This window comes from Hymenobacter coccineus (genome assembly GCF_001816125.1).
GTDB lineage: Bacteria > Bacteroidota > Bacteroidia > Cytophagales > Hymenobacteraceae > Hymenobacter > Hymenobacter coccineus.
In genome coordinates, this window is sequence record NZ_MDZA01000066.1 from 1 (window position 1) to 56226 (window position 56226).

51 protein-coding genes and 1 pseudogene are annotated in these 56226 nt (G+C 62.8%); 38 read left to right on the forward strand and 14 right to left on the reverse strand.

Going from position 1 to position 56226, the window contains the following annotated elements:
• The 3 genes from BEN49_RS05140 to BEN49_RS05150 form a co-directional block, all read left to right on the forward strand.
• A partial coding sequence (locus BEN49_RS05140) for a geranylgeranylglycerol-phosphate geranylgeranyltransferase (RefSeq protein ID WP_070741698.1) occupies positions 1 to 845 on the forward strand: 845 nt, incomplete at its 5' end.
• Between the two features lie 185 nt (positions 846 to 1030).
• Entirely contained in the window at positions 1031 to 2134 is a 1104-nt protein-coding gene (locus BEN49_RS05145) for a BamA/TamA family outer membrane protein (RefSeq protein WP_158022755.1), read from the forward strand.
• A gap of 278 nt (positions 2135 to 2412) precedes the next feature.
• Positions 2413 to 3636, forward strand: coding sequence for a glycosyltransferase family 2 protein (locus tag BEN49_RS05150; protein WP_083325793.1), 1224 nt, complete (start codon positions 2413 to 2415; stop codon positions 3634 to 3636).
• A 4-nt stretch (positions 3637 to 3640) separates the two neighbouring features.
• Here BEN49_RS05150 and BEN49_RS05155 read toward each other — a convergent pair whose 3' ends face one another.
• The 3 genes from BEN49_RS05155 to BEN49_RS05165 all read right to left on the reverse strand — a co-directional run bounded on the left by BEN49_RS05155 (position 3641) and on the right by BEN49_RS05165 (position 6286).
• Positions 3641 to 4237, reverse strand: coding sequence for a class I SAM-dependent DNA methyltransferase (locus BEN49_RS05155; RefSeq protein ID WP_070741708.1), 597 nt, complete (start codon positions 4235 to 4237; stop codon positions 3641 to 3643).
• Positions 4234 to 4971, reverse strand: a complete 738-nt coding sequence (locus BEN49_RS05160; protein WP_070741712.1) for a PIG-L deacetylase family protein — start codon at positions 4969 to 4971, stop codon at positions 4234 to 4236. Before BEN49_RS05160 ends, BEN49_RS05155 begins: the two co-directional genes overlap by 4 nt.
• A 133-nt stretch (positions 4972 to 5104) precedes the next feature.
• Positions 5105 to 6286, reverse strand: a complete 1182-nt coding sequence (locus BEN49_RS05165; RefSeq protein WP_083325794.1) for an acyl-CoA dehydrogenase family protein — start codon at positions 6284 to 6286, stop codon at positions 5105 to 5107.
• Between the two features lie 173 nt (positions 6287 to 6459).
• Between BEN49_RS05165 and purH the strand changes: the two genes are divergently transcribed.
• From purH to BEN49_RS05190, 6 genes are all read left to right on the forward strand, one after another.
• Positions 6460 to 8007, forward strand: a complete 1548-nt coding sequence (purH, locus tag BEN49_RS05170) for a bifunctional phosphoribosylaminoimidazolecarboxamide formyltransferase/IMP cyclohydrolase (RefSeq protein ID WP_070741715.1) — start codon at positions 6460 to 6462, stop codon at positions 8005 to 8007.
• Positions 8008 to 8185: 178 nt separating this feature from the next.
• The gene (locus tag BEN49_RS27615) at positions 8186 to 8350 is read left to right on the forward strand and encodes a hypothetical protein (RefSeq protein WP_158022756.1); all 165 of its coding nucleotides are present in this window, start codon (positions 8186 to 8188) and stop codon (positions 8348 to 8350) included.
• Between the two features lie 178 nt (positions 8351 to 8528).
• On the forward strand, positions 8529 to 9554 hold the full coding sequence (locus BEN49_RS05175; protein ID WP_068228591.1) for a rod shape-determining protein: 1026 nt from the start codon (positions 8529 to 8531) through the stop codon (positions 9552 to 9554).
• A 99-nt stretch (positions 9555 to 9653) separates the two neighbouring features.
• Positions 9654 to 10592 carry a rod shape-determining protein MreC gene (mreC, locus tag BEN49_RS05180; protein ID WP_070741718.1) on the forward strand — a complete coding sequence of 313 codons (939 nt, stop codon included), beginning with the start codon at positions 9654 to 9656 and terminating at the stop codon, positions 10590 to 10592.
• 5 nt (positions 10593 to 10597) lie between these two features.
• Positions 10598 to 11116, forward strand: coding sequence for a hypothetical protein (locus BEN49_RS05185; RefSeq protein ID WP_239691817.1), 519 nt, complete (start codon positions 10598 to 10600; stop codon positions 11114 to 11116).
• A gap of 79 nt (positions 11117 to 11195) precedes the next feature.
• The gene (locus tag BEN49_RS05190) at positions 11196 to 13031 is read left to right on the forward strand and encodes a penicillin-binding transpeptidase domain-containing protein (protein ID WP_070741724.1); all 1836 of its coding nucleotides are present in this window, start codon (positions 11196 to 11198) and stop codon (positions 13029 to 13031) included.
• A 169-nt stretch (positions 13032 to 13200) separates the two neighbouring features.
• Here the strand turns inward: BEN49_RS05190 and BEN49_RS05195 are convergent, their stop codons facing one another.
• Together BEN49_RS05195 and BEN49_RS05200 are read right to left on the reverse strand one after the other, a co-directional pair.
• Complete coding sequence (locus BEN49_RS05195; RefSeq protein ID WP_070741727.1) at positions 13201 to 14604, reverse strand: NADH-quinone oxidoreductase subunit N; 1404 nt, start codon at positions 14602 to 14604, stop codon at positions 13201 to 13203.
• A gap of 150 nt (positions 14605 to 14754) precedes the next feature.
• On the reverse strand, positions 14755 to 16221 hold the full coding sequence (locus BEN49_RS05200; protein ID WP_070741730.1) for a complex I subunit 4 family protein: 1467 nt from the start codon (positions 16219 to 16221) through the stop codon (positions 14755 to 14757).
• Positions 16222 to 16399: 178 nt separating this feature from the next.
• Here BEN49_RS05200 and mnmH point away from each other — a divergent pair, with 178 nt between their 5' ends.
• The 4 genes from mnmH to BEN49_RS05220 all read left to right on the forward strand — a co-directional run bounded on the left by mnmH (position 16400) and on the right by BEN49_RS05220 (position 20053).
• Positions 16400 to 17440 carry a tRNA 2-selenouridine(34) synthase MnmH gene (gene mnmH / locus BEN49_RS05205; RefSeq protein ID WP_070741813.1) on the forward strand — a complete coding sequence of 347 codons (1041 nt, stop codon included), beginning with the start codon at positions 16400 to 16402 and terminating at the stop codon, positions 17438 to 17440.
• Positions 17441 to 17443: 3 nt separating this feature from the next.
• Positions 17444 to 17836, forward strand: coding sequence for a VOC family protein (locus BEN49_RS05210; protein ID WP_070741733.1), 393 nt, complete (start codon positions 17444 to 17446; stop codon positions 17834 to 17836).
• A gap of 209 nt (positions 17837 to 18045) precedes the next feature.
• Entirely contained in the window at positions 18046 to 19116 is a 1071-nt protein-coding gene (gene selD / locus BEN49_RS05215) for a selenide, water dikinase SelD (RefSeq protein ID WP_070741815.1), read from the forward strand.
• An 88-nt stretch (positions 19117 to 19204) separates the two neighbouring features.
• Positions 19205 to 20053, forward strand: a complete 849-nt coding sequence (locus BEN49_RS05220) for a glutamate--tRNA ligase family protein (RefSeq protein WP_070741737.1) — start codon at positions 19205 to 19207, stop codon at positions 20051 to 20053.
• A gap of 172 nt (positions 20054 to 20225) precedes the next feature.
• Here the strand turns inward: BEN49_RS05220 and nfi are convergent, their stop codons facing one another.
• Complete coding sequence (nfi, locus tag BEN49_RS05225) at positions 20226 to 20915, reverse strand: deoxyribonuclease V (protein WP_070741740.1); 690 nt, start codon at positions 20913 to 20915, stop codon at positions 20226 to 20228.
• A gap of 167 nt (positions 20916 to 21082) precedes the next feature.
• Here nfi and BEN49_RS05230 point away from each other — a divergent pair, with 167 nt between their 5' ends.
• The 3 genes from BEN49_RS05230 (at position 21083) to BEN49_RS05240 (ending at position 23437) form a co-directional block, all read left to right on the forward strand.
• Positions 21083 to 21658 carry a DUF1990 family protein gene (locus BEN49_RS05230; protein ID WP_070741743.1) on the forward strand — a complete coding sequence of 192 codons (576 nt, stop codon included), beginning with the start codon at positions 21083 to 21085 and terminating at the stop codon, positions 21656 to 21658.
• Positions 21651 to 22289 (forward strand): DUF1990 domain-containing protein, encoded by a 639-nt coding sequence (locus BEN49_RS05235; RefSeq protein WP_070741746.1) that lies wholly within the window; start codon positions 21651 to 21653, stop codon positions 22287 to 22289. Before BEN49_RS05230 ends, BEN49_RS05235 begins: the two co-directional genes overlap by 8 nt.
• 98 nt (positions 22290 to 22387) lie before the next feature.
• Positions 22388 to 23437: an NAD(P)-dependent alcohol dehydrogenase gene (locus BEN49_RS05240; RefSeq protein WP_070741748.1), complete on the forward strand. Its 1050-nt coding sequence runs from the start codon at positions 22388 to 22390 to the stop codon at positions 23435 to 23437.
• Positions 23438 to 23539: 102 nt separating this feature from the next.
• Here BEN49_RS05240 and BEN49_RS05245 read toward each other — a convergent pair whose 3' ends face one another.
• The 3 genes from BEN49_RS05245 to BEN49_RS25355 all read right to left on the reverse strand — a co-directional run bounded on the left by BEN49_RS05245 (position 23540) and on the right by BEN49_RS25355 (position 28699).
• On the reverse strand, positions 23540 to 25093 hold the full coding sequence (locus BEN49_RS05245; RefSeq protein WP_070741751.1) for a serine hydrolase: 1554 nt from the start codon (positions 25091 to 25093) through the stop codon (positions 23540 to 23542).
• Positions 25094 to 25254: 161 nt separating this feature from the next.
• Entirely contained in the window at positions 25255 to 27369 is a 2115-nt protein-coding gene (locus BEN49_RS25350; protein WP_083325795.1) for a T9SS type A sorting domain-containing protein, read from the reverse strand.
• Positions 27370 to 27811: 442 nt separating this feature from the next.
• Positions 27812 to 28699, reverse strand: a complete 888-nt coding sequence (locus BEN49_RS25355) for a T9SS type A sorting domain-containing protein (RefSeq protein ID WP_158022757.1) — start codon at positions 28697 to 28699, stop codon at positions 27812 to 27814.
• A gap of 866 nt (positions 28700 to 29565) precedes the next feature.
• Here BEN49_RS25355 and BEN49_RS05255 point away from each other — a divergent pair.
• The 8 genes and pseudogenes from BEN49_RS05255 (at position 29566) to BEN49_RS05285 (ending at position 36280) form a co-directional block, all read left to right on the forward strand.
• A complete protein-coding gene (locus tag BEN49_RS05255) occupies positions 29566 to 30492 on the forward strand; it encodes a hypothetical protein (RefSeq protein WP_070741758.1) in 927 nt (308 codons plus the stop codon).
• On the forward strand, positions 30432 to 30797 hold the full coding sequence (locus BEN49_RS05260; RefSeq protein ID WP_125916537.1) for a helix-turn-helix domain-containing protein: 366 nt from the start codon (positions 30432 to 30434) through the stop codon (positions 30795 to 30797). Before BEN49_RS05255 ends, BEN49_RS05260 begins: the two co-directional genes overlap by 61 nt.
• 93 nt (positions 30798 to 30890) lie before the next feature.
• Positions 30891 to 31256 (forward strand): hypothetical protein, encoded by a 366-nt coding sequence (locus tag BEN49_RS05265; protein WP_070741764.1) that lies wholly within the window; start codon positions 30891 to 30893, stop codon positions 31254 to 31256.
• Between the two features lie 138 nt (positions 31257 to 31394).
• Positions 31395 to 33872: a TonB-dependent receptor gene (locus tag BEN49_RS05270; RefSeq protein ID WP_070741767.1), complete on the forward strand. Its 2478-nt coding sequence runs from the start codon at positions 31395 to 31397 to the stop codon at positions 33870 to 33872.
• A gap of 320 nt (positions 33873 to 34192) precedes the next feature.
• Positions 34193 to 34513, forward strand: a pseudogene (gene uraH, locus BEN49_RS05275) (hydroxyisourate hydrolase); the annotation flags it as partial.
• Positions 34514 to 34614: 101 nt separating this feature from the next.
• A complete protein-coding gene (locus BEN49_RS28790) occupies positions 34615 to 35163 on the forward strand; it encodes an amidohydrolase family protein (protein WP_204376054.1) in 549 nt (182 codons plus the stop codon).
• A gap of 200 nt (positions 35164 to 35363) precedes the next feature.
• On the forward strand, positions 35364 to 35768 hold the full coding sequence (locus tag BEN49_RS28795; protein ID WP_204376055.1) for an amidohydrolase family protein: 405 nt from the start codon (positions 35364 to 35366) through the stop codon (positions 35766 to 35768).
• 8 nt (positions 35769 to 35776) lie between these two features.
• The gene (locus BEN49_RS05285) at positions 35777 to 36280 is read left to right on the forward strand and encodes a nucleoside deaminase (RefSeq protein ID WP_070741818.1); all 504 of its coding nucleotides are present in this window, start codon (positions 35777 to 35779) and stop codon (positions 36278 to 36280) included.
• A 107-nt stretch (positions 36281 to 36387) separates the two neighbouring features.
• On the opposite strand, the gene BEN49_RS05290 is transcribed toward BEN49_RS05285, so the two are convergent.
• On the reverse strand, positions 36388 to 36894 hold the full coding sequence (locus tag BEN49_RS05290) for a peptidase associated/transthyretin-like domain-containing protein (protein ID WP_070741773.1): 507 nt from the start codon (positions 36892 to 36894) through the stop codon (positions 36388 to 36390).
• A gap of 251 nt (positions 36895 to 37145) precedes the next feature.
• On the opposite strand from BEN49_RS05290, the gene BEN49_RS26610 reads away from it, so the two are divergent.
• From BEN49_RS26610 to BEN49_RS29255, 6 genes are all read left to right on the forward strand, one after another.
• A complete protein-coding gene (locus tag BEN49_RS26610) occupies positions 37146 to 37388 on the forward strand; it encodes a hypothetical protein (RefSeq protein ID WP_125916539.1) in 243 nt (80 codons plus the stop codon).
• On the forward strand, positions 37385 to 38005 hold the full coding sequence (locus BEN49_RS05295; protein WP_125916541.1) for a zinc metalloprotease: 621 nt from the start codon (positions 37385 to 37387) through the stop codon (positions 38003 to 38005). Before BEN49_RS26610 ends, BEN49_RS05295 begins: the two co-directional genes overlap by 4 nt.
• Positions 38006 to 38025: 20 nt before the next feature.
• The gene (locus BEN49_RS05300) at positions 38026 to 38760 is read left to right on the forward strand and encodes a hypothetical protein (protein WP_070741778.1); all 735 of its coding nucleotides are present in this window, start codon (positions 38026 to 38028) and stop codon (positions 38758 to 38760) included.
• Positions 38694 to 39596: an ABC transporter ATP-binding protein gene (locus BEN49_RS05305; RefSeq protein WP_070741781.1), complete on the forward strand. Its 903-nt coding sequence runs from the start codon at positions 38694 to 38696 to the stop codon at positions 39594 to 39596. The genes BEN49_RS05300 and BEN49_RS05305 overlap by 67 nt, the downstream gene beginning before the upstream one ends.
• 196 nt (positions 39597 to 39792) lie before the next feature.
• Positions 39793 to 41619, forward strand: a complete 1827-nt coding sequence (locus tag BEN49_RS29250) for an ABC transporter permease (protein ID WP_239691818.1) — start codon at positions 39793 to 39795, stop codon at positions 41617 to 41619.
• 830 nt (positions 41620 to 42449) lie between these two features.
• Positions 42450 to 43448: a M1 family aminopeptidase gene (locus BEN49_RS29255; RefSeq protein WP_239691821.1), complete on the forward strand. Its 999-nt coding sequence runs from the start codon at positions 42450 to 42452 to the stop codon at positions 43446 to 43448.
• A 256-nt stretch (positions 43449 to 43704) separates the two neighbouring features.
• Here the strand turns inward: BEN49_RS29255 and BEN49_RS05315 are convergent, their stop codons facing one another.
• Both BEN49_RS05315 and BEN49_RS05320 read right to left on the reverse strand, forming a co-directional pair.
• Positions 43705 to 44079 carry a hypothetical protein gene (locus BEN49_RS05315; RefSeq protein ID WP_070741784.1) on the reverse strand — a complete coding sequence of 125 codons (375 nt, stop codon included), beginning with the start codon at positions 44077 to 44079 and terminating at the stop codon, positions 43705 to 43707.
• A 136-nt stretch (positions 44080 to 44215) separates the two neighbouring features.
• A complete protein-coding gene (locus BEN49_RS05320; protein WP_204376056.1) occupies positions 44216 to 44785 on the reverse strand; it encodes an RNA polymerase sigma factor in 570 nt (189 codons plus the stop codon).
• A gap of 169 nt (positions 44786 to 44954) precedes the next feature.
• Here BEN49_RS05320 and nuoK point away from each other — a divergent pair, with 169 nt between their 5' ends.
• The 8 genes from nuoK to BEN49_RS05360 all read left to right on the forward strand — a co-directional run bounded on the left by nuoK (position 44955) and on the right by BEN49_RS05360 (position 53921).
• On the forward strand, positions 44955 to 45287 hold the full coding sequence (gene nuoK / locus BEN49_RS05325; RefSeq protein WP_070741821.1) for an NADH-quinone oxidoreductase subunit NuoK: 333 nt from the start codon (positions 44955 to 44957) through the stop codon (positions 45285 to 45287).
• A 99-nt stretch (positions 45288 to 45386) separates the two neighbouring features.
• On the forward strand, positions 45387 to 47375 hold the full coding sequence (gene nuoL, locus BEN49_RS05330) for an NADH-quinone oxidoreductase subunit L (protein ID WP_070741789.1): 1989 nt from the start codon (positions 45387 to 45389) through the stop codon (positions 47373 to 47375).
• Between the two features lie 136 nt (positions 47376 to 47511).
• A complete protein-coding gene (locus BEN49_RS30415) occupies positions 47512 to 49113 on the forward strand; it encodes an OmpA family protein (protein ID WP_070741792.1) in 1602 nt (533 codons plus the stop codon).
• Between the two features lie 169 nt (positions 49114 to 49282).
• Positions 49283 to 50659, forward strand: a complete 1377-nt coding sequence (locus tag BEN49_RS05340; protein WP_070741795.1) for a PQQ-dependent sugar dehydrogenase — start codon at positions 49283 to 49285, stop codon at positions 50657 to 50659.
• 291 nt (positions 50660 to 50950) lie between these two features.
• Positions 50951 to 51904 (forward strand): NmrA family NAD(P)-binding protein, encoded by a 954-nt coding sequence (locus tag BEN49_RS05345; protein WP_083325799.1) that lies wholly within the window; start codon positions 50951 to 50953, stop codon positions 51902 to 51904.
• Between the two features lie 145 nt (positions 51905 to 52049).
• Positions 52050 to 52334 carry a hypothetical protein gene (locus BEN49_RS05350; protein WP_070741798.1) on the forward strand — a complete coding sequence of 95 codons (285 nt, stop codon included), beginning with the start codon at positions 52050 to 52052 and terminating at the stop codon, positions 52332 to 52334.
• A 331-nt stretch (positions 52335 to 52665) separates the two neighbouring features.
• Positions 52666 to 52980, forward strand: a complete 315-nt coding sequence (locus BEN49_RS05355) for a hypothetical protein (RefSeq protein ID WP_070741801.1) — start codon at positions 52666 to 52668, stop codon at positions 52978 to 52980.
• A gap of 218 nt (positions 52981 to 53198) precedes the next feature.
• Positions 53199 to 53921, forward strand: a complete 723-nt coding sequence (locus BEN49_RS05360) for an NADPH-dependent F420 reductase (protein ID WP_070741804.1) — start codon at positions 53199 to 53201, stop codon at positions 53919 to 53921.
• Positions 53922 to 54094: 173 nt separating this feature from the next.
• Here the strand turns inward: BEN49_RS05360 and BEN49_RS05365 are convergent, their stop codons facing one another.
• A complete protein-coding gene (locus BEN49_RS05365; protein WP_083325800.1) occupies positions 54095 to 54805 on the reverse strand; it encodes an SDR family oxidoreductase in 711 nt (236 codons plus the stop codon).
• Between the two features lie 119 nt (positions 54806 to 54924).
• Positions 54925 to 55713, reverse strand: coding sequence for a helix-turn-helix domain-containing protein (locus BEN49_RS05370; protein ID WP_239691819.1), 789 nt, complete (start codon positions 55711 to 55713; stop codon positions 54925 to 54927).
• Positions 55714 to 56226 lie beyond the last annotated feature (513 nt).

Genomic DNA, 56226 nt, shown 5'->3' on the forward strand with positions numbered 1-56226 from the left:
CCGGCCTGGTGCGCTGGCCCAACCTGCTCATCATGCTGCTGAGCCTGGCGCTGGTGCGGGCGGGGCTGCTGCTGCCGGGGCAGCTGGGGGCCCTGCTGGCCCCGCGCTTCGGCCTGCTGGTGCTGAGCGCCCTGCTGGTGGCGGCGGCCGGCTACATCATCAACGATTACTACGACGTGAAGATTGACGCCATCAACCGGCCCGACCGGCTGGTGGTGGGGCGCGTGGTGCGGCGGCGCACCGCCATGCTGGCCCACCTGGTGCTAAGCGGCGCGGGCGTGGCGCTGGCCGCGTTTCTGTCGCCGCTGCTGGGGGGCGTCACGCTGGGGGCAGCGCTGCTGCTGTGGGGCTATTCGGCCCGCTTCAAGCGGGTGGCGCTGGTGGGCAACGTCAGCATCGGGGCCCTCACGGCGGCGCTGGTGCTGCTGCCCGAGCTGCAGCTGCGCACCGGCAACCCGGTGGTGTGGCGCTACGCGTTGGCGGCTTTTCTGCTCACGGTGGTGCGCGAAATAGCGAAGGACGTGGAGGACATGCGCGGCGATGCCCAGCACGATTGCCACACGCTGCCGCTGGTGCTGGGCGTGGTGCGCACCAAGTGGGTGGCCGGATTTTTCCTGGCTTGCCTGGGCATTCTCACGGGTGGGGCGGTGGCCTGGCTGGCGGTGCACGGGCCCTGGCCACTGGCCGCGTGGCTGGGGGCCCTGGTGCTGCTGCCGCTGGGGGCCCTGGCGCGCCTGCTGGTGCTGGCCGACCGCCGCCACCACTTCCGCCAGCTCAGCACGTGGTGCAAGGGCATCATGCTGGCCGGTGTGCTCAGCATGGCGTTGGCGGGCGGGGTGGGGTAGGGCCTCAGAACCAATGCCAACCGCGGAGGCTATAAATTCGTTAGTGCGCTCGAACAATTCATTTCTTATTCAGCTTTATCCAGCCGATGCAATTTTTACCCCTTGCCGCCTTATTGGCCGGCCTGTCTTTTTCCGCCCTGGCGCAGCCCACGGCCCCGGCTGATACCGCGCAAGTACCCCTCGCTGTGAGGCCGGCCCCTCGGGCCCCCGCCGCCATTGGAAAGCCCACGAAGAATATTACTATTCTGCCCATTCCGGTGCTGTTTTACCAGGCCGAAACCGGCCTTGGCTACGGCTTGGGTGGCCTGCTCAGCGGCCGCTTTGGGCAGGATACCACGGTGCGCTCGTCCAACGCCCGTATCCAATACTGGCAAACGGCAAAGAAGCAGTCGCTCATCCAGCTGGTGCACACCATCTACACGCCGGGCGAGAAGTTTTACCTCAACGGCGAAATCAGCGGCTACGACCAGCTGCTGTATTATTATGGCAAGGGTAATAACTCGTCGACGAGCGACCAGTCGAATGTCGCCTACAAGTTGTTCATTGTGAACCAGCGCGTGCAAAAGGCCATTGCGCCGAAGCTGTTTTTTGGAGCCCAGTACCGCCTCACCGACATGAGCCAGATCCAGGCTGAAGGAGCCGCGGACAATGGCAACACCAACTACTTCTACCGCGACCCGCGCCTGAGCGACCGGGAGCGGATGGGCACCACGGTATCGGGCCTGGGCCCGGTTATTACCCTCGATACGCGCGACGTGGCACTGGCTGCTTTCCACGGCGACCTGCTCGACGCCAGCGTGATGTTTAACGGCAAGGGCTTGGGGTCGGACTACAAATTCATTCGCTACCAGATAGATGCCCGCCACTACCAGCCCATCTTCTCTGATAAAACCATTTTGGCGATGCAGTTTCTGGGGCAGTTTCACACCGGCGACGTGCCGTTTCGTGAGTTGGCCGGCATTGGGGCCAACCTGGGCGGTACGCTGTACAACAACGCCAACTTGCTGCGGGGCATTTACGAACAGCGCTACCGCGACCGCCAGATGATGATGTTCCAGGCCGAGCTGCGCCAGCACTTGTTCTGGCGCATCGACGGTGCGGCGTTTGCCGGCGTGGGCGAAGTAGCCAATGGTGCCAAAGACTTTTCGCTCAACCAAGTACGCGGTGCGGGCGGTGCCGGCATACGCTTCAACTTCATTCGCCGCGACCGGGTGAACCTACGCCTCGATTATGCAGTGGGCGCCGGTTCGCAATCGGGCTTCCTCTTCGCTATCGGCGAAGCCTTCTAACACGGCCAATTAGTTACGGCTGGGGGCCCCGGTTCTGCTAAGCAGGGCCGGGGCCTTTGCTTTTTAGGTAAAATAAAATTTGCACTGCTGATTTATAAACTCACAGCATTAGAGCTGTGCACAATATTGATTTTTAATATGTTGAATTCGGGTTTTTCGGCTGAAATTTCAATCACAATTCATCCGGTAGAATAGCGCTAAAAACACGGGGCTTTTATCCCGCGGAAACGCTGATTTTGCCAACCGGGGCCCCGGCCGGGGCGTAGAAGCCCTGTACCATGCCTTCCGCTACCCCGTTGCGTTTCCAAGCTACCCTCGAAGCGACCGCTGCCCTACCCCCGCTGCTTGCTCCCGACTACGCGCGGCGGCTGCACCAACAACTGCCGCCGCCCCGGGCTGCGTTGCGGGCCTGCGTCATCATCCCGGCCAAGGACGAGGCCGCCTCGCTGCCCGCTACCCTGGCGGCCCTGGCTGCGCAGGTCGACTTGGCTGGCCAGCCGCTGCCGCCCGATAGCTTCGAGGTACTGGTGCTGGCCAACAACTGCACCGATGGCACGGCCGCCGCCGTGCGCCACTTTGCGGGCCAGCACCCGGCCCTGGCCGTGCACGTGGCCCGCCTGCGCCTGGCCGCCCCCGATGCCCACGTGGGCCGCGCCCGCCGCCTGCTGATGGACGAGGCCTGCCTGCGCTTGCTGAGCCTGGGGCGCTTCAACGGCCTCATTGCCAGCACCGATGCCGATACCCGCGTAGCCCCCGACTGGTTGGCCTCCACCCAGGCCGAAATTGCCGCCGGGGCTGACGCCGTGGGCGGCCGCATCCTCACCGACGCGCCGCCCGTGCCCACCGACCCACCCGTGGCCGCTGGGGCCCCCGATTGGGTGCGCCGTACCCAGCTCCGCGACGCGGCCTACCACCTGTGGTGCGCCCGCCTCGAAGCCCAGCTCGACCCGCAGGCCGCCGACCCGTGGCCGCGCCACCACCAGCACTTTGGGGCCAGCCTGGCCCTTACCGCCCGCGCCTACCGCCGCGTGGGGGGCCTGCCCGTAGTGCGCTACCTGGAGGACGAGGCCCTGTGCCAGCAGCTGCGCCGCCACGACCTGCGCCTGCGCCACAGCCCACGGGTGGTGGTGTACACCTCGGCCCGCCAGTGCGGCCGCGTGGAGGTGGGCCTCTCCTGGCAATTGCGCGAGTGGGCTGCCCAGAGCACGGCGCGCCACGAGCCGCTGGTGCCATGCCCGCAGCACTTGGCCGCGCAGTGGCGGGCGCGCCGGCAGCTGCGCGCTTGGTGGAGCCACGCCGCCCCGTTTGGGGTGCCGGGGCAGGGCGTAGCGGCTGCGCTGGGCCTACCCGAGAAGCAGTTGGCCCGGCAGGTGCTGGCCAGCTGCACCTTCGGCCGGCTCTGGGACTGGGTGGCCGAGGCCCGTGCCACCGCCGGCGTGGCCGCGCCCCAGGTGCCGCTTGCCGAAGCGCTGGCCTGGCTGCGGGCCCCAACCGCGGGCTAATAAACTACCTTTTTTCCAGCACGTCGAGCCGGTATTGCGGGTGGCGCTGACCGCCGAGGTGCGTCCAAGGGCCCTTATTGCCAACTTTTTGGAGAAAAAACTCGTGCACCTCGTCGCCCGTCAGTGGGTAGTCGTGCACGGGGGGCGTCCAGTGCACAAGCAGTAGCTGGCCGCCGGCCGGGAGGGTCCCGGCGATGCAGTCGGCGGCGCGCGCTAAGTCGGCGAAATTCCAGTAGTAGCCCACTTCGCAGAGGGTGATGAGGTCGAAGGGCCCCTGCGGAAACTCGTCAGGCAACTGCATTTGTTGCAAGGTTACCTGGGGCAAATCGGCGCAGCGGCGGCGGGCCTGCGCCAGGGCTTCGGCGCTTACATCCACTCCCAGCAGGTGGTCGCAGCGCTGTGCCAGTTGGGCCGTGAATACGCCCAGCGAGCAGCCAATTTCGAACGCCCGCGGGTAGTGCGTCCGGGGCAGGGCCCCCAGCGAGGCCGCGTATTTGGCGTGCTCGTAGGGGCTGGTTTCGAAGCCCCACGGGTCGGAATTGGCCTGGTACACGTCGTCGAAATACTTGCCGTTCAGGCTATCGGGTTGGTTCTCATTCATGCGTGGTTCTCAAAATAAACCTCGAAAGGCTGGTTAAATTTGGCCAGCATGTCATCGGCCAGTAAAAAGCCCTGCGCATCGTCGGTGAATACGCCCGGCGCCACCTGCGAGCGGTGGGCGGCGATGGCGGCCAGCTTCTGGGACAATACTTCGCCAATGGCCAGCCGGAACCCAGCCACGTGGTCAGCCAGCTGGGGCAAGTCGGTAGGGGCGGCGCGCTGCCAGGCCCACACCACGTACTCGAGCTGGCGCGGCGCGGCGGGCAGCCCGGCCAGCGCGGCCTGGGCCAGCTGGTAGCTAGCGCGGTGGTCGGGGTGTGGATCGCGCCGCCAAGGCAGCAGCACCGTGGCTACTTGGTTCTCAGCCACAAACGCCCGCAACTGCTCCGCCGCTTCGGCAAAGCCGGGCTGCGCGGGGCCCGTGGGCACGGCCGCGTCGGGCAGGCGCAGCAGCAGCGGCTCGGTGTGCACGCCGAGCAAAGCCAGGGCGTGGCGCAGCTCGCCCTCGCGCACGGCCCGCCGGGCGGGGGCCGAAAACACGGCCGAATTGGGGTGCGACATGGTGCCGTCGCTCACCAAGGCAGCGTGCACGGGCTGGCCGGCCCGCCGCAGCAGGGCCAGCAGCCCCCCGCAACCCAGGGCCTCGTCGTCGGGGTGCGGCACGATGATGAGCGTGGGCCCCAGCGTGGCGGCGAAATCGGCCAGTCGCACAGGGTAATCAGCAAAAGGCAGCATGGATAATAAGGCGGTTGTTAGGGCCAGTATGATTTTCTGGGAAAGGTTAAAATTGAAGAGCTAAAACAGCTTTAAACAGGGCTTTAACTTTTAACTCTCCACTTTTGACTAATTGGGTTGAAAAATAATGGCATCAGTACAAATCATTGCCTTCCAGCACGAAACGGCCTACGTCGGCCAGTACGAAATCGGGGGCCGGCTGGCGCAGGTAGTGGGTCAGGTCGCGGTGCAGGCGCTCGAAAGGCTCGGGCTGGAGCAGGCCGCGGGCCCCCACGCAGCGCTCGGCCAGCGGCAGCACGGCCAGGCCAATCTGCTCGATGGCGGTGCGCACGAGGTTAGCGTAGGCCCCGGCCGCGGGGCTGGCGGGGACCCCGGCATCATCGGGGAGGATGGCGTGGGCGGCCGCGCCGCGCAGCCACTGCCGGCCGCTTTCGATAAGCAAGGCCATTTGGCCCAGGCGCTGGCGCTGGTAGGGGTCGTCGGTACGCCCCAAGCCCTGCAAAAAGCGGCGGGTTTCGTCGTACACTGCCTCGGCTCCCCCCAGCTGCACGGCCGCAAAGCGGCTGGCCCCGCCCCCAAACCACGGCTGGCGGTAGTAGGCGTTGGGCGGGCCCAGCAGGTCGTCGGGCCCAATTTCCAGCCCAGTAAGGTCGGCGCGGTGGCTGGCGGTGGAGCGCATCCCCAGCGGCCGCCAAAACGAGCGGTCGAGCACGGGCGGCTGCGCATCAGCGGGCAGCACCAGCATCTGCCAGCCTTGGCCGTCGGGCAGGGCCCCCGTGAGGAGTGGCCGCGCCACGTAGCCGGCCCCCGAGGCGAAGGTTTTGGCGCCGTGCAGGCGGTAGCGGCCGTTGGGCAGCGCCTCCAGCCGCACGCCGTGGGCGGGGTCTTCGGTGTTCCACACGCCAAACAGCAGGCCGGCGGCCGCGTCGCCGGCCCAGCGCGCGGCCTGCGCCGGTGTGCCAAACAACTGCATGAGCAGCAGCGCGTTGGTATGGCCTTCGTACAGCCGGCCCACGGCCAGGTTGCCCCGGCCGACGTGGCGCAGCACGGTCAGCAACTCCTCGGTGGCGGCGGGGGCCCCCAGGCCGGCGCCGCCCAAGTTGGGGGCCAGCGCCGCGGTGAGCAGCCCGGCCGCCCGCAGCCAGTCAAATTCCTGGGCGGGAAATATTGCCTCGGCATCGGTGGCGGCGGCTTGGGCAAACAGGCGTGGGGCCAGGGTCCTGGCGGCCTGCACGGCCGCGGCGGGCGTGGTTAGCAAGGACAAAGCAGGGTCGGCAATGGCGGGGGAATCGGCACGTGTAACTTCAGCAACCATCGGCGCGCGGGTGAAAGGCGGGTGAATGAAACTATACTCCAAAATGGGGCCCCATGTTCCTGCCGCGCTTATGCAGCATCGGCGTTAAATTCAATTACGGCCGGCTTTGGCCCCCGGCGGAGGGGCGGCGTACCTTTGCGGCGGCAATCCCGCCGTAGCTTTTTCCGCCGTTTATGTCGTCCCGTCCCGTTCGCGCTGCCCTATTGTCCGTCTACCACAAAGACCGATTGGGGCCCCTGGTGCAGGTGCTCCGCCAGCACGGCGTTACGCTGTACTCGACCGGCGGCACCCAGCAATTCCTCGAAAGCGAAGGCGCGGCCGTCACGGCCGTGGAAGATCTCACCGGCTTCCCCGAAGTGTTCGGCGGCCGTGTGAAAACGCTGCACCCCAAGGTGTTCGGCGGCATTCTGCACCGCCGCCACGAGCCCGGCGACCTCGCCCAGGCCGAACAGCACGGCATCCCGCCCATCGATTTGGTGGTGGTCGATTTGTACCCTTTTGAAGAAACCGTGGCCAGCGGGGCCCCCGAGGCCGACGTTATCGAGAAGATTGACATCGGCGGCATCGCCCTGCTGCGCGCCGCCGCCAAAAACTACCGTGACGTGCTGGTTGTCAGCAGCCGCGAGCAGTACGCCGCCGTGGCCGAGCTGCTGGCCACTAAAAACGGCGCCACTGACTTGGAGGACCGCCGCCACTACGCCGCCGCCGCCTTCGCCACCACCAGCCACTACGACACCGAAATCTTCAAGTACGTGAGCCAGGGCACCGACCTGGCCGCGAACGACGCTGCCGCCGCTCCGGCCGGCGCCCAGGGCCCCGCCACGGCCCTGCGCTACGGCGAGAACCCCCACCAGGCCGGCACGTTCTACGGCGACCTGGAGGCTCTGTTCGATCAATTGCACGGCAAGCAGCTGAGCTACAACAACCTGGTGGATGTGGACGCCGCTGTGCAACTCATGCGCGAGTTTGCCGACGGGGCCCCCGCCTGCGCCATCCTCAAGCACACCAACGCCTGCGGCGTGGCCCTGGCCGGCACCCTGCACGACGCCTACGTGCAAGCCCTGGCTTGCGATCCGGTGTCGGCATTTGGCGGGGTCATCATCGTGAACAAGGAAGTGGACGCGGCCACCGCCGCCGAGCTGAGCCAGCTATTTTTTGAGGTACTGATTGCGCCCAGCTTTGCGCCCGACGCCCTGCCGCTGCTGCAAAGCAAGAAAAACCGCATCCTGCTGCGCCAAAAGCCGGTCGAGTTTCCTGCCAAGCAAATCAAAACCCTGCTCAACGGGCTCATCGAGCAAGATGCTGACCTTCAAAGCGAAACCGCGGCTGATTTCCGCGTCGTCACCCAGTCAGCCCCCACGGCCGAAGAAACGGCGGCCCTTGAGTTTGCCGGCAAAATCTGCAAGCACACCAAGAGCAACACCATCGTGCTGGCCCGCGCCGGCCAGCTGTTGGCTTCGGGCGTCGGCCAAACCTCGCGCGTGGACGCCCTGCGCCAGGCCATCGAAAAAGCCCACGCCTTCGGCTTCGACCTGCAAGGCGCGGTGATGGCCTCCGACGCCTTTTTCCCCTTCCCCGACTGCGTGGAAATTGCCGGCGCGGCCGGCATTCGGGCCGTGGTGCAGCCCGGCGGCTCTATCAAAGACGCCGACAGCATCCGCGCCTGCGACGAGCGTGGCATGGCCATGGTGCTCACCGGCGTGCGCCACTTCAAGCACTAGGCAGCGGCTGCAAGCGGACGTGGTCCGGCGACTTTTTCAGTCGTCGGGCCACTCTGGCGATTGAACAGCTGCGCCGCGCTGTAACAAGAGTGGTCCGACGACTGAAAAAGTCGCCGGACCACCCACCCCGCTCAAGCATTAATTCTGGGGCCCCCGGGCCGCGCAAATTCCCTTCCTTGTGAGATACGCCACCGTTGTGGGATACGCCTTGCTGGCCCTTGGTATTTTGCTGCGCCTGCTGGCGCCCGGGCTGGGCGTGGTGGGCACGGTGCTGGTAGCGGTGGGCGGGCTCACGGTGGCGGGGGCCACAATAGCGGCTGCTAATAAGGGGCGGCGGCGCTAGGCATACTAGCCGGCCAGTTTGGGCGTTGGGGCCCTGCCCGGTACGAGGGTGTGCCCGGTACTTTGCGAAGGAAAACCAGGACGTAACCCCGGCCTCGGATACCCTCATTACTTCCGTACCTTTACCCACTTATTGCTGCGTGGCCCCGGTCGTTGCGCTGCTATTCTGATTTAACTCAATGGGTTTCTTTAACTTCCTGACCAGCGACATCGCCATCGACCTGGGCACGGCCAACACGCTCATCATCCACAACGACAAAATCGTGGTGGATGAGCCGAGCATCATCGCCAAAGACCGCACTACGAATAAGATCATCGCTGTGGGCCGCCAGGCCCAGCAAATGCACGAGAAAACCCACGACAACATCAAAACCATTCGCCCGCTGAAAGACGGCGTAATTGCCGATTTCCACGCGGCGGAGGAGATGATCAAGGGCCTCATTAAGATGATTGACACGCGCAAGCGGCTGTTCCAGCCTTCGCACCGCATGGTTATCTGCATCCCGTCGGGCATTACCGAGGTGGAGAAACGCGCCGTGCGTGACTCCGCCGAGCACGCCGGCGCTAAGGAAGTTTGGATGATTCAGGAGCCGATGGCCGCGGCTATTGGCATCGGCATCGACGTGCACCAGCCGGTGGGCTCAATGATCATCGACATCGGGGGCGGTACGTCCGAAATTGCCCTGATTGCCCTCTCGGGCATCGTGTGCGACCAGAGCATCAAGACGGCCGGCGACGTATTCAACCAGGACATCCTGGATTACATGCGCCGCCAGCACAACTTGCTCATCGGCGAGCGGTCGGCTGAGCGCATCAAAATTGAGGTCGGCGCTGCGCTTACCGAACTGGACAACCCGCCACCGGACCACGAGGTGCGCGGCCGCGACCTAATGACGGGCATTCCCAAAGTCATTAAGGTCACGTTCTCGGAAATCGCCATTGCGCTGGATAAATCGGTGGCCAAAATTGAGGAAGCCGTATTGAAAGCCTTGGAGATTTCGCCGCCCGAGCTGTCGGCCGACATCTACGAGCACGGCATCCACCTCACCGGCGGCGGGGCCCTGTTGCGTGGCCTCGACAAGCGCCTGGCTGCCAAAACCAAGCTGCCCATCCACATCGCCGAAGACCCGCTGCGCGCCGTGGTGCGCGGCACCGGCCGGGCCATCAAAGACATTCAGGCCTTTAAGGGCGTGCTGCTGACGTAGGGCATTTAACAATTATCAATAACATTTAACAACCAGTAGTGGCTGACCGTCTGGGCTTTGCAGAGCCCAATGTGTTAAATGATAAATGTTGATTGATAAATGAAAAACCTGCTGTTATTTCTGGCGCGGTTTCAGGGGCTGTTGGTGTTTGGAGTGCTGGAAGTAATTAGCTTGTACTTGTTTGTGACCAGCAGCTCGTACCAGCGGGCGGCGTTCTTCAACTCGGCCAATGCCTACGCGGGCGTGGTGCTGGCCCGCCGCACCGAGGTGCTCGACTACTTCCACCTGGGGGCCCTAAACCAGCAACTGCTGGCCGAAAATGCCCGCCTGCGCCAGCAGCTGTACCCACCCGACGCGAGCCGGCGCGAGGCCGACTCGCTGGCCGTGCCCCCGGCCCCCGGCGACACCCTGCGCCGCGTGCGCTACGTGCGCCCGTTTCAGCGGCCCGATACCCTGCTGCTGGCCCAACAGCGCTTGGCCGCCCGCGACCCCAACTACCCGCTTGTGCCGGCCCGGGTGATTAACAACACGTTGCGCAGCGTAGACAACTACTTTACGCTGAACGTGGGCCTGGCCGACGGCGTGCGGCCCGGCCTGGGCGTGCTGGCCGCCACCGGCGTGGTGGGCCGCATCAAGGCCGCCACCGAGCACTACGCCACCGCCACCAGCCTGCTGCACTCCAAAACCAGCGTGTCGGCCAAAATCAAGCGCGACAACACCTTCGGCAGCGTACACTGGCCCGGCGATGACCCCACCCAGGCGCTGCTCGACGACATTCCGCGCCAGAACCGGCTGGTGGTGGGCGATACCGTGGTGACGAGCGGCTACAACGCTATTTTTCCGGAGGGCGTGTTCATCGGCACCGTGGCCTCGTTTGTGAAGGAGCCGGACAAAAACTTCTGGACGGTGCGCCTGCGCCTGGGGGCCGATTTCAGCAACCTGACTTACGTGTACGTGGTGACGAACCGCACGCGCCCCGAGCGCGACACCGTGGAGGCCCGCGCCCTGCCGCCGGTCGGAAAGGGGGGCCGGCCATGAAAATAGTGGGCCTTTTGCTGGGGCAGGCGCTGCGCTACCTCGTCTACACGCTGGTGCACGTGTTCATCATCAGTCGGTTGGTGCTGTTCGATGCGGGCTGGTGCTTCTTTTACCTGGGGTTTGTACTGTTTCTGCCGCTGGGCACGCCGGTGGTGGTGCAGCTCCTGCTGGCCTTCGGCATGGGCCTGACGATGGACATTTTTTATGACACCGGGGGCCTGCACGCAGCGGCGGCGGTGATGCTGGCTTTCGTGCGGCCGGCGGTGCTGCGCCTGCTGCGCCCGCGTGACGGCTACGACGCCGTGGATGCGGTGAACGTGCACTTTATGGGCCCTGCGTGGTTCCTGACCTACCTGGGTGTGCTGGTGCTGGTGCACCACCTGGCGTTTTTCTTGTTGGAGCTGGGCAGCTTCCGCCACTTCGGCTTCACGCTGGAGAAGGTGGGGGCCAGTTGGGCCTTCACGTGCGTGGCGCTGCTGATTGTGCAGCTGCTGTTTTTCCCGGTGCGGCGCAACCGGCAGTAGGCCGGGGCCCCAAATTAAGCTGGGCCAGGGGCCCGAATTAAGCTGGGCAGGGGCCCCGGTTCGGTTGTAACTTTATATTATGCAATACCTGGAAGGCCGGCGCTACGTGGTGCAAGGCATATTTCTACTCGTGGGGCTGGTGTTTGCCACGCGGCTCTTTTTTATGCAGGTACTGGACGGTACCTACAAGCTGGCGGCCGACCGGAACACCTTGCAGCGCTTGGTGCAAGTGCCCTACCGGGGCGCGATTTACGACCGCAAAAACCAGTTGCTCGTTACTAACACGCCTGTGTACGACCTGATGGTGGTGCCCCGCGAGGTCAAGGGCCTCGACTCGGCCCGCTTCTGCCAGCTGCTGCAAATTCCGATTGAAAGCCTGCGCGAGGGCCTAAAGGCCGCCCGGAAGTATTCGCGCACCAAGCCCTCGCCGCTGGTGCAAAACCTGAGCCTGGCCGAGCGAGCCGCCATTGAGGACAACCTGATTGACTTCCCAGGCTTCCACACCCAGGCGCGCATGGCGCGGGCCTACCGCACGCCCAACCTGGCCCACGCCCTGGGCTACGTGGGGCCCATCACGCCCAAGCTGCTGGAACTGCCTAAATACGGGCGCTACGGCGCGGGCGAAAATGTGGGCATCGCCGGCCTGGAGTCGTTCTACGAGCCCACGCTGATGGGCCGCCGCGGGGTGCAGTTCAAGATGGTGAACGTGCGCGGCGTGGAGAAAGGCGCGTTCCGGGGCGGTGAGTTCGACACGCTTTCGGTGGCCGGGCAGGACTTGCACCTGAGCATCGACGCCGAGCTGCAGGCCTACGGCGAAGAGCTGCTGGCCGGGCGGCGCGGCTCCATCGTGGCCATCGACCCCAAAACGGGCGAGATACTGTGCTTTGTGTCGGCCCCGCACTACACGCCCGAAACCCTCACCGGCAAGGGCATGGGCAACCGCTACATGGACTTGCTGCGCAACCCTGACCGGCCGCTGTTCGATAGGCCCCTGATGGCCACCTATCCGCCGGGTTCGGTCTTTAAGCTGGTGAACGAGCTGGTGGCTTTGCAGTTGGGCGTCGTGACGCCGGGCACGGGCTTTCCGTGCAACCAGAAGCTGGTGCGCTGCACGCACAACCACGAGTACCCGTCCAACGTCAGCATCGCCATTAAAAACAGCTGCAACCCGTACTTCTATCAAGTAATGCGGGCGGCAGTGGTACGCGGCAAGTCGCCCAACCGCTTCGAGGACGCCCGCCTGGGCCTGGGCGAGTGGCAGAAGATGGTGAAATCCTTTGGCCTTGGCGAGAAGCTGGGCGTAGACATGAGCCAGGAAAAGCGCGGCCTCATCCCGTCGCCCGAGTATTACGACAAGCATCTCGGCTACCACCGCTGGAACTTCAAAACCGTGTACTCGCTGGCCATTGGCCAGGGCGAAATCGGCATTACGGGCCTGCAAATGGCCAACGTGCTGGCCACCATCGCCAACCGCGGCTACTACTACACGCCTCACTTTGTGAAGGGCATCGGCAACGCGGGGCCCCTGGAAAAGTACCGCGAGCGGCACTACACGGCCGTGGACACGGCCTATTTCAAGTACATCATCCCCGGAATGCAGGAAGTGGTGGACGGCCGCGGCGGCACTGGTAGCTTGGCTTCGCTGCGCGAATTTGGCATTTCAGTAGCCGGCAAAACCGGCACCGTGCAAAACCCGCACGGTTTCGACCACGCTACCTTCGCCGCCTTCGCCCCGGCCGAAAACCCCAAAATTGCCATCGCCGTGTTCATCGAGAACAGCGGTTTCGGGGGCAGCAGCGCCGCCCCCGCCGCCGGCCTGATGATTGAAAAGTACCTGCGCGGCCACGTGGTGGGCTACCACAAGCGTATGGAAGAGTGGATTAAATATGGCAATTTGACATCGCACCTACACTGAAGCAAGCCAAGTTGTATTTATAAGGTGCGCCGTCGGTGTGGTGAGGCTTTCATCTTCTCTTGATGGTGGGTATCCTGATGAAGTATAGGAAGCCTGTGCTATCTATTTTCCCATAAAAAGAAAGGCCATCCGGATTGGGTGGCCTTTCTTTTTATGGGAAAATGGTGTTCTACAAAATCCCGCTCAGCAAGCCCGGCAGGATGCCCAGCGCGATGGTGAGCAGCGCCAGCAGACCCAGCGTGAAAGACTGGAGGCCATCGACTGGCACCGCCTCGGCGGTGGGGCCCTCAGCGGGGCGTAGGTACATGGCGATGATGGGGCGCAGGTAATAGTAAATGCCTACCATGCTCATAATGACGGCGAATACCACGAGGCCAATGTGACCCTGGCCGACGGCGGCGGTGAGCAGGAAAAACTTTCCGAAGAAGCCACCCGTGAGTGGAATGCCGGCCAGCGAAAGCATGGCCACGGTCATCACGAAAGCCAGCAGGGGGTTGGTTTTGCCCAGGCCGTTCAGGCCGGCGTAGTCGTCGCGCTGGCGGTGGTCGGCTACCAGCTTCAGCACGCCGAAGGCGGCCACGGTGGCAATGGAATAGGCGAGCGAGTAGAAGAAAATGCCGTTGGCGGCGGGGCCCGTGAGGCTGCCGTTGCCGGCCACTAGGCCGATAAGCAGGTAGCCGGCGTGGCTCACGCTGGAGTAGGCCAGCATGCGCTTGGTGGTGGTTTGGGCGGCGGCGCCCACGTTGCCGAGCAGCAGCGTGAGGGCGCACATGGCCTGGATGGTGGGGGCCCAAAAGCCCTGGGCGGCCGGCAGGGCCACGGCCAGCAGCTTCAGGAACGCCGCAAATCCGGCCGTTTTCACCACCGTGCTCATGAAAGCGGTGAAGAACGTGGGCGTGCCTTCGTAGACGTCGGGCGTCCAGAAGTGGAAGGGCGCGGCCGATACCTTGAAGCCAATGCCGATGATCATCAGCAGGATGCCGATGTAGAGCATGGGCAGCAGGCTGGCGTTGGCGGGGGCAGCTACGGCGGTGGCGAGCTGCGAGAGGGCGAAGGTGCCGGTGGCGCCGTAGAGCAGCGCGATGCCGAAGAGCAAAATGCCGGTGGCGAAGGCCCCCATCAGAAAATACTTGAGGGCGGCTTCGTTCGAGCGTGAATCGCGCTTGCTGGCGCCGGCCAGTACGTACATGCTAATGCTCAGGATTTCAATGCCCACAAACAGCATCAGCAAATGGTCGTAGCCAATCATCATGATGGCCCCCACGAGCGAGAACAGCAGCAGTGCGTAGTACTCGGCTAGATTGGGCTCGTGGGCCACCACGTAGCTGCGCGAGAAGGGCAGCAGCAGCAGCGCCGTGAGCACCACGATGCCCGTGAAAGCCACGGTGTAGTGGTCCACGGTCAGCATCTGATTGAAGAACGACTGCGGCGCGTGGTTCCAGTCGGCCAAGTTGGCCCCAAACACGGCCAGCAGCACCAGCATCACGGCGGGCAGCAGCACCTTGTTCGAGCGCAAGAAGCCCAGAAACAACTGGACGATGCCGAAGATGGAAAGGAGGATGATGGATGTCATGGATTTGAGCTGTTAGCCATTAGCTGATAGCTATTAGCTTTTTTGCTAGAGGTATTCGTGGGGCTGCTCGACCAAAAAGGTGATTCAAGCAAGGCGACTTTGCGCGGCCAAAAAAGCTAACAGCCAACGGCCATCAGCCAATAGCTAAAATCACCGCCCCACAGCGGACAAAATGCTGCTGACGGCCGGCTCGGACAAGTGCAGGAAGGTGCCAGGGAACAAGCCCAGCCAGAACACCAGCACGATGAGCGGCACGAATACGGCCAACTCGCCGCCGGTGAGGTCGGTGATGGTGGCCGAGAACGACGAATCGGGGCCCAGCATGGTGCGTTGGAACAAGCGCAGCAGGTACACCGCCGAGAAGATGATGGTGAGGCCGGCCACTGCGCCCACCCAAGCCGAGTACTGGTAAATGCCGGCCAGCAGTAGGAACTCGCCCACGAAGCCGCCCGTGAGGGGCAAGGCCACGGTGCTAAGCAGCATCACCAGAAAGCACACGCTGAGCAGCGGCGTGCGGCGGGTGAGGCCCCCGAGGTCGGGCAGCAGGCGGGTGCCGGTGCGGCGCTCGATGGCGTCGGCCACGAAGAACATGCCCACCACGTTTACGCCGTGGGCCAGCATTTGCACCACGGCGCCTTGCAGGCCGATTTGGGTGAGCGAGAACACGCCGGCCGCCATCAGGCCCACGTGCGAGAGCGACGAGTAGGCGATGAGGCGCTTCATGTCGCGCTGCCGGATGGCGATGATGGCCCCGTAGATAACCCCGATGACGGCCAGGATGATGACCGGCTTCTGCCACTGGCTGACGCCGAGCGGCACAATGGGCAGCAGCCAGCGCAACGTGCCGTAGATGCCCATTTTCAGCATGATGCCCGAGAGCAGCATGGTGGCCGGCGCGGGGGCCTCAGTATAAGTATCGGGCTGCCAGGTGTGGAAGGGGAAGATGGGCATCTTCACGGCGAAGGCCGCGAAAATCAGCCAGAACAGCCACGACTGCTCGCCGGCGCTCAGCTTCAGCTTATAAAACGCCGACAGCTCGGAGGAGTGGGCGGCGAGGCTGCCGGCGGCGGGGCCGGTTTGCAGGTACAGGTACACGAAGCCGGCCAGCATGAAGAGCGAGCCCACGACGGTGTAGAGGAAAAACTTGAGCGTGACGGCAACGCGCCGCTCGCCGCCCCAGGCCCCGGCCAGGAAATAAATCGGGATGAGCGCCACTTCCCAGAAGAAGTAGAACAGAAAGGCATCCAGCGACATAAACACGCCGAGCAAGCCGGTTTGCATGAACAGCACCAGGGCGTAGAAGGCCGAGGGATTCTCGTAATTACCCCGGAACGCGGCCAGCAAAATCAGCGGCACCAGAAACGTGGTGAGCAGCACCAGTAGCAGGCTGAGGCCGTCGAGCCCAAGGTGGAAGTTGATGCCGGCCGACTGCACCCAGGCGTAGTCGAGGTTGTAGGCCGATGAGCCGTGGCGGACGAAATCGATGGCGACGAAGATGGCCAGGGCAAATTCGACCAGGGTGGCCCCCAGGGCCAGGGCCCGGGCGGTGGCTCCTTTGGTGAAGTGGAGCAGCAGCGCGGCGGCCAGGGGGAGAAAAAGCAGTACAGCAGTCAGCATCGGCAAGGCAGAAGGGCGGCGGCGGCTCCCGAACCGGGCCGCGAATTGCGTGCAAACTTACGCATTGCCAGATAAGAGCGCGCGCCTATAAAGTTTCGAAGGCCAACTTTATGCGGGGGCGGGAGTAATTTCGCCTCACTGGCCCTGCCCGTTGGCGGGGCCCCTTGCCCAAACCCGTATGGCCCGCAGCCCCATTGCCGATTTTTTGACGGCCCCGGCCACCGTGCCTATCCTCGACGTGCGGGCCCCGGCCGAGTACGCCCAGGGCCACATCCCGGGGGCCCTCAGCCTGCCGCTGTTCTCCGATGATGAGCGTGCCCGCATCGGCACTACCTATAAGCAGGTGAACCCCGACAAGGCCGTGCTGCTGGGCCTCGATTTTTTTGGCCCGAAAATGCGGGCCCTGGTGGAGCAGGCCAAGCAGCTGGCCCCCAGCCAGGAAGTGCGCCTGCACTGCTGGCGCGGCGGCATGCGCAGCGGCGCCGTGCAGTGGCTGCTGGAGCTGGCTGGCTTCGAGGTGAACCTGCTCGACCACGGCTACAAGGACTACCGCCGCTGGGCGGGGGCAGAATTTGCCCGGCTGCGGCCCCTGTACGTGGTGGGCGGCTACACCGGCAGCGGCAAAACCGAGGTGCTGCACGCGCTGGCTGCCCAGGGCCAGCCGGTGCTCGACCTGGAGGGCCTGGCCCACCACAAGGGCTCGTCGTTCGGCAGCCTGGGGCAGCCGGCCCAGCCCACGCAGGAGCAGTTCGAGAACAACCTGGCCGCCGCGCTGGGGGCCCTGCCCGCCGACCGGCCGGTGTGGGTGGAGGACGAAAGCCGCTCCATCGGCAGCCTGCACATCCCCACGCCGCTCTTCGACCAGATGCAGGCCGCGCCGCTGCTGGCCCTCGACGTGCCCCGCGCCGCCCGCGTGCCCAAGCTGGCCCTGGAGTACGGCCGCCACGACGCCGGGGCCCTGGCCAGCGCCATCCTGCGCCTGCGCAAGCGCCTCGGTGGCCTCGTCACCAAGGAGGCCCTGGCCGCCATCGCCGACAACGACATGGCGACGATGGTAGACTTGGTGCTGACATATTACGACAAAACCTACGCCTACACCATGACCAGCGTCACCGCCGGCCGCCTTACCGTGCCCATGCCCGCCGCCGATACCGACGGGGCCACCAACGCGGCATTGGTGCTGGCCGCCGCGGCCACGCTCCAGCCAACCGCTTCATAAAAAATGCTGATTCCCAAGCTGCGCGTGGCCCGGCCCACCAACGACCTGGCTGCGCCGGTGCATTTTTACTGCGAAGGCCTGGGCCTTGAACGTTTGGCTGGCTTCACCGCACACCAGGGTTTCGACGGGGTGATGCTGGGCCACCCCGGGGCCCCATACCACTTGGAATTCACCCGTGAGGATGGTCAATTAGTGGCGCCCGCGCCCACCGCCGAGCACTTGCTCGTGTTTTATTACCCCGACGCCGCAGCGTGGCAGGCGGCCACGGCCCGGCTCGAAGCGGCTGGCTACGCCGCCGTGCCAGCCCACAACCCGTATTGGGATGCGCAAGGCCGCACTTTTGCCGACCCCGACGGCTACCGCGTGGTGTTGCAGCAAGCGGCCTGGGCTCTGTAATTAACTGATGCTACGCGGCGCTCAGTAGCGCGAACTTTGTAGTTCGCGTCCTTGCGCTAACAAGGCGATTCTAACGGCGCAGAGACGCGAACTACAAAGTTCGCGCTACTCCCCTGGGGCCCCAGCACCGAAACACTGCGTAGCATCAATAATTAATAGTTATTCACATTGCGTTGTTAACACTGGTTAATAACCAAGCTTTGCTGACCATGTCCGTCCCCACCCATTCCGAAACCGAGCCCATCCGCCTTACTCAGTACAGCCACGGGGCGGGCTGCGGTTGCAAAATCGCGCCGGCCGTGCTCGACCAAATTCTGCACAGTAGCCTCCCCCAGCCCAACTACCCCGACCTGCTGGTGGGCAACGGCAGCCGCGACGATGCTGCCGTGTACCGCCTGCCCGGCCAGGACGGCCAGTGCGTCATCAGCACCACCGATTTCTTCATGCCCATCGTCGACGATGCCTACGATTTTGGGCGCATTGCCTCGGCCAACGCCATTTCCGACGTGTACGCTATGGGCGGCCGGCCAATTTTGGCCATTGCCGTGCTGGGCTGGCCCATTGGCAAGCTCGCGCCCGAAGTGGCGGCCCGCGTGACCGAGGGGGCCCGGGCCATCTGCGCCGAGGCTGGCATTCCGCTGGCCGGGGGCCACAGCATCGACGCGCCGGAGCCCATTTTTGGACTGGCCGTGACGGGCCTGGTGGCCGAGAAAGACCTCAAGCGCAACGACACGGCCCAGCCCGGCTGCCGCCTCTACCTCACCAAGCCGCTGGGCGTGGGCATGCTCACCACGGCCCAGAAGCAGGGCATCCTGCGGCCTGAGGATGCCGACGTGGCACCCGCCCAGATGCGCCAGCTCAACAAAATCGGCGCCGACCTCAGCCCGCTGCCCCAGGTGCAGGCCCTCACCGACGTCACGGGCTTCGGCCTGCTCGGGCACCTGGCCGAAGTGTGCGAAGGCAGTGGCGTGCAAGCCGTGCTCGATTTTGCCAAAGTGCCGCGCCTGGCTGCTGCCGAAACCTACCGCCGCCAGGGCGCCGTGCCCGGCGGCACCGCCCGCAACTACGCCAGCTACGGCCACAAGATAGGGCCCCTCACCGACGAGCAGCAGCAGTGGCTATGCGACCCGCAAACCTCGGGCGGCCTGCTCGTGTGCGTCACGCCCGATGGGGAAGCCGCCGTCCAAGCCGTGTTCCAGCAGTACGGCTTGGCCCTGGAGAGCTTCGGCGAACTGGTGGCGCACCGCGCCGGCGAGCCGTGGATTGTGGTCAATAGATAGTCAGCATTTAACAGTGCTTTTTAATCGAAGCCCAAAGGTTGACATCAACCCAAAAAACCGTTGTTAGATGTTAAATGACAACTGTTAAATGACAATCGCCCGCCTGGCCCCCACGCCCAGCGGCTGCCTGCACCTAGGCAACGCGGTGAACTTCGTGCTGACTTGGTTGCTCACGCGCCGGGCCGGTGGCACGCTGCACCTGCGCATTGACGACCTCGACCGCGCCCGCCTGCGCTGGCCGTACTTGGACAATATTTTCCGCGTCATCGATTGGCTGGGCATTGACTACGACCAGGGCCCCCGCAGCCCCGATGATTTCCTGCGCCACTACTCGCAACTGCTGCATCTGCCCGAATACAACGCCGTGCTGCGCCGTTTGGCCCAGCGCCCGGGGCTGCTGGAAGCCAGCCACCGCAGTCGCACCGGGGCTCCCGGGGCCCTCGTGCCGTTCGCCACGCCCGGCGCGGCCTGGCGGGCTCTGGTGCCGCCCGCCACGGCCGTACCCTGGCCCGACGCCGGCCAGGGCCCCACGCAAGTGCTGCTGGGAGAAGTAATGCCGGACTTTGTGATTCGCAAAAAAGACGGCGTGGCCGCCTACCAGGTAGCGTCGGTGGTGGATGATTTGCGACTCGGTACCACGCTCATCGTGCGCGGGCTGGACTTGCAACCCAGCACTGCCGCCCAGCTGTGGCTGGCCGCCAAGCTTTCCGAGACGGCAGCTTTCAACGCCCAGCGCATCCAGTTCTACCACCACGATTTGCTCACGGACGCGGCGGGCCAGAAGCTATCCAAATCGCAGCAGGGGGCCCTGGCTACCGGCGTGCTAGGGCAGGAGCGGGGCACCGTATTTCGCGCTGTGGCGCAGCTGCTAAAGCTGCCCGCCGAAGTGGGCGAATCGTTGGCGGCGCTGCGGGCGGCGTTTGAAGCGGCGGTTTAGGGGAGAGGGTTTGCCACCGAGCAAGGCAACGGATTGTAAAACGGAGTGGCACTCCATTGGCCGTTCGCAGTGCAGAACTGGGTGGAATCCGGTATAACCAGCACTGTAGAACGAAGTGCCACTCCGTTATACAGTGCTGGTTATACCTACTCAAAACTATGCTGGGGCCCTGTTACCGCACTTCCTTTTTAAACTCCTCGGCCCAATAATCCGCCAGGCGGGTGGGCTCGGGGAGCTTGTAGCCGCGCAGGCAGGCCAGCGTCAACCGCGTGGCGGTGGCCTGGTCGCAGCGGTGGCCGGGGCTCACGAACAGCGGCAGTACCTTGTCTTTGCTGCGAATAACTTCGCCGATTAGCTCGCCGGTTTTGGCGTCGGTGAGGGGCGTGATGCTGCCTTTTTCGGGGCCCGGTTCGGCGAAGGTGCCGGTCAGCTTGTTCTTGGCCACGCCGAAGGTGGGCACGTCGAGCAACACGCCCAGGTGCGCGGCAATGCCCACGCGGCGCGGGTGCGCAATGCCGTGGCCGTCCACCATCACCACATCGGGCTTATTTATCAGCTTGGCGAAGGCTTGCACCACGTTGCCAGCCTCGCGGAAGGAGAGGAATCCGGGCACGTAGGGCATCGTGACGGGGGCGTAGCTGTACACTTTCTCCACCAGCTCCAGCGACGGGAATTTCAGCACCACGAACACCGAGAGGATGGTTTCGGGGGTGGGAAACGACGAGTCGCAGCCCCCGATCAGGTGCGGCTCGTGGGCCAGGGGCTTGGCGCGTACCCGCTGGCGCAGCTCTTGCTGCTGGGCGGTGAGGCTGCGCACTAGGGCGGGGTCGGGTGGGGGCCCCGGGGGGCGGAAGTAGGCCATTGTGGGAATTATGAATTAAAAATTATAAATTAAAATCCAGGAGCGGTGCGGCACTTGGCGCCGGTACCAGCCGTATAAACAACCGTACTGCATACGCAAGGCTGGCCGGTGCGTAAACGTCCTAGCCGAACCGTTTTTAATTTATAATTCTGAATTTTTAATTCAAAATGCCTAAACCCGAACAGCCTGCCGCCCAGGGATCGGGGCCCCAACTGGACCGGCGCTACTATATCGACGTGGTGCGGCCGCGCTTGGGCCCCGCGCCGCTCATGGCTGCCGTGCAAGCCGATTTGCCCCAGTTCTCGCCCAGCCTGTTGGCCGGCTTTGAGCGCACGCGCGGCGAAGCCGGGGCCCTGCAAGCGGGCGACGAGTTCCACATCAAAATCCTGGGGCCCTGGAACGGCAGCGTGCGCGTGACCGAAGTGGGGACCACGTTCTTCGAACTTGTTACCCTCGAAGGCCACCCCGAGGCTGGCCGCATTCGCTTCGAAGTCCACGCCCTCGACGGCCGCGCCGACGCATTGCGGTTCGAGATCCACTCGGTGGCCCGCTCGCGCGACGGCCTGGTGGCCTTCGCCTACGACACTATTGGCGGGGGTAAAGTGATGCAGCAGGCCACGTGGGTCGAATTTTGCCAGCGCGTGGCCCAGGCCAGCGGCGGCCAGGCCCTGGGGCCCGTCACAATTGAAACCACCCGCCACGCCGCCGACGGCACCGCCGAATACACCGTTTCGCATGCGTAGCCCCGCCGCCCCGCCCGCCTGGGAGGCGTACCGCGCCCGCCTCGCCGCCTACACCGCCACTCGCGTCAACTACGACCTCGCCGCCCAGGCCGAGTACACGCCGGCTACCGGCTGGCGCATCGACGAATACGCTGTGGAACTGCCCGCCGAAGCCCCCGGGCCCCCCGCACCCGATGGCGCATTTGCCGCGGCCCAGGACGTGCTCCGGCGCTACGCCTTCCCGCCGCCCAACCTGATTACGGGCTACTTCGACCCCCGCCAGCCGCTCGAAAAGCGCATAATGGTGCTACGGGCGCACTTTCTGGTGTTCAACTTCTACTTCGGCGTGCGCGTGGCCGACGTGGTGGACGCTGCCAGCCAGGAGGGCCCCGGGGGCCCCGAGCGGGTTTGGGGCTACGGCTACCGCACGCTCGAAGGCCACTTCGAGCGTGGCCAGATTAACTTCTCGGCGCACAAAAATCTGGCGACCGGCGCAGTAGATTTTCGCATCCGCGCCGTGTCGCAACCTGGGCGCATCGGCAACCCGTTCTACTGGCTGGGGTTCAAGCTGTTTGGTCGAATGCTCCAGCGCCGGTTTGCGCACGAGTCGCTGGCCCGCATGCGCCGCTTGGTGGCCGAAGCGTTGGCGTAGCCACAACCTTTTGGGGCCCCGGCGGGTTGAAAGGCTTTGTGCGTAACCAAAATTGGTTGTGCGCAATTAATTTGACTATTTCTCCAAAACCAATTTTAATGAGTACCACCAAAGCCTACGCGGCCCCCGCCGCCAGCATTCCCCTCGAGCCCTTCACGCTGGAGCGCCGCACCCCGGGCCCCCACGACGTGCAGATTGACATCTTGTTCTGTGGCGTGTGCCACTCCGACCTGCACCAAATCCGCGACGAGTGGGGCGGTTCCATCTTTCCGATGGTGCCCGGCCACGAAATCGTGGGCCGCGTAGCCGCCGTGGGCGACCACGTGAAGAACTTCAAAGTGGGCGACTTGGCCGGCGTGGGCTGCATGGTGGATTCGTGCCGCGAGTGCTCGTCGTGCAAAGAGGGCCTGGAGCAATACTGCGAAACCACTGGCATGGTGGGCACCTACAACAGCCGCGAAATCGGCAGTGGGGCCCCCACCTACGGCGGCTATTCGCAACAGATTGTGGTGGACGAAAAGTACACGCTTAAAGTGAGCGAGAAGCTGGACCTGGCCCGCGTGGCCCCGCTGCTGTGCGCCGGCATCACCACCTACTCGCCCCTGCGCCAGTGGAAAGTAGGCGCTGGCCACCGCGTGGCCGTCATGGGCCTGGGCGGCCTCGGCCACATGGCCGTGAAATTTGCCGCGGCCCTCGGCGCGGAAGTAACCGTGCTGAGCACCTCGCCCGAAAAAGAGGCCGATGCCAAAGCCCTGGGGGCCCACAAGTTCATCGTAACCAAGGACAAGGAGCAGTTTAAGTCGGTGAATAACTACTTCGACTTCATCATCAACACCATTTCGGCCCAGATTGACCTCGGTGCCTACGTGAGCTTGCTCCGCCTCGACGGCACGATGATTCTGCTGGGCGTACCCACCGAAGCGCCGCAGCTGCACGCGTTCAACCTCATTGCCAAGCGCCGCCGCGTGGCCGGCTCGCTCATCGGGGGCATCGCCGAAACTCAGGAAATGCTGGACTTCTGCGCCGAGCACAACATCATGTCCGACATTGAGATGATTGACATCCAGCACATCAACGAAGCCTACGAGCGCATGCTGAAAGGCGACGTGAAGTACCGCTTCGTCATCGACGTAGCCTCGCTGAACTAACCAGCTGGGCCCCAGGGGCCCAGCACCAACGCAAAACGCCGGCTTTCCGCAAGGAAGGCCGGCCGTTTTGCATCTATTTATTTCGAAGCTGGGGCCCCTGGTTCACTGCTTGCTGAACACGTAGGAATCCTGTTCCAAGAACGGGTTAACGCGCAGCTCCATCGTGCGCACGCGGGCCCCTTCGGCCCGGAACAGGGCCGGAAAAATGCCGTAAGCGGGGTTAGAATACGTGGTGCGGAACTGCTCGCCGTCCATGTAATCCAGCGTGGCCACCAAGCCGGGGTGGTTGGAAAAGTGCACTTGCAGCTGCCGCCCCTGGGCTTCCACCGTCACGGCGCCGTACACCGGGTTGCGGTACACGCCGGCGTAGGTGAGCAGGTCGCGGGTGGGGCGGTTCTTGCGTTGTACGCGGGTGGCCAGCTCAGCAATGTTGCGATGCGATTCCTCGCGGCCGGGCCGGGCCAGCGTGTACAGCTGGCGGCTGCGGTCCACGTAGGGCACGGCCAGGTAGGCATCGAGCAGCTGGTAGCGCAGGGCCTCAAAAAAGCTCTGGTTGTCCTGGTTGGTGAGCACAGCAATGCCCAGGCCCTCCTCGGGCACGAAGCACACATTGGTCACGAACCCGTTGGCCCCGCCCGTGTGCCAAAACACCTGCCGCCCAGCGTAGTCGCCGATGAACACGCCCAGCCCGTACATGGAAAAATGGCTGGGCAGGATTGACGATTTCGCGTCCGATACCAGCGTATTAACGGCCCGGGTGCGGTGCAGCGTAGCCCAAGGCAGCACCTGCCGCCCGGCGTAGCGCCCGCTGTCGAGCTGGAACTTGAGCCAGTGCCCCAGGTCGTTGGCGCACGACACGAGGCCGGCGGCCGGCGCCAGGTTGTCGATGTGGTCGAACGGTAGCGGAATCAGGGGCCCAAACGCATCGGAGTACGGCCGCGCAATGTTGGGCCGCTGCGCGTAGCCAGCTGTGAGTGGGTAGGTGCGGTCCATGCCCAGCGGCGTGAGCAGGCGCTGCTGAATCCAGTCTTCCCAACGCTTGCCGTCCAGCACCTGCGGAATGATTTCGCCCGCCGCCAGGAAGCCCGAGTTGCAGTAGCCATAGGTTTGGCGGAACGGGTTGACGGGCCGCAGGTTGCGCATCTTGTCCACAATATCGGCCCGGCTAAGGCTGGAATTCCAAAACGTGAAATCGCCTTGAAACGTCCGGGTGCCCAAGTGGTGCCCCAGCAAGTCGCGGATGCTTACCAGCTTGGTACTGGTTGAATCGTACAGCCGGTACCCGGGCAAGTACCGGCGCACCGGGTCGTTCAACGTCAGGCGTTTCTCTTCTTCCAGCTGCGCCAAGGCGGTGCCCGTGAACAGCTTTGTGTTAGAAGCAATCATGAACAAAGTGTTGGCATCGACCGGCTCTGGCTCGCCCACCGCCCGCACACCGAAGCCTTGCGTAGCCACCACCTGCCCGTCCTTCACCACCACCACGGCCAGCCCCGGAATGTCCCACAGCCGCAGGCCACGCTGCACATAAGCGGCCAAACTGTCGCGCAAAAACCTCGGCCCGTAGGCGCGGGGCTGCGCCGCGGCGGGCAGGGCCCCCAGCAGCAACGCCACCATCCCCAGCAGCAGGCCGCGGCGAAACGCAAAACAAAAGAACATGAAAAAGAAAAAAGGCCGGATGGGATGCGAAAAATAAGCATGCCACCGGCAAAGCCGTTGGTTTCTTTTGCGAAACGATGGAGGCAAACCTAAATATTATTGGCTGGCCCACAAAAAAAGCCCTGCGCGGTGCGCAGGGCTTTTTGGCAACTGGTAAAAAACTATTGTTTCACCACCTTGAGGCGCTGAGTCTGGCCGTCCTGGTAGCGCACCTGCACCACGTACAGGCCGTGGGGCAGGCTGGCCAAATCCGATAGCACCAGATTGGAGGCACCAGCGGCCAGCATGGGCTGCCAGCTGCGCACCTGGCGGCCTACGCCGTCGAGCACGCTCACCGTCGCCTGGCCCGCGGCCACCGTTTGCAGCGCTAAGTTGATTTCCGAAGCAAATGGGTTGGGGTACCCTTTCACCGAAGCCGCCAGGGCCCCGCCGAAGGTGAGCGACTGCGGTGCAAACAAGCTTTCCTTGCCGTCCACGTCCAGTTGGCGTAAGCGGTAGTAGCGGGTGCCCTGCTTGTTGGCCGTCGCGTCGCGGTACTGGTAGGTGCGCACTTCCGAGCTGTTGGGGGAAGCCGCGGCCACGAAGGCGAGCTTGCTGAACGTCGTGCCATCAGTGGAGACCTGCACTTCGAAGCCGGCGTTGTTGAGCTCTTGGGCGGTGGTCCAGGTGAGCAATGCGTTGGGGCCCTGCGCCACGGCGGCAAAGCTGGTCAGGGTTACCGGCAGCGGGTTAGTAGCGTCACCCAGGGTGAACAACGCTGCTAACGTATTTGTGATACCAGTAATTGTCACTGTTTTAGCGCTAGTGCTGATGCCAGTCCCCGGCTTGGCTAAGGGAGCGAATGGGATGCCACCAGCACTTATTGAACGAAATAAGACCAGATTATTTTCGGAAATTTTGTTCAGTTCAGCGCTGAGGTAGTGAAACACAAGGCTGAAAGTCAAATTATCTGGATTATCAGGCTTGAACGTGAAGCTACGGCGAATGCTTTGGCTCGTACCGACTCCATTGTAGATATTGCTGGTAACCCGTGTTACTTGTGTTTTACCAGGATCGCCACCCGTTGCGATTAAATCAATACCAATATTGCCAAAAGAGTTAGTTTGGCCGCCAGTAACCACGCGGTTAGGGGTACGCAATACGCCTAGTACATAACCAACTTCTGACTCACCACTAATTTGGGCAGTAGCGTCCAAGTCAATGCCATATATGTTGATATTGTCGGTACGAGTGACTACTATGCCTCCAGTATCGGCGAATAAGAGTCTGTTGCGAATGCTCATCTGACTAGTGAGCGTTTTTGTGCTACTGCCTTCGACGCGAAAGTTATAGAAAGAGCCGCCATCGAAAGTTTGCGCCGTATTGCCAGCTAATACAAAAACACCGTTCGATTGGTAAAGGCCGCCACGAGAGTCCAGAAAATCGCCAAATACCTGTAATTCACCGCCACTAAGTTCTATAAGCTTATTGCCTTGCTCCCGTGCATCGTCCGTAATTCGCAGAGTGCGTGCCTGGGCGAATCCATAATCGACATTGGGATATTTACCATTCGCGTTGTACGGAATAGTAACGTCCGTATTATCTGTAGGTTCTCCATTAGGAGACCAGTTAGCAGCATTATGCCAGTCGCGCGATTCCCCGTTCCCTGTCCATTGGGCAGGTACACTTCCTGTAACGTCGAAAGTGAATTTGTATGTACTGTTGGGATCACCGTCCGTAATGTTGTACGAACCGCTACCACCAGAATTATTGTAAGTGCCTTGAGCAACAAAATATAATTCTACTACATAGCGACCCGGGCCATTAGTACTAGCTACTAGGTTTGGTAAATTGTTCGTATTGCTCCATTTCTTATTGTTGCCGCTAACGTTTTGGAAAGCCAGTGATAAAGGGGTGAATGTAGTGGGAACTGTAGTCGATTCACGGTATACCCGGTAGAGCAACTGAGCGGCCTGAATATCATCGCCGTTATCATTGTATGTATTGCCTTCACCACCCAGCGAGACGTTTCCAAAGCCTCGATCAAAGCTGCCGATGTTGCCGGCCGTTGTGATGTCAGGATTGCTTGTATCGCTACCGTCGGCCGCAGCCTTGTAATACTTGCCGTTGATAATGATGTAATCCTTAAAAAAGCCGCTGTCAGCCTTTGCTTGGTTGGCAAATCCGGTGAGTAGCAATAGGGCCATTGCCGTCATTAGCGCAGCTTTGCTACCAGATAATATTCGCCTCGATAACGAATAGAATGCGATGAAATGAGTGTTTAAATTTTTTTGCATGATGCTAATAAATAACAGGAGGAAAAGACAGGCAAATATACGGGCATCCGTAAGTTTGGATGATATTGTACAAGAAAATATTGCTTATCTCCATTTTATGCAAAACAATTGTAATCCTTATTGGTATAGGGTCAATTCTGTATTGTGAATGTGCTATAAGGTAGGCGGGTGTTTTCTAGCCATCGAGAGCAGATACGTGTTACTTTTTGGTTAAGAACCAAAAAAACGGGGCGATTAAGAGCATGAAAAATAAAAAGGCCCCTCCTAATGGAGGGGCCTTTTTTTAATAATAGCGGGATACCCGGCCTAGATAGCAATAAACAGCCGGCTCAGATAATACACGTAGTAGTAGTAGTCATACCATAAGAATATTGATCGTTGCACGCGAATAGATATAGATAATAGTGGCGGTAAAGCCGCCATAGCGATATAAATGAGTACGCTAATCAGATATTACAATGCGTTTTTGAGTAATGTTACCGCTGCTGGCCAAAGAGAGAAAGTAGGTGCCGGCAGGCAGGTTTTTAGGTAATGATAGCGGAGATAGGTAGTGGACTTCGGTGGGCGTGATCGTCTGGACCAATACTGGGCGCCCAAGGGCGTCGAAGAGATGCATGGAAAGGCTTTCTCCCGCATACCCCTGGAGCAATAGTTTCACAGGACGGCCAACGCTGGGATTAGGGTACACTTCAACCTGCCGCGCCACGCGGGGGGCGGGCGCCAAGGCAACTACACTGCTGTAATGAACTGCGCCGTTACGGTCAACTTGGCGCAAACGATAATAGGTAGAAGCAGTAAGCCGCTTTGGGTCGGGCCATTGGTAGGCCAAGGCCCGGGTGCTGCTCCCCGCAGCAGCCATGCGACCGGTTTCGGTAAAAGCGATGCTGTCGGTGGAGCGCTCGATGGCAAAGTAATCGGTGTTGCGCTCTGTAGCCGTATTCCATTGAAGTGTGGCATAGCTATTCGCGTCGGTTGTACCAGTGAAGGTCGTCAGCTCGACGGGTAACGGTGCGGTTGGTGCCGCACGCGTTGCGGTAGAAAAGCTGCTGCCACGAATATTATAAGTAATGCTGACGCTATCAGTATTGTATTCAGCATTAGTGACATAGTAATAAGTATTGGGTTGCAGTCCCGTAACTATGATAGAGTGGCCTGTGCCATTGTATACCGCGTATCCAGCACCAAGCTTAGCCCCTTGCCCATACGCTGCATTGGCCGTATAAAACTGGTTGTTAACAGCAGTTAGGGGCGCTGATACATCGCCCCCAGTTGGGGCGATTGCTACTACTCGGCCTTGACCCGTACCACGTTTACCAAAACTCAACTCCATGGTAGTAGCCGTGACGCGGACCAACCCGGCTTCGCCGCCTAGAGTAGGGGCCGCAACCTGCGCTGAAGCGGTGTGGCCAGCCAGCCCGGCCACTAGGCCCACCACAAGGGTTAAGAAGCGCAAATTCATATAAAAGCTAGTAGAAAGTGGAACCAAATATGGAATATGATAAAAAGAATGATAATTTATAAAATTATAAATATTCCAATAATAAATAACGGCTTATAATTTAAATGCAACTCGCTGGCCAGCTGTTTTGCGATGGACAAATATAGGACTAAAAATCAAATTGTAGACTTATTTCTCGTTTTATGAGATAAAAAAGAAAGTATTATTGCACTTTAATAAGAAAAACGATTTATTAAACATTACGCAAAATCATATTTCTATAAAAAATAATAAATGTGCAAATAGTATTAACTAAAGCTGCTTTCTCTTGATGTGTTATTGCTGGGCTGGCGTTTGCCGTAAAAAAGGGCGGCCCCGTGGGCTGCCCTGGTCTGGCTATTATTATATAAGGTGGCTGAGCGGCTGTTCAGTATGGCGGGGGCCGTGATGGGGCATCAAGTCAAGTGGCTGAGTGGTAGGGTATCCTCCCAAGTTTGCCGGTAGGCTTAACGCTGGGAAGTGCGGGCTGGGGTTTCGGTTCCTCTCTGGCAGTGCTCACTAATGCAAGCTAGTAGCAGAAGACGTTTATAAACGCATGCTTAATAGATTAAGGAGCAAGTAGTGAAGCCCGAATGCCCGGCGGGGGTGCCAGCGGAAACCGGGGCCCCGTGCCGTATTTTTACCGCTATGTTCTTCCAGTTTGGCCCCCGCAGCGCGTTGCTATTGCCGTTTGTGGTGCCGGGGGCGGTGGCTGCGCTGTGGCTGCTGGGCCGGGCCCTGCGGCGTGGGGCCCCGCCGACGCCCTGCTGGCGCTGCTCATTGCCCTGCCTACAATCAGCGTGACGCAATGGATGCTGGGCTACGCGGGCTGGTTTGATAGCCACGACGGGTACTCAACGGTGATGTTTTACGTGCCCTGGCACCTGGGCACGGCCCTGGGAGCGGGCTACTACCTGTATTTCCGCAGCCTCACCAACCAGGAATTCCGCTGGCGGCCACTGGTACTGCATTTGCTGCCGGCGCTGCTGGAGCTGGGCCTGTTTGCGGCGGCGGCGGCCTACGACCTGCTGTGGTGGCGCGGGCTGCACGGCCGGCCGTTGCCCGACTTCTTCGGCACCAAGGGCGCGGCGGCCACGGCCCTCGACGGGCTGGCCCTGCCACTGGCCCTGATCAGCCACGGGCTGCTGCTGGGCTACGGCCTGCGCATGTGGGCCGAGTACCGCCGCTACCGCCGCTACCTCGACGACAACTTCTCGGACCCCGAGCGCCTGCGCTTTGCCGGGCTGCGGCAACTGCTGCTGCTGCAATTGCTGGTCCTGACGCTGGGCTTGCTGTACACGGCTCTGAACACAGTGTTTGAATTCAGCTACGACATGGCCTGGAATTTCTTCGCCCTGCGCGGCATCCTTATATATGGGCTAACGGTGGTGGGCATCCAGGCCAACTACGCGGCCGCTACCAGCCCGCTTCGCTTTGGGGCCCCGGCGGTGCCCGCAGCGGCAGACGAAGCCGTGGACGAAGCCGCGCCACTGCCCGGTAGCGGCGCGGGTTTGGAGCTGGTAGCGCTGGGGCCCCAGCAGCGGCCACCGTGCGCCCAGCCACCGCCGCGGCCGCGGGGCCCCCGTTGCCCGCCGCGCCGCTACCGCCTGAGCTGGGGCCCTGGCGCGACAAGCTGTTGGCCCTGATGGCCGACGAGCAGCCCTGGCTGGAGCCCGAGCTGACCCTCACCGAGCTGGCTCACCGCCTGCGCACGCACCCGGCCCTGCTCTCCAAGGTTATCAACGCGGGCTGCGGGCAGAACTTCAACGACTTCGTGAACACCTACCGGGTGCAGGAGGCGCGCCGCAAGCTGGCCGACCCGCGCTTTGGGCACTACTCGCTGGTGGGGGTGGCCCTGGAGAGCGGATTCAACTCAAAGTCAACGTTTAACCGCGTGTTCAAAAAGCTGCTGGACCAGGCCCCCAGCGAGGTAATGCGGCCCAAATCATAAGTTGGGACGGGCCATATTATGGCTTGGAGCGCCGGCTGTGGGGCGGGGGAGGACCTTTGGGCCATCGTTTCACGCTCATCATTCCTCTCCGCTATGCGCTTCTCCTGGTTCGCCTTCGCCCTGTTTTCCTTAGCTGCGCTGTTGGCTTGCGGCGGAATTACCTCGCATACCTATATAAAGGTCGGCGAGCAGTTTGTGCTGGGCGGCTGGCAGCGGGGGACGTTTCGCGTAAAGGCCCGCAACAGTGGTCCGGTGCCGGTGAGCGTAGCCGAGCGTCGGACCAGCGGCGCGGTGCAGGAGCGGGGCCGCCTCGAACCGGGGCAGGACGCGGCGCTGGCCTGCGGGGCCGGCTCGGCCTTGCTGATGCGCAACCTTGGCGACCGCACGGCCGAGATAGACGCGAAAATTACCGGCGACGCCTCCTTTAGCATGGGCATGACCCAGGAAGCTTTGAAATAAATAATCGACCGGGCCCGGTAACGTTTGGCCCGGGGCCCGGTAGCCGCGGCAATGCGCCGGGTTGGCGGTGCGGCAAGCAACCATCCGCGGTCCGCCCGCATCTGTGTTGGCGGTTCCCTTTCCTACTACCCACTACGCATGAAAAAATTTACTCGTTGCGCGACGGGCGGGCTGCTGAGCCTGCTCCTCGCGGTGGCCACTGCCTTGCCCGCGGCGGCCCAGGGCCCCGCGGCTGGTACCGGCGCGCTCATCGGCACGGTGCTCGACTCGGCTAGCCGCCAGCCGGTGGCCTACGCCACGGTGGTGCTGCTGCCGCCGGCCCCCAACGAGAAGCCCATTACCGGCGTGGCGGCCGACGACCAGGGCAAGTTCAGCTTCACCAAGCTGGCGGCGGGGCCCTTCCGGCTGCGGGCCAGCTACGTGGGCTACGGCACCCGCACCCGCGCCGTGGTGGTGGGCACGGGCCCCACCGACGTGGGGGCCCTGCGCCTGCGGGCCGCGGCCCAAGCGCTGGGCGAGGCCGTCATCATCGGCTCGAAGCCGGTGGTGGAGGTGCGCCCCGACCGCCTGGTGTACAACGCCGACCAGGACGTGAGCAACGCCGGCGGCACCGCCCAGGACGTGCTGCGCAAGGCCCCGCTGCTGGCCGTGGACGGCGACGGCAACGTAACAATGCGCGGTTCGGCCAATTTCAAGGTGCTTGTTAATAATAAGCCTTCGCCCACGCTGGCCCGCAACCTGGCCGAGGCGCTCAAGAGCATCCCGGCCGAGCAAATCCAGAGCGTGGAGGTCATCACCACGCCGCCCGCCAAGTACGACGGCGAGGGCACGGCCGGCATCATCAACATCGTGCTTAAGAAGGGCACCAAGCAGGGCGCCAACGGCCGGCTGGGCCTCAGCAGTGGCAACCGCAACACCAACTTCAACTCGGCCCTGAACTTCCGGCAGGGCAAAATCAATTTCACGTCGTCGGCCAACGCGGGGGCCTGGTACAACCCTGGCCAGTCGGAAACCTACCGCTTGGGCTACTCGCCGGCCGGCACCGACACGCTGCGCCGCAGCGGCAGCCGCTACAACAAGGGCGGCTGGACCTACGGCACCGTGGGCCTCGACTACGACCCCGCCGAGCACCACAGCATCACGCTGGCCGGCTCCGTCAACTACTACCAGGGCCAGGGCACGAACGACCTGGTCAACCGCTTCACCTCGCCCGTAGTGGCCAATAACCAGCTTTTTGCGCGCAGTACCAAGGAGGTGTTCAACGGCCTCAACGTGGAGGGTACCGCCACCTACACCCGCACCTTTTCCCAGGCCCGCAAGGAGTGGAGCGTGCTGGGCCAGTACGCCCTCAACACCGGCACGTTTGGCTACGACTACGACCAGTTCCAAGGTTCCAGCGTGCCGCTTAGCAGCGCCGAGGCCAGCTACCGCGAGCGTAGCCGGGGCCGCACGCCCGGCCAAGAAGTGACGCTGCAAACCGACTTTACGCAGCCCCTGGGCGAGCAAAGCAAGCTGGAAGTGGGCCTGAAGGGCATTTTTCGGAGCACCGGCTCGGTGGCCACCGTCGATACGCTGCGCACCAACTACGGCCCCACGCTGGCCGGTGACCCGCGCCGCAGCATCGACTTCAGCTACCGCCAGGACGTGCAGGCGGCCTACGGCATCTACTCGTTTGGGGTGGGCAAGAAGCTGAGTGCCAGCCTGGGCAGCCGCCTGGAGCGCACCAGCGTCAACGCCGACTTCCGCACCACCAACTCGCAGTTTGCCCCCAGCTACTTCACGGTGCTGCCCAACGGCTTTGCCCAGTACAAGCTCAGCGAGGCCAGCAGCGTGCGCGCCGCGTACAGCCGCCGCATCACGCGGCCGGCCATCGATTACCTCAACCCCTTCCGCGACGCTTCTACGCCGGGGTTTGTATCCTTCGGCAACCCTTTTCTCAGCCCCGAGCTGACGGACTCCTACGAGCTGAGCTACAACACCACCGTCAAAATCACCACCCTCAACGCGGCGCTTTCGGTGCGCCACACCGGCAACGCCATTGAGGGCGTGAACCTGCCCAGCGACACGCAGGGCGTTATTGCCACCACCTATGCCAACGTGGCGGCCAATACATTTTATCAGTTCAACGTGTACGCCTCCCTCAAGCCCAGCCCCAAGTGGGACCTGAGCGCGGGCCCCGACGTGCAGTACGTGGTGCGCCGCTCGCCCTCGCTGCAAGCCGACCAGCGGGGCTTCACGGCCAGCCTCAACCTCAACACCTCGTACCGGCTGCCCAAAGAATACACCATCCAAGCCTTCGCCTACGGCTCGCTGCGCACCATCGACATCCAGGGCTACGGCCCGGCTAACCTGTATTATTCCTTCGGGGGCAAAAAAACCTTCTGGGATAAAAAGGCCGACGTGTCGCTCAACATCACCAGCCCTTTCAACGGGCGCTGGGCCTACCGCTCCACCCTCAGCACGCCCGCTTTCGACCAGCGCTCCACCTTCTACGCCTACCAGCGGTCCTTCCGCCTGAGCTTTGCCTACCGCTTCGGGCAGGAGCAGCAGGGCAAGCAGCGCAAGAGCATCAACAACGACGACACCAAGGGCGGTGGTAGCAAGCAGGGCGGCTAGGGCCCCGGGGGGTACTCGTGAATAAGGTTGGACAGTGCTAGTGTTTTAGTCTGATAACTGCAACCACCTGCTTGCCAGCAAGCAGGTGGTTGCAGTAGGAGCCCCAGCTTGTGGGGCCCCCAACCCAAGGGCTGCCCGGCTGGGGCCCCAGCCAGCGCCCGTGCGGGCACAACGGACCCGTAATAAGGATGTAAGAAGGCCTTCTTCTTCCCCGTTGTGATATCAATTCGTCTGTGAAAATCCTGTTCATTGGCTTGCTGAGCCTACTGCCGCTGCTGGCCTTGGTCTAGCCAGCGCCGCCCGCCTACCAACTCAGTACCCACATCCTCGACATCAGCCAGGGCAAGCCGGCGGCTGGCGTAACGGTGCGCCTAGAGCGGTACGACGCCGCCAAAAAAACCTGGAGCCCGGTAGCCGAGAAGCAAACCGACGCGGCCGGCCGCATCGGCGATTTCCTGCCCGCCGCTGGCCAGAAAGCGCCCGCTACCGGCACCTACAAGCTCACTTTCCTCACCAAGTCCTACTTCGCCGCACGGCAGCAAACCTCGTTCTACCCCTTCATCGAGGTGGTGTTTGAGCTGGCCGATGGGGCCCACTACCACGTGCCCATTACGCTGTCGGCCTTCGGCTACTCTACGTAACGGGGCAGCTGATAACCAGCTGCTTAGCCGGTGCTTTGTGCTGGCGCTTGCCTTGCGGGGCTCCTGCCCAATTCTAAAATCCCACCCTGCCGGACGTTAACATGCTTGATTTGCTTATAAAAAACGCGCGGCTCGACGACCACGAGGCCGGTGTGGATATTGGCATCGTGGGCGATAAGATTACGCTGCTGGAAGCCGGCATTGCGGAACCGGCCCACACGGTGCTGGATGCGGAAAACCAGTTTGTGTGCGCGGGCTTCTACGAAACCCACATTTACCTCGACAAGGCGTGCATTCTGAACCGTTGCTCGGTGAAGGAAGGCGGGAAGGAGGAGGCCACCAAGGAAACGCGCAACGCCAAGAAGAACTTCACCGAGGACGACGTGTTTGCCCGCGCCAGTCGCGTGGTAGAAATGGCCATCAAGAAAGGTACCATGGGCCTGCGCACCTTCGTCGAAACCGACCCGCTGGCGGGCCTGCGCTCGTTTGAAGCCCTTAAGCGGGTGAAGGATACCTACGCCTTTGCCATCGACATTGAGCTGTGCGCCTTTGCCCAAGACGGGCTGACCCAGGAAATGACCACCCACCACCTGCTGCGGCAGGCCTTGCAGCAAGGGGCCGACCTAGTGGTGCCCCTACACCGACCCTGACCCCGACCGCCACGTAGAGTTGATTTTTGACCTGCCCGAGGAATTCAACGTGAACGTCGATTTCCACCTCGATTTCGACATCGACCCCGCCGACTCGGGCATTCCTAAGATTGCCGAGCAGACCCGCCTGCGCAACTACCAGGGCCGCGTGTCCATCGGCCACGTCAAAAAGCTCAGCGCGCCGGGCCACCGACCTGCTGATGATGGGCCACGGGCAAACCCACCTCATCCCGCGGGGCGTGGTGAATGCCAACGAGCTGAGCGCGCTGGGCCTCACGACGACCATTTCCAGCAACAATATCCTCAACGCCTTTACGCCCTACGGCGACGCCTCGCTGGTGCGCACTGCCAACATGTGCGCCAACATTGCCCAGCTCACCGCCGATGAGGACATCCAAGCCAATTACGAGATGATAACCACCAACGCGGCCAAGCTGCTGGCCAAGCAGGCGCGCTTGCGCGTGGGCGGCCCGGCCACCTTTGTGCTGCTGGAGGTCGGTAGCGCCGTAGACGCCATCCGCACCATTGCGCAGCCGCTGCTGGGCTACAAAAACGGTCGGCCCACGTTTGCCAACCCCAAGGCTACTATCCAACCACAATATTGAGCCGCGCCATGCCTGATTCCCTCACCGGCAACGACCTGCCCCACCTGCGCCACTGCCTGGCGCTGGCCGCCGAAGCCCTGGCGGCCGGCGACGAACCCTTTGGCTCTGTATTGGTGGGGGCCGGGGGCGAGGTGCTGGCCCAGGCCCGCAACCACGTGAATGAGCTGAACACCCTGGCCCACCCCGAGTTGGAACTGGCGCAGTGGGCGGCCACCCACCTGGCCCCGGCCGCGCGCGCCGCCGCCACCCTCTACACCAGCGGCGAGCACTGCCCCATGTGCGCCGCCGCCCACGGCTGGGTAGGCCTGGGCAAGATAGTTTACCTCAGCTCGGGACAGCAGCTGACGCAGTGGCTCAGCGAGTTGGGTGCGCCCGAGTCCCCCATTCAGTTCATCCCGGTGCAGGAAATTATCCGCCACGCCGAGGTGGCCGGCCCCGCCAACGGCGAGTTGCTTCAGGAAATAAAGGCCTTGCACGTGGCCTACCACGGGGCGCGCAATAGCAAAAGCTAGGGCCCGCCGGGCCGGCGCAGCAAAGCTGCCAGCGTCGGTTTCTAACTTGTTAATAACGACGATACCGAAGCACGAGTTGCGGCAAATCAAGTAGGGCCCCTGGGGCCCTACTTGATTTGCCGCAACTCGTGCTTCACCTCGTGGCGGGCAGTTTTCAGGTAGGATTTGAGCTGTTGTTGCTTGGTGAGCGAAATGTTGACCGGTGTGAGCAGCTGCACCACGGCCAGGGTGGCCCCGGGCTGGAGGGCGGCCTTGACGTCGGCAAAGCCGGCATACGACGCCACCGCCGTTTCGGTGCCCGTGCTGGCGGGCAGGGTGAAGCTGAAGTTGCCCTGGGCATCGGTCACGCACGACTGATCGAGGCGCGGCAGGCGTACCACAGCCCCAGGCAGGGCCCCGGCCAGCGTTTCGACGCGGCCGGCCAGCACTACCGAGGCGGGTGGGGCGACGGCGGGGGCCGGGACGTCGGCTACTGTTGGCATCATCGGGGGCGTGCGCTGTACGTTAGCAGCCAGCAGCTTAGCGCGGGGTAGCTTGGCCTGGGCCTGGGCGGCGTTAGTGCCAGCCGTGAGGGCTAATAATAAGAATAAGAAGGGGTAGCAATATTGTTTCATGGGAAAGTAGTGGGATAGGGTCGGGGTTAACTTTTTGCTTGAATAATTCAAAACTATGGGGGCCCTGGGCCCCCGGGGCCGCATTTCGGCCGGCGCGCGGAAACGCCCGGCCAACGCCCGTTTTTGACCTGCGACGCGCCACAGGCGGAATAGTATACTTTAATATAGGGCCAGTGTAATGAATAGCTTGCGCTGCCGATTCACCAGCTGTTCATTTGCTGGTCTACCCAATTCTCCTTCTTTTTCTACCCATGGCCCGCACCACTGCTAACGGCCCATTCTCCTTATCAGGGCACGCCGGCGCGGGCACCCGTGCCAGCGGTAAAACCTGGACGAAAGCCGACTTGGGCCATGCGGGGAATGGAATTGGCCTGGTCAGGGTGCCCGGCGGTGGCGTGGCCTACGCCACCGGCATGGCTAAGCTGGCGCCGCCCCTGGGGCCCCAAGCGGCTACCGGCCCTGCTGCCTCCCAACTGCTCCCTGCACCGCTATGAAAAACTTGCGTAAGTACCTTCCGCTTATTCTGGGTGCGGTCTTGGGCGCGGTGATTGGGAGCCAGGGCGCAAAGCACGGCCTGCGGCTGCTGCACCACGCGGCCTGGAGCCGGGGGCAAGTGGCTGGCTTGCTGGCGTTGCTGCCGGTGGCTTGGCTGCTGGCCGTGCTGCTGCACGAGCTGGGCCACGTGCTGGCGGGGCAGACGCAGCGCTTCCAATTCCGCTGGCTGGCGGTGGGGCCCCTATTGTGGAAGCGCGAAGCGGGCCGGCTGCGCTTAGTCTGGAACAAGAGCCTGAACCTGGCCGGCGGCATGGCCCTGTGCCTGCCGCCCAACGCGGACGACCTGCGCCGGCGGTTTATGGTTTTTGCGGCGGGTGGGCCGCTGGGCAGCGCGGCGTGGGCCGCCGTGGCGCTGGGCACCTACGCCCTGCTGCCCGTCGCCACCTCGGCCGTGGGCCAAGTGCTGGCGGGGGCGCTGGCCGCAAGCGGTGGCATTTCGGCGCTGCTCGCGCTGCTGACGCTGATACCCGCGCACGTGGGCGGCTTCTACAGCGACGGTGGCCGGCTGCTGCACCTGGGGCGGGCGATGCGGCCGGGCAGCTCGACCTGGCCCTGATTACGGCCATAGCCCACTCCATGGCCGGCACCCGGCCCCGCCACTTGCCGCAGGGCCCCTTAGTGGCCGCGGCCGCCCTGCCCCAGGAGTTGCCCTCCAAGTGCTACGTGCATTACTACCTCTACCTGGCGGCGCTCGATGCCCAGCAAATCGAACAAGCCGGCCAGCACTTGGCCGCCTACCGGGTGCAGCTGCCCCAGCAGCCAGCGGCTATGCAAGCCGGTGGCTGGCTGGAATCGGCGTTTTTCGCGGCCGCTTACCAGCACGATTTGCCCGCGGCCCGCGCCTTCCAGGCGCAGGCGCGGCCCAGCGTCTTGGTCACGCCCGACGTGACGGCCCGGGTGGAGGCCGCCTTGGCCCGCCTGGCCGACGACCCCGTGCAGGCCCTGGCCCTCGCCCAAACCGCCCTGCAAGCCCTGCCCCACAGCATCGACCCGGGCAGCACCCACCTCTACGCCGAGTGGCTGGCCGACACCGTTCGCTGGGCCAGCAGTAGGGTGGAACAGCCGCTGCACTCCACGGCCTGGCTTGGCGGTCTGCCCAGCAATCCGCTGCCACTCTACAAGCTACTTGCTGGCTTGCTGTGGGCAACTATCCGCCCATTTTTGGCATCAGTGGTGAGACGCTGCCATTGCACCGGTGCCGCCACAATTTGTCTTTTCCACCTTTCCTCCTTCTTTTTCTACCCATGGCCCTCACCATTACCAACCTCTCCAAAACGTACCCCAACGGCACCCAGGCCCTCAAAAACGTGAGCCTCGACATTCCCAACGGCATGTTCGGCTTGCTGGGGCCCAACGGCGCCGGCAAGAGCAGCCTGATGCGCACCATTGCCACGCTGCAAGACGCCGACACCGGCAGCATTATGCTCGATGACATTGATGTGCTGCACAACAAGGAGGCCGTGCGCCGCGTGCTGGGCTACCTGCCCCAGGAATTCGGCGTGTACCCCAGCGTAAGCGCCGAGGACTTGCTCGATCATTTTGCCACCCTCAAGGGCATTGCCAGCCGCAAGGAGCGCCAGGAAATGGTGGGGGCCCTGCTGCACCAAACCAACCTCTACGACGTGCGCAAAAAGCACGTGGGCGGCTACTCAGGCGGCATGAAGCAGCGCTTTGGCATTGCGCAGGCGCTGCTGGGCAACCCGCGCCTCATCATCGTGGACGAGCCCACGGCCGGCCTCGACCCCGCCGAGCGCAACCGCTTCCACAACCTGCTGAGCGAGATTGGCGAGAACCTGGTGGTCATTCTCAGCACCCACATCGTGAGCGACGTGAGCGACCTGTGCCGCCACATGGCCATCATCAACAAGGGCGAGGTGCTGCTCACCGGCGACCCGCTTTCGGTAATGAACAACCTGAAGGGTAAAATCTGGAAAAAGCTGATTGAGAAGGCCGAGCTGCCAGCGCTGCAAGCCAGCCAGCAGGTCATCAGCTCGCGCCTGTTTGCGGGCAAAACCGTGGTGCACGTGCTGGCCGATGGGGCCCCGGACAGTGGTTTCGAAGCCGTGAGCCCCGACCTAGAGGACGTGTATTTCTCGGAAATTCAGCAGTACGAAGCACGGGCTAAGAACGGGGCGGTGGTGGCCTGAGGCTGCACCGCCAGTTTTTCGGCGGGGGTCTAGAACGGGGTGGTCCGGCGACTTTTTCAGTCGTCGGGCCACTCTGACAAATGAACAGAGCCACCGTTCGACTATCAGAGTGGCCCGACGACTGAAAAAGTCGCCGGACCACCCCGGCCTAATCCGCCCCGCCAATCCTTAATTCTTGCCTTTCAACTGCTACCCGATGTTCCTTCCCATTTTCCTTTTTGAACTGAAGTACCGGCTCAAGCGGCCGGCTACCTGGATTTATTTCTTCCTGCTGTTTTTGATGGCCTTTTTGCTCGTCACGGCGGCGGGCGGCGGCTTCGGTACGGGCGTGAACATTGCCCTGGGCGGCGACGGCCAGACGGTGAAAATCAACTCCCCGTACTCGCTCACCATCAGCACCATGGTTTTGAGCATCTTCGGCGTCATCATCGCCTCCTCGCTGATGGGCAACCCCGTGTACCGCGACTTTGAGTACCGCACGCACCCGCTGTTCTACACCACGCCCATCAGCAAGTGGGGCTACTTGGGTGGGCGCTTTTTTGGCTCGTACCTTATTGCCGCGCTGGTGTTTAGCGGCATCGGGGTGGGCGCAGCGCTGGCTGGCGTAATGCCCTGGGTGGCGGCCGACCGCTTCCTGCCCCACGCGCCGGCCGGCACCTACCTGTGGCCTTACCTGGTGCTGGTGCTGCCCAACTTGCTGTTCTCCGGGGCCCTGTTTTTCACCGTGGCCACGCTTTCGCGCAACATTCTGAGCACCTACCTGGGCTCGATTTTGCTGCTGGTGGCCTACCTCGTGGCCAGCTCCTACCTCCAAGACCTGAAGAACGAGCACCTCGTATCGGCCCTCGACACGTTCGGCACCGCGGCCGTCGATTTTACGACCCGCTACTGGACCTCGGCCGAGAAAAACCGCCTGCTGCTGCCCCTCTCCGGCTACGTGCTGCTGAACCGCGCCGTGTGGCTGGCCGTGGCCGGGGCCCTCCTGGGCCTGTGCTACGCGCGCTTCCGCTTCTCGGCCTTCGCCTCGGAAAAAGTATCGAAGAAGATGCGCCGCGCCGCCGGGGCCCCCGCGGCCGAGCTGGCCCCGGTGCCGGCCGGCGGCCTGCGTTTGCCGCGCGTGGCGCAGGCGTTTTCGGGCGCCATGCACCGGCAGCAGTGGTGGAGCCTCACCAAGCTCGAGTTTTGGGGCATTGCGCGCAGCCGCTACTTCGCGGCCATTGCCGGGGCGGGCGTCATTTTTCTGCTGGCCACGTCGGCGCAGGTGGGCAAAACCTTTGATACGCCCACCTACCCCGTCACCAACGAAATCATCGAATTCTCGCTGGGCTCGTTTTTCCTGTTCTTCCTGGCCATCATCATCTTCTACAGCGGCGAGCTGGTTTGGCGCGAGCGCCAGGCCGGCGTGTCCCAGATCACCGATGCCGTGCCCGTGCCCAGCTGGGTGCCGTTCTTCAGCAAGCTGGCTGCCCTGGGGCTGGTGCAGGTGGTGCTGCTGGTGGTGGTGATGGCCTGCGGCCTACTGGTGCAAACCTTCAAAGGATATTTTCACTACGAAATCGGCCTGTATGTGCAGGCGCTTTTCTTCTACGAGCTACCCTTTTTGCTGCTGATGTGCGTGCTGGCGATGGTGACGCAGGTGGTAGTGAACAATAAGTACCTGGGCTTTTTCGCGGTGGTGGCCTACTACGTGGCCAACCTGTTTCGGAGCCAGATTGGCCTCGGGCACCGGCTGTTCAGCTACGCTGGGGCCCCCACGCCGGGGCCCTATTCCGACATGAACGGCTACGGCCACTTCCTGCCCGCCTTCTGGTGGGTGAAGCTGCTGTGGGCCGGCGTGGCCGTGCTGCTGGTGCTGGCCGCCACCCTGCTGTGGGTGCGCGGCACCGACGCTACCGGCCGCCTGCGCGAAGCCCGCCGCCGCTGGGGCCCGGCAGCACCGCCACCCTGGCCCTGGGCCTGCTCGTCAGCCTGGGCGCGGGCGGCTACATCTTCTACAACACCAACGTGCTCAACGAGTACCTGACGCCCAAGCAGCGCGAAAAGCGCCAGGTGGCCTACGAAAAGCAGTACCGCCGCCTCAAGGACGTGGCCCAGCCGCGCATCGTGGCCGTGGGCCTGAACACCGAAATCTTCCCCCGCGAGCGGGCCGTGCGGTTCCGCGGCCAGCTCATGCTGGTGAACAAGCAGACACGGGCCCTCGATACCGTCATCGTGAGCCTGCCCGCCGAGGAGCACCCCCGCGTGCGGGCCTTGGCGCTGGGGGCCCCCGGCCAGGCCACCCTGGCCCTGAACGACACGGTGTTCGGCCTGCGCCTCTACCGCCTGGCCCAGCCCTTGGCCCCCGGCGATTCGCTGCCCCTCACCCTGGACCTGTTTTACCAGGAGCACGGCTTCCCCAACGCCGGCTCGCGTACCGATGTGGTCTACAACGGCACCTTCGTCAGCAGCGGCTACCTACCCAGCCTGGGCTACCGCGAGGGCGCCGAGCTGGGCGGCGACCAGGACCGCAAGAACTACGGCCTAAAACCCAAGCCCCGCATGGCCAAGGTGAACGACCTGAAAGCCCGCCAAAACACCTACATCAGCCACGACGCCGACTGGATTCGCTTCCGCACCACCGTCAGCACCGAGGCCGACCAGACGGCCGTGGCCCCCGGCTACCTGCAAAAGGAGTGGGTGAAAGACGGCCGCCGCTACTTCACCTACGTGATGGACCGGCCGATGCTCAACTTTTACACCTTCCTGTCGGCCCGCTACAAGGAGTACAAGAGCCAGTGGGTGGATACCGCCGGCCACCGCACCGTGCCCATCACCATCTACTACCAGCCGGGCCACGAGTACAACCTGGCGCGCATGGCCGCCGGGGCCCGCGACGCGCTGGCGTATTGCTCGCGCAACTTCTCGCCCTACCAGCACCGGCAGCTGCGCATCCTGGAGTTTCCGCGCTACCAGGCCTTCGCCCAAAGCTTCGCCAACACGGTGCCGTTTTCGGAGGCCATCGGCTTCATTGCCAACGTGAACGACAAAGACCCCGAAGACTTGAACTATCCTTACTACGTGACGGCCCACGAGGTGGCGCACCAGTGGTGGGCCCACCAGGTAATTGGCGGCAACGTGCAGGGCAGCACGCTGATGGCGGAGGCAATGGCCGAGTACTCGGCCCTGATGGTGCTGCGCCAGCACAACGGCCCGGCCGCCATGGCGCGCTTCCTCAAGTACGACATGAACCGCTACCTCACCGGCCGCGCCTTCGAGCGCAAGAAGGAAGTGCCGCTGGCCCTGGTCGAGAACCAGCAGTACATCCACTACGCCAAGGGCTCGGTGGTGATGTATGGCTTGCAGGATGCTATGGGCGAGGCAACGCTGAACGGGGCCCTGAAAAAATACGTGGCCGCCGTGGCCTTCCAAGGGCCCCCGTACACCAACTCGCCCGAGTTCATCGGCTACCTGCGCCGGGCCGCGCCCGATTCGCTGCAACCCTACCTCACCGATGCCTTCGAGCGCATCACGTTGTTTGACAACCGCGTGACGGCCGCCACCGCCAAAAAGCTGCCCGACGGCCGCTACCAGGTCGATTTCACGGTGAAGTCGGCCAAGTTCTACGCCGATAGCCTGGGCAACCAGCGCCCCGCCGACCAAACCCGCGACGCCCTGCCCATTGCCGTGCTCGCCGCCCTGGGCCCCGACAAAAAGCCCGTGCCGCCGCTGCTACTCGTGAAGCGCCACCTGCACGCCGGCGACAACCAGCTCCGCTTCGTGGTGAACCGCAAGCCCGCCGCCGTCGCCGTCGACCCCGACCACCTCATCATCGACCGCCAGCTCGACGACAACACCAAAGACCTCAAGCTGTAGGGCCCCAGGGGGGGGGCACGTAAAAAAAGGCGCCGCCCCCCTCGGAACTGCGCCTTTTTTACGTGGCGGTGGTCTGAAACGGAGTGGTCCGGCGACTTTTTCAGTCGTCGGGCCACTCTGACGATTGAACTGGGGCCCTGTTCAGTAGTAAGAGTGATCTGACGAAAGTAAAAGTGGCCCGACGAAGCCCTTCGGGCAATTCGCCGGACCACCTTGTTTACGTAAACAGGGGCAAGGAATTGGGGCCCCCGGGGCCCTACGCGGGCTGCTGCGCCGGCGCAGCGGCCTCGGGCTTGCGCATCCAGCTCATGCCGCCGCACTTGGCCTGCATTTGCTGGCGAAATTTCTCGCGGGCTTCGGGGCTGAGGTTTTCCATGCGGCCGGCTATGCGCTGCTGCCAGGCGCGGCGCTTTTGGGCCCAGCTGCCGCGGCGCCCGCCCCAGCTGCCGAACAGCAAGCGGCTGAGCAGCAGCAGGCCGAAGGTTTGCCCGAGGGAAATTAGGGGCCCGTGGAAGAGCGCCGGCACGAGCCAGTTCCACAAATACTGGGTGAGGAACAGAACGGCCGTGACAAACAGGCTGGCGAAAACAAGGAACTTGAGGCCGCGCAGCAGCAAAAATTTGCGGTTCATGATAGGGTAATAATTAAGTTGATTTTGGTTTAATTGTCAGTGGCTTAATTGTTATTTGTTGACTGTTGAATTGCCGGTGGGTCCACAGATGATTTAACGGCTAACAATTTAACATTCAACGATCCAACAATTTAACTCAGTCCGTGAACAGCTCGGTGTAGAGCTTTTGCAGGCGCTTGCGCAGGTGCAGCACGGCGTAGTGCTTGCGCGAAATGAGGGTTTTGAGCGGCACGCCGGTTTCGGCCTCCATTTCCTTGAAGCTCTTGTCTTCCAACTCGTGCCACACAAACACCTCGCGCTGGGCTACCGGCAGCTCGGCCAAGGCATCCGTCAAAGCGTCCATGAGGGTTTCGCGCAGCAGGCGGTTTTCGGGCGAGTCGTCGGGGGCCGGCAGCAGGTCGGCCAGCAGCAGGCCCTCGCCGTCGGGGTCGGCCTCGGCGGCCCCAAACGCCGCTTCGAGCGACACCGGCCGCTGCCGGCGGTACAGGTCGATGATGCGGTTGCGGGCCACCCGGAAGAGCCAGGCGGCCGCCTGCTCCACGGGTTTGAGCAGGCGGTAGCTTTCCACCAGCTCGGCAAACACGTCTTGTAATAAATCTTCCGCCTCCGCCTCGTCGGGGATGCGGCGGCGGATGAACTGCAACAGCCGGGGCCGCTGCTGCCGCACGGCGTCGGCAATTTGCCGGTCTTGCTGCGAGGCCGTCATGGGCAGGAGGGGAGTGGGGAGCGAAAAAGCCAAGTTTTCCATGTTGTGCAAGCAGACGGGGCCCCGGCGTTAATACTTTAACCGGCGGGCGGTTTGCTTTTTCAGGATACCTTTGCCTGCCCAAAATACGGCCCAAACCCGGGCCAATTCTTCGCCCGTTCCGCCCCGCATGGAAGCCACCATTCCCGAAGTCATCCGTACTGTTCCGCTTCAGTACTACGTTTTTTTCGCCACGGCCCTGTTTTCCATCGGCGTGGTGGGCGTGCTCACGCGGCGCAACGCCATCATCATCTTCATGTGCATCGAGCTGATGCTGAATGCGGTGAACATCCTGCTGACGGCCTTTTCGGCCTACCGCTCCGACCCCAACGGGCAAATCTTCGTGTTCTTCATCATGGCCGTGGCCGCCGCCGAAGTGGCCGTGGGCCTAGGCATCATCGTGATGATCTACCGCAACTTCCAAACCACCGACGTCAACCTGCTGAGCCGGCTCAAGTGGTAAGTGAATGAGTGAGCGAAGGAGTGAGGGCCCCCGCGCCATCCGCTCCGCGTCCCGCTCGTCCCAATTCATTCACCCATTCGCTCATTTACCCATTCACCGATGGAAACCGTTATTCCTGGCCCCAACGCGCCGCACACCACCCTGCTCTACGTCCTCATCCCGCTGCTGCCCTTCCTGGGTTTCCTGCTGAACGGCTTGCTGAACAAGCGCTTACCGGCCGCACTGGCCGGGCTGCTGGGCAGCGCCACGGTGCTGGGCTCGTTTCTGATTTCCGCGTTCCTGTTCTGGAGCTTCCTGCACCCCGCGGCGGGTTGGGCCCTGCCCGGTACCACGGTGCACCGCGCCTATACCGTCGAGCTGTTCGACTGGATATCGGTGGCTTCGCTGCAAATCCCGTTCGGCTACCAGATTGATCAGCTCAGCTTGATTATGCTGCTGCTCGTGACCGGTGTGGGTTTCCTTATCCACGTCTACAGCATCGGCTACATGGCCCATGACGAGAACGTGGGCAAGTTCTTTAGTTTCCTGAACCTGTTCGTGTTCAGCATGTTGGTGCTGGTGCTGGGCTCCAATTTTGTTATCCTCTTCATTGGTTGGGAAGGCGTGGGCCTCTGCTCGTACCTGCTCATCGGCTTCTGGAACACCAACACCAATTACAACAACGCCGCCAAGAAAGCCTTCATCATCAACCGCATCGGCGACCTGGGCTTCCTGCTGGGTATCTTCCTCATCTACCTCACCTTCAATTCGGTGCAGTACGGCGAAGTATTTCAGAAGGCTTCGCTGATGCAGTTCGGGCCCTACACCGTGGGCATCTGCACTGCCATCACGCTGCTGCTGTTCGTGGGCGCCATGGGCAAGTCGGCCCAGCTGCCGCTCTATACTTGGCTGCCCGACGCCATGGCGGGCCCCACGCCGGTATCGGCGCTCATCCACGCCGCCACCATGGTCACGGCCGGCATCTACATGGTGCTGCGGGCCAACGTGCTCTTCACGCTCGCGCCCCAAACGCTGGAAGTCGTGGGCATCGTGGGCCTCGCTACGGCCTTCTTCGCTGCTACCATCGGCCTGGCCCAGAATGACATCAAGAAAGTGCTGGCCTACTCCACGGTGTCGCAGCTCGGCTACATGTTCCTGGCGCTCGGCGTCATGGGCTACTCGTCGTCGTTGTTCCACGTCCTCACCCACGCCTTTTTCAAGGCCCTGATGTTCCTCGGGGCCGGCTCGGTCATCCACGCCATGAGCGACGAGCAGGACCTGCGCCGCATGGGCGGCTTGCGCAAAGCCTTGCCCATCACGTTCCTCACGTTCCTCATCGGTTGCTTGGCCATTTCGGGCATCCCGCCGTTTTCGGGCTTTTTCTCCAAGGATGAAATCCTGAGCCACGTGTACGAGCACAACAAGCTGATGTGGGCCGTGGGCCTGTTCACCTCGTTCCTCACGGCGTTCTACATGTTCCGCCTGCTGTTTTTGGCCTTCTTCGGCGAGTTTCGCGGCACCGAAAAGCAGAAGAGCCACCTGCACGAGTCGCCGGCCAGCATGACCCTGCCGCTTATCGTCCTCGCCATTCTGGCCGCTGTGGGCGGCTTCATGGGGGCCCCCATGCTGGTGGGCAAGCACTACCTGGCCGATTTCCTGGCCCCGCTCTTCACCTACTCGCGCCGCCTCAACCCCGCCGCCTTCGCCCTGGAGCCCGACCACGGCACCGAACTGATGCTCATCGGCTTATCGGTCGCGGCCGGGGTGCTCGGCATCGTGCTGGCCTACGTCATGTACGTGGCCCGCGCCCAGCGCCCGGTGGCCGACGATGCCCAGCGCTCGGCCCCCGAAAGCCTGGTGTACCACAAGTACTACATCGACGAGCTGTACGACGCACTGTTCGTGAAGCCCACCATGGCCCTGTCGAACGGTCTTTTTAAGTTCGTGGAAAACGGCGTTATCAACCCCATTACCAACGGCTTCGGGCGGGCGGTGCAGGGCGGCGGCTACCTGCTGCGCTACGTGCAAACCGGCGCCGTCGAGACCTACCTCATCCTCATGGTCATCGGCATCGTGCTGATTCTGGGGCTGAACTACGGCCGCATGTAAATTGCTAAAAACCAAGCGTACGGCCGGGGTCCTCATGGGGGCCCCGGCCGTCTTTATTTTAAAGACAACCTTTTGCGGTCAGGAAAGTATAGCGCCTTAGCCTTATTAAGGAACTATTACCCTTTTTTTCTACCGCATGAAATTAAACCTCTTCTCTCCCCGGGCTCTGGCGTCTGGTGCCGTCCTTACTGCGGCATCGCTGGGGGCCTCGTTTGGCGCGCAAGCCCAATCGGCCGACCACAAAACTGCCATCAGCGGCAACGTCAGCGTACTGCAATACCGCGGCGAAATCGGCAACGACTGGTGGAACTTGGGCCGCGACGGCCTGCGCTTTGGCGGCGGTGCTGCCATCACGCGCTACCTCTCCCCGTCGTTCGACGTGAGCTTAATGGGCAATTATCAGCTCTATCGCTTCTCCAATAACGGCCAACCCGCTGCTCAAAATAGTGGGTTTTCCGTAAAGTCTGGGTTTGCGGACCTAGCGCTCAAGCTAAAGCTCAACAACGGCAAAATCCTGAAGGAAGACGCGTTCATTCAGCCAGCCATTTTCGGTGGGGTGGGCATGTACCTGGCCCACAGCGTAGGCAACAATGGGACGAATAGATTCGATAACGCCATTGGCCGGCCCGATTTCATGGGTGGGGCCCTGCTGCGTTTCCGCCTGTCGCCGGCCCTGGCCCTCGATGTGCAAACGGCCTACCACTACCCATTGACCGAGCGCACCGACAACGTTTACAGTGCAACGGACAACCGCTACGATGACTTCCTGGTGCATTCGGTGGGCCTGACGCTGGCCTTGGGCAAAGCCAAGGACACCGACGGCGACGGCGTACCCGACCGCAAAGACAAGTGCCCCGACACGCCCACCGGCGTGAAAGTGGACGAAAACGGCTGCCCCGTGGACACGGACGGCGACGGCGTGGCCGACTACCAAGACAAGTGCCCCGACGTGAAGGGCTTGGCTGCTCTGCAAGGCTGCCCTGATGCCGACGGCGACGGCGTGGCCGATGGCGACGACAAGTGCCCCAACACCCCCGCCGGTACCAAAGTGGACGCCACTGGTTGCCCGCTTGACGCGGACGGCGACGGTGTATCGGATGACAAAGACAAGTGCCCCGACACCCCGGCTGGTGCTAAAGTGGACGAGAACGGCTGCCCCATTGATTCGGATGGCGACGGCATATCGGACGACAAGGACAAGTGCCCCAACACGCCGGCTGGCACGAAGGTGAACGCCAACGGCTGCCCCGCAATGTCGGACGAGCAGAAGGCCACCAAGTTCATCCAGTTCGAATACAACCGTGCACGTCTGATGAAGGTGTCGAACGCACGACTCGACCAGATTGCGCAAACCCTGACCGAGTTCCCCGACTACAGCCTCAGCCTGGCCGGCCACACCGATAGCAAAGGCACCGAAGGCTACAACCTGCGCCTCTCGTACGACCGCGCCGCCGCTGCCCGCGACTACCTGCTCAAGAAAGGTGTGCCCGCCGAACGGATTGAGGCCCGCGGCTACGGCAAAACCAAGCCGCTTGATACCAGCAAGACTGCCGCCGGCCGTGCCAAAAACCGCCGCGTTGAATTCGACCCCTACCTGACCGGCGAAACCAACCCGGCCGAAACCAAGTACGGCCCGGCCCCGACCATCGCTCAGTTGAAGGCCGAAGGCAAAACGGCTCCCGACGGTGCCACCCCGGCCCGCAAAAAGGCCCGCGCTAGAAAATCGTCGCGCAAATAGGGCCCCAGCTTACGTGCTGATGCCAACTAAAAACGCCCGCTGCACAGCGGGCCGTTTTTAGTTGGCCCCCACGGGGCAACCAATCGTGAAGGAAAGATGTAAAACACAGGGCCTCAAGTTGCACTTTAGCGCATCCGGGGCCCCACCAACTACCGTATTTTAAGCACCCATGCATATTAGAAACGTCCTGCCATTGGCTGGCCTTGGTTTGTTGGCCGCTTGCAGCAGCGAGCCCAGCGCCCAGGAAAAGCAAGCTGCCGCCGCCGCCACGCCGGCCCAAACCATCACCACACCCGCCGATGAAACGGTGCACCTACCCGTTCCCTACGCCACCAAATCGGCGAGCAAGTTTGTGGAGGTGATTGGCTGGCCCGCGGGCAAAACGCCCACCGCGCCGGATGGCTTTACCGTCACGGAGTTTGCCGGCGGTCTGCAAAACCCGCGATGGGCCTACGTGGCCCCCAACGGCGACGTGCTCATTTCGGAGGCTACCACGCTGCCCAAGAGCACTAAAAAGGAGATTGCCGCCGCCCTGCACCTGGATAAGTCGCGCTCGCTGCAAGAAACCAGCGCCAACCGCATCACGCTGCTGCGCGACACCGACCACGACGGCAAGCCCGACGTGCGCACCACTTTCCTGAGCGGCCTCAACCAACCGTTTGGCATGCTGGTGATGGGCAACTCCTTCTACGTGGCCAACACCGACGGCCTGATGCGCTACCCCTACAAGCCGGGCGATACCAAAATCAGCGGCGCGGGCCAGCAAATCCTGAGCCTGCCCGAGGGCGGCTACAACAACCACTGGACCCGCAACCTGCTGGCCAGCAAGGACGGCAAAACGATTTTCGTCACCGTGGGTTCGGGCTCGAACGTGCAGGAGCACGGCCCCGAGAACGAGGTGCGCCGGGCCAACATCCTGGAAGTAAACCCTGATGGTTCGGGCGAGAAAATATTCGCCAGCGGCCTGCGCAACCCCATCGGCCTGGCCTACTACCCCGGCACCACCACCCTGTGGGCGGCCGTGAACGAGCGCGACGAGCTGGGCGACGAGCTGGTGCCCGACTACATCACCAGCGTGCAGCAGGGCGGCTTCTACGGCTGGCCCTACTCGTACTACGGCCAGAACGTCGACCCCCGCCGCAAGGATGAGCACCCCGAGCTGGTGAAGAAAGCCCTCGTGCCCGACGTGCCCATGGGGCCCCACGTGGCGGCCCTGGGCCTCACGTTTTATGACCAAACGGCCTTCCCCGCCAAGTACCAGAACGGGGCCTTCGTGGGCGAGCACGGCTCTTGGAACCGCTCGGCATACTCGGGCTACAAGGTGGCGTTCGTGCCCTTCAAAGACGGCAAGCCCACCGGCAAGCCCGAAGATTTCCTGACCGGCTTCCTCGTCGGCGGCGAATCTGGCAAAGCCTACGGCCGCCCCGTGGGCGTGGTAACCCTGGCCGACGGGGCCCTGCTCGTGACCGACGACGCCGGCAACAAAGTGTGGCGTGTGGCCGCCGCTGGGGCCCCCAAAGCCACCGCTTTCGCTCCCGCCAAGTAGCGCGCCAAAGCCACCCGCCGCCAATTAGGGCCCCCGTAACCTGCGCCAGGTTCGGGGGCCTTTTTGCGTCGGTGTTTGCTGCGCTAAATGCGATAAGAGCCCATCGTTCCGCTTCACCCAATGCGTGGCCCGGGGTGGTTTTTTGCCTCTGCCAAAGGCCTGGCCGTTTGGTTTTTTTAATATCTTTCCGGGTGAGAAAGCGGGCCCTGTGGGGCCCCCAGCACGGCGGCTGCGTATAAGGATGAAGCTGCTGCTCTGCCCCGTGGCGAGCACAAACGCCCAATTCTACCCATGCCCGACTCCTCAATATTACCAGCGCCCACCGCTGGCGCGCAAAGCCGCCCCACCGCCGAACCGGCCCTCATCGTGCTGGCCGGCGCTACCGGCGACCTCGGCCACCGCATCGCCCAGCACCTTCTGCAACGCGGCGCCCGCGTGCGGGCCCTGGTACGCCCCGGCAACACCAAGCCCGAAATCGAAACGCTGCGCCAACAAGGCGCCACCATCGTAGAAGTTGATTTCAACGACGTGGGGGCCCTGACCTACGCCTGCGTTGACGCAGCATGCGTGGTGTCGGCCGTGTCGGGGCTGCGCGACGTGATTGTGGACCTGCAAACGCGGCTGCTCGAAGCCGCCGTGGCCGCCGGCGTGCCCCGCTTCATCCCGTCCGACTACTCCATCGATTTCACCAAGCTCCCCGCCGGCTCCAACCGCAACCTCGACCTGCGCCGCGAGTTCGGCCAGCGGCTCGACGGGGCCCCCATCCAGGCCACGTCCATCCTCAACGGCATGTTCATGGACCTGCTGACCGGGCAGGCGCCGGTGGTACTCTTCGGTATCCGGCGCGTGCTGTACTGGGGCAGCGCTGACCAGCCGCTCGACTTTACCACCATCGCCGACACCGCCGCCTTCACGGCCGCCGCCGCCCTCGACGCCACCACGCCCCGCTACCTGCGCGTGGCCGGCGAAGTAGCCACCGTCCGCGACCTCCAGGCCGCCGCCACCGCCGTTACGGGCCGCCGCTTCGGCCACCTGCGGCCCGGTGGCCTGTGGCTCTTGAAGCTGATGATTCGGGCAACGCGCCGGCTTGCGCCGGTTCCTCAGGAGGTGTTTCCGCACTGGCAGGGCATGCAGTACCTGCACAACATGTTCACCGGGGCCCCCAAGCTCGCGCCCCTCGACAACGCCCGCTACCCCGATATCCGGTGGACGCCGCTGCGCGAGGTGCTGGCCACGGCCAAGTAGCGCGCCGGGGCCCCAGCGGCCAACTACTAAATTATGTGCTTGGCCAAACGCGGCGGCTTTGGCGCAAACGCATGGTGCCCCGCTGCGTATAGCCTCGCGTGGTAGCTGCGCTGCCACCCACTTCCTACCCATTCAGATTCTCATTATGAAAATTTCCCTGATCCTCGCCGCCGCTTTCGCCCTCACCGCCAGCGCCGCTTCGGCCCAAACGGTAGCCCCCGGCACCACCCCCGGGGCCCAAACCGGCAACCCGTCCAACATGCCCAGCGCTGGTAGCACCGTTAACGACCAGCAAACTCCGGCTACCACCAATGGTAAGATGGATAAAATGTCGGGCATGGACAAAGGCGACAAAAAGATGATGCGTAAAGACCGCAAGATGAAAATGAATTCCGACGGTTCAATGAAGACCAAAACCAAGATGCAGTAACCGCTGGGTAGCTATTATTTAGCCGCCTCGCATTTAGGGCCCCTGCCAAGTAAAGGCGGGGGCCCTTTCTGTAATTCAAAACGAATATTGCCGGGCTGTGAAAACGCTGCTGGCTCAACAAAACCGATTGCCTCCGCTGTGCCGCCCACGGCTAATATGCTAAATCGGATGCCTTCACGCGCACACGCCACATACTTTGCAAATAGCCCGGCTTATGCAGGCGGACCTTAGGCTTGTAAATGTGGGTATTTTGCCCAACCAACTTCCGTCAGTTAGTAATTTTTTCCAGTATCCAAATCTTAAGGGAGTTTAGCTTCTCCCCATTCTTTTTATGAAATACTTCCTGTTCCTAGCCGGCCTTTTTGCTTGTAGCACCAGCGCGGCCCTGGCCCAAACCGTGTTGCCATCGGGAGCGGTAACGCCGACTGGGGTACCATCGCCGACAATTGGCGTTCCCGTAACGCCGGCTACCGTGCCGGGTAGCGCGCCCCTCAGCACGCCCGCCACCCGCGACGCCGGCAGCCCCCGCGCCTCCCGCCGCGACGTGAAAGTGCCCGGCATGGACCGTGAGGAACGCCGGCAAATGCGGAAAATGGGTAAGATGCACTACAACGCCGATGCGGAGAAGCCGGCGGGGAGAAAATAACTGCCAGCGCCTCCCCACCATCGGGGCGGCTGCGGATAGCTAGGACTATGCGTAATGCTTCGATACAGCTTGCATTAGCTGCACTAGCGCAAACCTGGCGCGCTCGTGCCCGCTGCTTCCGGGAGGCATGAGCAAAACAATCCGGCCGGTGGGCAGTCTTAGCACGGGTCGTTTTTGCAGAAAAGCGGCCCATAAAATACCTGCTCATTTACTTACTTATGAACATTGGAATCATTGGCGCCGGCCACATCGGCAGCGCCCTGGCCGTGCGGCTCACCAGCCTCGGCCACTCGGTTTATATCGCCAACTCCCGGGGCCCCGCAACGCTGAAGGACCTGGCCCAAAAGACCGGCGCTACGCCCGTTACGGCTCAAGAAGCGGCCCGCCACGGCGACATCATCGTGGTGACCATTCCGCTGAAAAGCATCCCCGACCTGCCCAAGGACTTGTTTGCGGGGGTATCTGCCAACGTGCCGGTCATCGACACCAGCAATTACTACCCGCTGCTGCGCGACGGCCAGCTCCCCGAGCTGGAAAGCGGCGACCTGACCGAGAGCGAGTGGGTGCAGCAGCACCTGGGCCGCCCGGTGCTGAAGGTGTTCAACAATATCTTCGCCGCGAACCTCAAAAACAACGGCCAGCCCGCCGGCACTCCCGGCCGCATCGCGCTACTAGTAGCCGGCGACGATGCCGCCGCTAAGCAGAAGGCAATGGCCCTGGTGGAGGAGTTGGGCTTCGACGCCGCGGACGGCGGCAGCTTGCACGAGTCGTGGCGCCAGCAGCCGGGCTCGCCGTTGTACTGCACCGATTTATCGGCTGCTGAAGTGCAACAGCACCTAGCCAGCCTGGGCACCACGCGCACGCCCGAGCAGCACGCCCAGTTCGCAGCCAACCAAGCTGCGTCGGAAAAACACCTGGAGGCACAAGGCGTCAAGCTGTAAGGCCCGCCGTCCCACGTTGGTTAGCCAATCGCTAGCCCACTGACCTAAGCCCCAGCGAACAAGCCCCGTCAATTGTCGGAGCGCGTTCGCTGGGGCTTATTCGATAAAGGGAAGTTGCCAAGCGCCTCATCAAGGACCGCCGCGCTGACCGAGTGCCGCTTAGCAGCCAGCCTTTACCAGGGCAGGGGCCCGGTAGAAGAGGACATCGTGCCAGTAGGGCCATCGGCCGGCAATAGGGCCAGCCGGATAGCCTCCGCCGCACCCTGCGTGGGCGTGTCGGTGCCATCAAAGCCGTTCAAGTCGGTGGCCGTGTAGCCGGGCGCGGCCGAGTTTACCTTGATGGCCGTATCCCGCAGCTCGTAGGCTAGCTGCACGGTGAGCATGTTCAGCGCGGCCTTCGAGGCGGAGTACCCCAGCAGGCTCCAATCGTTCTGACTAACTACGGTGAGTGAGCCCAGCGGACTAGACACGTTGACAATGCGCCCCGCCGCGGCCTGCTTCACCAGCGGTAAAAACGCTTGGGTGGCGGCCAGTGTGCCCACGAAATTGGTTTGGAGCACTTGTTCTACACTGCGCACAGTAGCCGTGCTTGGCGAGCCGTCGCCGGGCGCATTGATGCCCGCGTTGTTCACCAGGATGTCGAGGTGGCCTTCCTCGCGCTGCAGGTGCGCCGCCGCTGCATCGAGCGTCGCTTGGTTGGCCAGGTCCAGTTCGAGGAATCGGACGTCGCCTTCAGCTGCCAGTTCCGCTACGGCTTGCTGGCCCTTGGCGGCCTCGCGGGCCCCTAAATACACCCGGCAGCCTGCCTGCAGCAGCCCCCGCACAATTTCGAAGCCGATGCCTTTGTTGCCGCCGGAGACCAGCGCAATTTTCTTGTTTGCCATGTTACCTGTGAGTTTGGCCTCCTGAAATGGGGAGGCGAGTAAGTACGCCACAAAGGTCCGGGAGGCAGCCGGGCGGTAAACTTCGCCAGTCAACCCATCTGTTTTAGATTTCAAACATGTCAGATGCCAAACACGGCCAACCGCCGGAAGTCGCCCGGCGTTTGGCTGGCGTGGCGCTTGAAAAAGGTGCAGAAGTGGGCCACGTCGGCAAAGCCCAGGCTATCGGCAATTTCTGAAATGCTCCAGGCGGTTTGCTTCAGCAGGAGCTTGGCTTCCTGCGTCAGGCGGCTGCTGATGAGGGCGGTAGTGGTCTGGCCCGTCGTTTCCTTCAGCACGCGGTTGAGGTGGTTGACGTGCACGGCTAATTGCTGCGCGTAGTCGGTGGCGGTGCGCAGGAGCAGCGGCGGTTGCGGGCTTTGGCGCGGAAACTGCCGCTCCAGCAACTCCGTGAACTGGGTGGCGACCCGTTCGGCGGCGCTGTGCGTCGCCAGCGGGGTGGGGACCGGCTGCAGCTTCTGCACCAAGTGGATCAGCTCCCAGAGGTAGGTGCGCAGCAGGTCGTGCTTGTAGGCGTAGCCCGACACGAGTTCGTGCGCCATCTTCTGGAAAAGGGCTTCGAGCGCCGCGCAGTCGGCCTCGGCCACCTCCCACACCGGGTAAGCCCCGGGCTGAAAAATCGGCAGCTCCGCCAGCGTCACCCCGGTGCGGGCAGGCAGCAGAAAGGCGTCGTCGAAGAGGCAGGAATAGCCCGTAAAATCTTCGGTGAGCGGCAGCCACCGGTACGGCACGCGCGGCGTCACCAGAAACAAGGTATTGGCCCCCACGTGCGGGGCTTGGTCGACACACTCCACCTGGCTGCGCCCGCGGCAGAGCGTGATTTTGTAGTACTCCCGCCGGCTAAACGTCATCGGGGGCGCCCCGCGGAGTTCCGCCAAGGAGAACACGTTGAAATGCCCCACGCCTTGCCCCATGTCTGGCGGTGGCAACACGCCCACGGCGGACTCAGGGCCCGGGGCAAGCGCGTCGTAAAAGGCAGCAAGGGAATTCGGTTTCATATGGGTATTTGTACGAATCACGTGGGCGAGCAGGGGCCCTAGTTCATAAATTCCTTTGGTTGCGATGGCCATCTGGAAGCCCGCGCTTGAATTAGGAATGGTGCAGGTGCTGAACACCGTTATAGTCACTTTCTGGGCCGCGCCGGGCTGACTCTTTTGCCGCGTCCGCATCGCCGGGGCCCTAACCTAAACCGAAAACCGGCCCATGGCTATCGTCCGCCGGCCTATGTCATCGCATTAATGATGGGCGCTAGAACACTGGGGCCCTAGAGCGGTTCTCAGGATGATGTACAGTACGGGAGTTATTTTTCCAGCGTGAAAGCCTATTCTCTTGATTTACGCGAACGTGTCGCGGCGGCTTGTACG

Excerpts from the sequence above, each read along its gene's own strand:
- BEN49_RS05230 (WP_070741743.1), top strand. The coding sequence starts at position 21,083 with ATGCCTAAACCCGAACAGCCTGCCGCCCAGGGATCGGGGCCCCAACTG.
- BEN49_RS05285 (WP_070741818.1), top strand. The coding sequence starts at position 35,777 with ATGCCTGATTCCCTCACCGGCAACGACCTGCCCCACCTGCGCCACTGC.
- BEN49_RS05315 (WP_070741784.1), bottom strand. The coding sequence starts at position 44,079 with ATGAACCGCAAATTTTTGCTGCTGCGCGGCCTCAAGTTCCTTGTTTTC.
- BEN49_RS05175 (WP_068228591.1), top strand. The coding sequence starts at position 8,529 with ATGGGTTTCTTTAACTTCCTGACCAGCGACATCGCCATCGACCTGGGC.
- BEN49_RS28795 (WP_204376055.1), top strand. The coding sequence starts at position 35,364 with ATGATGGGCCACGGGCAAACCCACCTCATCCCGCGGGGCGTGGTGAAT.
- BEN49_RS05370 (WP_239691819.1), bottom strand. The coding sequence starts at position 55,713 with ATGACGTTTAGCCGGCGGGAGTACTACAAAATCACGCTCTGCCGCGGG.
- BEN49_RS05265 (WP_070741764.1), top strand. The coding sequence starts at position 30,891 with ATGCGCTTCTCCTGGTTCGCCTTCGCCCTGTTTTCCTTAGCTGCGCTG.
- nuoK (WP_070741821.1), top strand. The coding sequence starts at position 44,955 with ATGGAAGCCACCATTCCCGAAGTCATCCGTACTGTTCCGCTTCAGTAC.
- BEN49_RS05210 (WP_070741733.1), top strand. The coding sequence starts at position 17,444 with ATGCTGATTCCCAAGCTGCGCGTGGCCCGGCCCACCAACGACCTGGCT.
- BEN49_RS05365 (WP_083325800.1), bottom strand. The coding sequence starts at position 54,805 with ATGGCAAACAAGAAAATTGCGCTGGTCTCCGGCGGCAACAAAGGCATC.
- BEN49_RS05220 (WP_070741737.1), top strand. The coding sequence starts at position 19,205 with ATGACAATCGCCCGCCTGGCCCCCACGCCCAGCGGCTGCCTGCACCTA.
- BEN49_RS05165 (WP_083325794.1), bottom strand. The coding sequence starts at position 6,286 with ATGGTTGCTGAAGTTACACGTGCCGATTCCCCCGCCATTGCCGACCCT.
- BEN49_RS05305 (WP_070741781.1), top strand. The coding sequence starts at position 38,694 with ATGGCCCTCACCATTACCAACCTCTCCAAAACGTACCCCAACGGCACC.
- BEN49_RS05235 (WP_070741746.1), top strand. The coding sequence starts at position 21,651 with ATGCGTAGCCCCGCCGCCCCGCCCGCCTGGGAGGCGTACCGCGCCCGC.
- BEN49_RS05300 (WP_070741778.1), top strand. The coding sequence starts at position 38,026 with ATGGCCGGCACCCGGCCCCGCCACTTGCCGCAGGGCCCCTTAGTGGCC.
- BEN49_RS05360 (WP_070741804.1), top strand. The coding sequence starts at position 53,199 with ATGAACATTGGAATCATTGGCGCCGGCCACATCGGCAGCGCCCTGGCC.
- purH (WP_070741715.1), top strand. The coding sequence starts at position 6,460 with ATGTCGTCCCGTCCCGTTCGCGCTGCCCTATTGTCCGTCTACCACAAA.
- BEN49_RS05350 (WP_070741798.1), top strand. The coding sequence starts at position 52,050 with ATGAAAATTTCCCTGATCCTCGCCGCCGCTTTCGCCCTCACCGCCAGC.
- BEN49_RS05200 (WP_070741730.1), bottom strand. The coding sequence starts at position 16,221 with ATGCTGACTGCTGTACTGCTTTTTCTCCCCCTGGCCGCCGCGCTGCTG.
- BEN49_RS05195 (WP_070741727.1), bottom strand. The coding sequence starts at position 14,604 with ATGACATCCATCATCCTCCTTTCCATCTTCGGCATCGTCCAGTTGTTT.
- BEN49_RS29250 (WP_239691818.1), top strand. The coding sequence starts at position 39,793 with ATGTTCCTTCCCATTTTCCTTTTTGAACTGAAGTACCGGCTCAAGCGG.
- BEN49_RS25355 (WP_158022757.1), bottom strand. The coding sequence starts at position 28,699 with ATGGAGTTGAGTTTTGGTAAACGTGGTACGGGTCAAGGCCGAGTAGTA.
- BEN49_RS05240 (WP_070741748.1), top strand. The coding sequence starts at position 22,388 with ATGAGTACCACCAAAGCCTACGCGGCCCCCGCCGCCAGCATTCCCCTC.
- BEN49_RS05190 (WP_070741724.1), top strand. The coding sequence starts at position 11,196 with ATGCAATACCTGGAAGGCCGGCGCTACGTGGTGCAAGGCATATTTCTA.
- BEN49_RS05290 (WP_070741773.1), bottom strand. The coding sequence starts at position 36,894 with ATGAAACAATATTGCTACCCCTTCTTATTCTTATTATTAGCCCTCACG.
- BEN49_RS05295 (WP_125916541.1), top strand. The coding sequence starts at position 37,385 with ATGAAAAACTTGCGTAAGTACCTTCCGCTTATTCTGGGTGCGGTCTTG.
- BEN49_RS05150 (WP_083325793.1), top strand. The coding sequence starts at position 2,413 with ATGCCTTCCGCTACCCCGTTGCGTTTCCAAGCTACCCTCGAAGCGACC.
- BEN49_RS05155 (WP_070741708.1), bottom strand. The coding sequence starts at position 4,237 with ATGAATGAGAACCAACCCGATAGCCTGAACGGCAAGTATTTCGACGAC.
- BEN49_RS05160 (WP_070741712.1), bottom strand. The coding sequence starts at position 4,971 with ATGCTGCCTTTTGCTGATTACCCTGTGCGACTGGCCGATTTCGCCGCC.
- BEN49_RS29255 (WP_239691821.1), top strand. The coding sequence starts at position 42,450 with ATGGCCGCCGGGGCCCGCGACGCGCTGGCGTATTGCTCGCGCAACTTC.
- BEN49_RS25350 (WP_083325795.1), bottom strand. The coding sequence starts at position 27,369 with ATGCAAAAAAATTTAAACACTCATTTCATCGCATTCTATTCGTTATCG.
- BEN49_RS26610 (WP_125916539.1), top strand. The coding sequence starts at position 37,146 with ATGGCCCGCACCACTGCTAACGGCCCATTCTCCTTATCAGGGCACGCC.
- mnmH (WP_070741813.1), top strand. The coding sequence starts at position 16,400 with ATGGCCCGCAGCCCCATTGCCGATTTTTTGACGGCCCCGGCCACCGTG.
- selD (WP_070741815.1), top strand. The coding sequence starts at position 18,046 with ATGTCCGTCCCCACCCATTCCGAAACCGAGCCCATCCGCCTTACTCAG.
- BEN49_RS30415 (WP_070741792.1), top strand. The coding sequence starts at position 47,512 with ATGAAATTAAACCTCTTCTCTCCCCGGGCTCTGGCGTCTGGTGCCGTC.
- nfi (WP_070741740.1), bottom strand. The coding sequence starts at position 20,915 with ATGGCCTACTTCCGCCCCCCGGGGCCCCCACCCGACCCCGCCCTAGTG.
- BEN49_RS05345 (WP_083325799.1), top strand. The coding sequence starts at position 50,951 with ATGCCCGACTCCTCAATATTACCAGCGCCCACCGCTGGCGCGCAAAGC.
- BEN49_RS05320 (WP_204376056.1), bottom strand. The coding sequence starts at position 44,785 with ATGACGGCCTCGCAGCAAGACCGGCAAATTGCCGACGCCGTGCGGCAG.
- BEN49_RS05245 (WP_070741751.1), bottom strand. The coding sequence starts at position 25,093 with ATGTTCTTTTGTTTTGCGTTTCGCCGCGGCCTGCTGCTGGGGATGGTG.
- BEN49_RS05355 (WP_070741801.1), top strand. The coding sequence starts at position 52,666 with ATGAAATACTTCCTGTTCCTAGCCGGCCTTTTTGCTTGTAGCACCAGC.
- BEN49_RS05270 (WP_070741767.1), top strand. The coding sequence starts at position 31,395 with ATGAAAAAATTTACTCGTTGCGCGACGGGCGGGCTGCTGAGCCTGCTC.
- mreC (WP_070741718.1), top strand. The coding sequence starts at position 9,654 with ATGAAAAACCTGCTGTTATTTCTGGCGCGGTTTCAGGGGCTGTTGGTG.
- BEN49_RS05340 (WP_070741795.1), top strand. The coding sequence starts at position 49,283 with ATGCATATTAGAAACGTCCTGCCATTGGCTGGCCTTGGTTTGTTGGCC.
- BEN49_RS28790 (WP_204376054.1), top strand. The coding sequence starts at position 34,615 with ATGCTTGATTTGCTTATAAAAAACGCGCGGCTCGACGACCACGAGGCC.
- nuoL (WP_070741789.1), top strand. The coding sequence starts at position 45,387 with ATGGAAACCGTTATTCCTGGCCCCAACGCGCCGCACACCACCCTGCTC.